The sequence below is a fragment of the Brasilonema sp. UFV-L1 genome, from assembly GCF_012912105.1.
Taxonomy (GTDB): domain Bacteria; phylum Cyanobacteriota; class Cyanobacteriia; order Cyanobacteriales; family Nostocaceae; genus Brasilonema.
The window spans coordinates 1-57671 of the sequence record NZ_QMEA01000005.1 but is presented as its reverse complement, the minus strand read 5'-3'; the positions used below and the strand labels follow the sequence as shown (position 1 = coordinate 57671).

The 57671-nt window shown below is 42.3% G+C and carries 53 protein-coding genes and 1 pseudogene (1 of these 54 running past the window's edge); 34 read left to right on the top strand and 20 right to left on the bottom strand.

Annotated elements, in window-relative coordinates; all coding sequences use genetic code 11:
* Window positions 1-496 carry the start of a retroviral-like aspartic protease family protein gene (locus DP117_RS02835; protein ID WP_169216824.1) on the bottom strand. It extends 611 nt beyond the left edge of the window, so only the first 496 of its 1107 coding nucleotides appear in the window; the start codon lies at window positions 494-496; its stop codon lies off the left edge, out of view.
* Between the two features lie 425 nt (window positions 497-921).
* On the opposite strand from DP117_RS02835, the gene carA reads away from it, so the two are divergent.
* The 5 genes from carA to DP117_RS02810 all read left to right on the top strand — a co-directional run bounded on the left by carA (window position 922) and on the right by DP117_RS02810 (window position 5103).
* Complete coding sequence (carA, locus tag DP117_RS02830; protein ID WP_169216823.1) at window positions 922-2088, top strand: glutamine-hydrolyzing carbamoyl-phosphate synthase small subunit; 1167 nt, start codon at window positions 922-924, stop codon at window positions 2086-2088.
* Window positions 2089-2285: 197 nt separating this feature from the next.
* Entirely contained in the window at window positions 2286-2675 is a 390-nt protein-coding gene (locus DP117_RS02825) for an STAS domain-containing protein (protein ID WP_169216889.1), read from the top strand.
* A gap of 452 nt (window positions 2676-3127) precedes the next feature.
* Window positions 3128-3610, top strand: coding sequence for a ribonuclease III domain-containing protein (locus DP117_RS02820; protein ID WP_169216822.1), 483 nt, complete (start codon window positions 3128-3130; stop codon window positions 3608-3610).
* A 94-nt stretch (window positions 3611-3704) separates the two neighbouring features.
* Window positions 3705-4658 carry a 23S rRNA (guanosine(2251)-2'-O)-methyltransferase RlmB gene (gene rlmB, locus DP117_RS02815; protein ID WP_169216821.1) on the top strand — a complete coding sequence of 318 codons (954 nt, stop codon included), beginning with the start codon at window positions 3705-3707 and terminating at the stop codon, window positions 4656-4658.
* A gap of 142 nt (window positions 4659-4800) precedes the next feature.
* A complete protein-coding gene (locus tag DP117_RS02810) occupies window positions 4801-5103 on the top strand; it encodes a DUF1816 domain-containing protein (RefSeq protein ID WP_169216820.1) in 303 nt (100 codons plus the stop codon).
* A gap of 136 nt (window positions 5104-5239) precedes the next feature.
* Here the strand turns inward: DP117_RS02810 and DP117_RS02805 are convergent, their stop codons facing one another.
* The 4 genes from DP117_RS02805 to DP117_RS02790 all read right to left on the bottom strand — a co-directional run bounded on the left by DP117_RS02805 (window position 5240) and on the right by DP117_RS02790 (window position 9316).
* Window positions 5240-6097, bottom strand: coding sequence for an alpha/beta hydrolase (locus DP117_RS02805; RefSeq protein ID WP_169216819.1), 858 nt, complete (start codon window positions 6095-6097; stop codon window positions 5240-5242).
* Window positions 6098-6331: 234 nt separating this feature from the next.
* A complete protein-coding gene (locus DP117_RS02800) occupies window positions 6332-7024 on the bottom strand; it encodes a CAP domain-containing protein (RefSeq protein ID WP_169216888.1) in 693 nt (230 codons plus the stop codon).
* 508 nt (window positions 7025-7532) lie between these two features.
* A complete protein-coding gene (locus tag DP117_RS02795) occupies window positions 7533-8279 on the bottom strand; it encodes a CAP domain-containing protein (protein WP_169216818.1) in 747 nt (248 codons plus the stop codon).
* Between the two features lie 269 nt (window positions 8280-8548).
* Window positions 8549-9316: a thioredoxin domain-containing protein gene (locus DP117_RS02790; protein WP_169216817.1), complete on the bottom strand. Its 768-nt coding sequence runs from the start codon at window positions 9314-9316 to the stop codon at window positions 8549-8551.
* A gap of 747 nt (window positions 9317-10063) precedes the next feature.
* Between DP117_RS02790 and DP117_RS02785 the strand changes: the two genes are divergently transcribed.
* Together DP117_RS02785 and DP117_RS02780 are read left to right on the top strand one after the other, a co-directional pair.
* Window positions 10064-10636 (top strand): hypothetical protein, encoded by a 573-nt coding sequence (locus DP117_RS02785; RefSeq protein ID WP_169216816.1) that lies wholly within the window; start codon window positions 10064-10066, stop codon window positions 10634-10636.
* Window positions 10637-10673: 37 nt separating this feature from the next.
* Window positions 10674-11174: a pyridoxamine 5'-phosphate oxidase family protein gene (locus tag DP117_RS02780; RefSeq protein WP_169216815.1), complete on the top strand. Its 501-nt coding sequence runs from the start codon at window positions 10674-10676 to the stop codon at window positions 11172-11174.
* A gap of 62 nt (window positions 11175-11236) precedes the next feature.
* Here DP117_RS02780 and DP117_RS02775 read toward each other — a convergent pair whose 3' ends face one another.
* Entirely contained in the window at window positions 11237-11425 is a 189-nt protein-coding gene (locus tag DP117_RS02775) for a hypothetical protein (RefSeq protein ID WP_169216814.1), read from the bottom strand.
* Between the two features lie 11 nt (window positions 11426-11436).
* Here DP117_RS02775 and gatB point away from each other — a divergent pair, with 11 nt between their 5' ends.
* Window positions 11437-12912, top strand: coding sequence for an Asp-tRNA(Asn)/Glu-tRNA(Gln) amidotransferase subunit GatB (gene gatB / locus DP117_RS02770; protein WP_169216813.1), 1476 nt, complete (start codon window positions 11437-11439; stop codon window positions 12910-12912).
* Window positions 12913-13884: 972 nt separating this feature from the next.
* Window positions 13885-14217: a hypothetical protein gene (locus DP117_RS02765; RefSeq protein ID WP_169216812.1), complete on the top strand. Its 333-nt coding sequence runs from the start codon at window positions 13885-13887 to the stop codon at window positions 14215-14217.
* A 214-nt stretch (window positions 14218-14431) separates the two neighbouring features.
* Here the strand turns inward: DP117_RS02765 and DP117_RS02760 are convergent, their stop codons facing one another.
* From DP117_RS02760 to nagA, 5 genes and pseudogenes are all read right to left on the bottom strand, one after another.
* Window positions 14432-16537 (bottom strand): CSLREA domain-containing protein, encoded by a 2106-nt coding sequence (locus DP117_RS02760; RefSeq protein WP_169216811.1) that lies wholly within the window; start codon window positions 16535-16537, stop codon window positions 14432-14434.
* Between the two features lie 235 nt (window positions 16538-16772).
* Window positions 16773-17153 (bottom strand): annotated as a pseudogene (locus DP117_RS02755) (magnesium protoporphyrin IX methyltransferase); the annotation flags it as partial.
* Between the two features lie 125 nt (window positions 17154-17278).
* Window positions 17279-19231 carry a CSLREA domain-containing protein gene (locus DP117_RS02750; protein WP_169216810.1) on the bottom strand — a complete coding sequence of 651 codons (1953 nt, stop codon included), beginning with the start codon at window positions 19229-19231 and terminating at the stop codon, window positions 17279-17281.
* Between the two features lie 738 nt (window positions 19232-19969).
* Entirely contained in the window at window positions 19970-20662 is a 693-nt protein-coding gene (gene bchM, locus DP117_RS02745) for a magnesium protoporphyrin IX methyltransferase (RefSeq protein ID WP_169216809.1), read from the bottom strand.
* 99 nt (window positions 20663-20761) lie between these two features.
* Complete coding sequence (gene nagA / locus DP117_RS02740) at window positions 20762-22024, bottom strand: N-acetylglucosamine-6-phosphate deacetylase (RefSeq protein ID WP_169216808.1); 1263 nt, start codon at window positions 22022-22024, stop codon at window positions 20762-20764.
* Window positions 22025-22197: 173 nt separating this feature from the next.
* Between nagA and purE the strand changes: the two genes are divergently transcribed.
* From purE to DP117_RS02715, 5 genes are all read left to right on the top strand, one after another.
* Complete coding sequence (gene purE, locus DP117_RS02735; RefSeq protein ID WP_169216807.1) at window positions 22198-22725, top strand: 5-(carboxyamino)imidazole ribonucleotide mutase; 528 nt, start codon at window positions 22198-22200, stop codon at window positions 22723-22725.
* A gap of 734 nt (window positions 22726-23459) precedes the next feature.
* Complete coding sequence (locus tag DP117_RS02730; protein ID WP_248277497.1) at window positions 23460-25004, top strand: ammonium transporter; 1545 nt, start codon at window positions 23460-23462, stop codon at window positions 25002-25004.
* Between the two features lie 428 nt (window positions 25005-25432).
* Window positions 25433-26839 (top strand): ammonium transporter, encoded by a 1407-nt coding sequence (locus tag DP117_RS02725; protein WP_169216805.1) that lies wholly within the window; start codon window positions 25433-25435, stop codon window positions 26837-26839.
* A 385-nt stretch (window positions 26840-27224) separates the two neighbouring features.
* On the top strand, window positions 27225-28433 hold the full coding sequence (locus DP117_RS02720) for a 4-hydroxy-3-methylbut-2-enyl diphosphate reductase (RefSeq protein ID WP_169216804.1): 1209 nt from the start codon (window positions 27225-27227) through the stop codon (window positions 28431-28433).
* A 548-nt stretch (window positions 28434-28981) separates the two neighbouring features.
* Window positions 28982-29821 (top strand): SPFH domain-containing protein, encoded by an 840-nt coding sequence (locus tag DP117_RS02715; RefSeq protein WP_169216803.1) that lies wholly within the window; start codon window positions 28982-28984, stop codon window positions 29819-29821.
* Window positions 29822-29844: 23 nt separating this feature from the next.
* On the opposite strand, the gene folP is transcribed toward DP117_RS02715, so the two are convergent.
* From folP to DP117_RS02700, 3 genes are all read right to left on the bottom strand, one after another.
* Window positions 29845-30684 (bottom strand): dihydropteroate synthase, encoded by an 840-nt coding sequence (gene folP / locus DP117_RS02710; protein ID WP_169216802.1) that lies wholly within the window; start codon window positions 30682-30684, stop codon window positions 29845-29847.
* A gap of 158 nt (window positions 30685-30842) precedes the next feature.
* Entirely contained in the window at window positions 30843-31568 is a 726-nt protein-coding gene (gene tpiA / locus DP117_RS02705) for a triose-phosphate isomerase (protein WP_169216801.1), read from the bottom strand.
* A gap of 352 nt (window positions 31569-31920) precedes the next feature.
* The gene (locus tag DP117_RS02700; protein ID WP_211175877.1) at window positions 31921-33390 is read right to left on the bottom strand and encodes a ketol-acid reductoisomerase; all 1470 of its coding nucleotides are present in this window, start codon (window positions 33388-33390) and stop codon (window positions 31921-31923) included.
* 110 nt (window positions 33391-33500) lie between these two features.
* Here DP117_RS02700 and DP117_RS02695 point away from each other — a divergent pair, with 110 nt between their 5' ends.
* The 7 genes from DP117_RS02695 (at window position 33501) to DP117_RS02665 (ending at window position 38517) form a co-directional block, all read left to right on the top strand.
* Window positions 33501-34403 (top strand): LysR family transcriptional regulator, encoded by a 903-nt coding sequence (locus DP117_RS02695; RefSeq protein WP_169216800.1) that lies wholly within the window; start codon window positions 33501-33503, stop codon window positions 34401-34403.
* A gap of 140 nt (window positions 34404-34543) precedes the next feature.
* A complete protein-coding gene (locus DP117_RS02690) occupies window positions 34544-34981 on the top strand; it encodes a MerR family transcriptional regulator (protein ID WP_169216799.1) in 438 nt (145 codons plus the stop codon).
* 37 nt (window positions 34982-35018) lie between these two features.
* The gene (locus DP117_RS02685) at window positions 35019-35780 is read left to right on the top strand and encodes a glucose 1-dehydrogenase (protein ID WP_169216798.1); all 762 of its coding nucleotides are present in this window, start codon (window positions 35019-35021) and stop codon (window positions 35778-35780) included.
* A gap of 21 nt (window positions 35781-35801) precedes the next feature.
* Window positions 35802-35966, top strand: coding sequence for an antibiotic biosynthesis monooxygenase (locus DP117_RS02680; protein ID WP_169216797.1), 165 nt, complete (start codon window positions 35802-35804; stop codon window positions 35964-35966).
* Window positions 35967-36086: 120 nt separating this feature from the next.
* Window positions 36087-37256, top strand: a complete 1170-nt coding sequence (locus tag DP117_RS02675; protein WP_169216796.1) for an RNA-guided endonuclease TnpB family protein — start codon at window positions 36087-36089, stop codon at window positions 37254-37256.
* Window positions 37257-37376: 120 nt separating this feature from the next.
* Entirely contained in the window at window positions 37377-37817 is a 441-nt protein-coding gene (locus DP117_RS02670; RefSeq protein WP_169216795.1) for a hypothetical protein, read from the top strand.
* Window positions 37818-37875: 58 nt separating this feature from the next.
* Entirely contained in the window at window positions 37876-38517 is a 642-nt protein-coding gene (locus tag DP117_RS02665) for a Uma2 family endonuclease (RefSeq protein WP_169216794.1), read from the top strand.
* A 213-nt stretch (window positions 38518-38730) separates the two neighbouring features.
* Here the strand turns inward: DP117_RS02665 and DP117_RS02660 are convergent, their stop codons facing one another.
* From DP117_RS02660 to DP117_RS02640, 5 genes are all read right to left on the bottom strand, one after another.
* Window positions 38731-39417, bottom strand: coding sequence for a PHP domain-containing protein (locus DP117_RS02660; protein WP_169216793.1), 687 nt, complete (start codon window positions 39415-39417; stop codon window positions 38731-38733).
* Between the two features lie 338 nt (window positions 39418-39755).
* On the bottom strand, window positions 39756-40784 hold the full coding sequence (purM, locus tag DP117_RS02655) for a phosphoribosylformylglycinamidine cyclo-ligase (RefSeq protein WP_169216792.1): 1029 nt from the start codon (window positions 40782-40784) through the stop codon (window positions 39756-39758).
* 122 nt (window positions 40785-40906) lie between these two features.
* Entirely contained in the window at window positions 40907-41113 is a 207-nt protein-coding gene (locus DP117_RS02650) for a hypothetical protein (RefSeq protein ID WP_169216791.1), read from the bottom strand.
* A gap of 246 nt (window positions 41114-41359) precedes the next feature.
* Window positions 41360-41962, bottom strand: a complete 603-nt coding sequence (locus DP117_RS02645) for a superoxide dismutase (protein ID WP_169216790.1) — start codon at window positions 41960-41962, stop codon at window positions 41360-41362.
* Between the two features lie 179 nt (window positions 41963-42141).
* The gene (locus DP117_RS02640) at window positions 42142-42876 is read right to left on the bottom strand and encodes a DUF3891 family protein (RefSeq protein ID WP_169216789.1); all 735 of its coding nucleotides are present in this window, start codon (window positions 42874-42876) and stop codon (window positions 42142-42144) included.
* Between the two features lie 99 nt (window positions 42877-42975).
* Here DP117_RS02640 and DP117_RS02635 point away from each other — a divergent pair, with 99 nt between their 5' ends.
* The 4 genes from DP117_RS02635 to DP117_RS02620 all read left to right on the top strand — a co-directional run bounded on the left by DP117_RS02635 (window position 42976) and on the right by DP117_RS02620 (window position 46945).
* On the top strand, window positions 42976-43881 hold the full coding sequence (locus DP117_RS02635; RefSeq protein ID WP_169216788.1) for a sugar ABC transporter permease: 906 nt from the start codon (window positions 42976-42978) through the stop codon (window positions 43879-43881).
* 214 nt (window positions 43882-44095) lie between these two features.
* Window positions 44096-44275, top strand: coding sequence for a hypothetical protein (locus DP117_RS02630; protein WP_169216787.1), 180 nt, complete (start codon window positions 44096-44098; stop codon window positions 44273-44275).
* A 305-nt stretch (window positions 44276-44580) separates the two neighbouring features.
* Window positions 44581-45897, top strand: a complete 1317-nt coding sequence (locus DP117_RS02625) for a hypothetical protein (protein ID WP_169216786.1) — start codon at window positions 44581-44583, stop codon at window positions 45895-45897.
* On the top strand, window positions 45881-46945 hold the full coding sequence (locus DP117_RS02620) for a hypothetical protein (protein WP_169216785.1): 1065 nt from the start codon (window positions 45881-45883) through the stop codon (window positions 46943-46945). Before DP117_RS02625 ends, DP117_RS02620 begins: the two co-directional genes overlap by 17 nt.
* Before the next feature lie 366 nt (window positions 46946-47311).
* Here DP117_RS02620 and DP117_RS02615 read toward each other — a convergent pair whose 3' ends face one another.
* The gene (locus DP117_RS02615; RefSeq protein ID WP_169216784.1) at window positions 47312-47665 is read right to left on the bottom strand and encodes a helix-turn-helix domain-containing protein; all 354 of its coding nucleotides are present in this window, start codon (window positions 47663-47665) and stop codon (window positions 47312-47314) included.
* 77 nt (window positions 47666-47742) lie between these two features.
* Here DP117_RS02615 and trxA point away from each other — a divergent pair, with 77 nt between their 5' ends.
* From trxA to DP117_RS02570, 9 genes are all read left to right on the top strand, one after another.
* A complete protein-coding gene (gene trxA, locus DP117_RS02610) occupies window positions 47743-48066 on the top strand; it encodes a thioredoxin (protein ID WP_169216783.1) in 324 nt (107 codons plus the stop codon).
* A gap of 145 nt (window positions 48067-48211) precedes the next feature.
* Window positions 48212-49006, top strand: a complete 795-nt coding sequence (locus tag DP117_RS02605; RefSeq protein WP_169216782.1) for an SDR family oxidoreductase — start codon at window positions 48212-48214, stop codon at window positions 49004-49006.
* A gap of 115 nt (window positions 49007-49121) precedes the next feature.
* Window positions 49122-50237 carry an alkene reductase gene (locus DP117_RS02600; RefSeq protein ID WP_169216781.1) on the top strand — a complete coding sequence of 372 codons (1116 nt, stop codon included), beginning with the start codon at window positions 49122-49124 and terminating at the stop codon, window positions 50235-50237.
* Between the two features lie 132 nt (window positions 50238-50369).
* On the top strand, window positions 50370-51041 hold the full coding sequence (locus DP117_RS02595) for a nitroreductase family protein (protein WP_169216780.1): 672 nt from the start codon (window positions 50370-50372) through the stop codon (window positions 51039-51041).
* A gap of 251 nt (window positions 51042-51292) precedes the next feature.
* A complete protein-coding gene (locus DP117_RS02590) occupies window positions 51293-51640 on the top strand; it encodes a GFA family protein (RefSeq protein ID WP_169216779.1) in 348 nt (115 codons plus the stop codon).
* Window positions 51641-51699: 59 nt separating this feature from the next.
* Window positions 51700-52407, top strand: coding sequence for a glutathione binding-like protein (locus DP117_RS02585; RefSeq protein ID WP_169216778.1), 708 nt, complete (start codon window positions 51700-51702; stop codon window positions 52405-52407).
* A gap of 175 nt (window positions 52408-52582) precedes the next feature.
* Window positions 52583-53284 (top strand): NAD(P)H-dependent oxidoreductase, encoded by a 702-nt coding sequence (locus tag DP117_RS02580; RefSeq protein ID WP_169216777.1) that lies wholly within the window; start codon window positions 52583-52585, stop codon window positions 53282-53284.
* A 712-nt stretch (window positions 53285-53996) separates the two neighbouring features.
* Window positions 53997-56579: an AAA-like domain-containing protein gene (locus tag DP117_RS02575; protein ID WP_169216776.1), complete on the top strand. Its 2583-nt coding sequence runs from the start codon at window positions 53997-53999 to the stop codon at window positions 56577-56579.
* Between the two features lie 120 nt (window positions 56580-56699).
* Window positions 56700-57569, top strand: a complete 870-nt coding sequence (locus DP117_RS02570) for a dioxygenase (protein WP_169216775.1) — start codon at window positions 56700-56702, stop codon at window positions 57567-57569.
* Window positions 57570-57671: the final 102 nt, after the last annotated feature.

Here is a 57671-nt window from a genome sequence, read left to right as displayed (position 1 = left end):
GAATCACAGCCACTAACCTCTGTGGTTGTGCTGGTTGTGGCGGATTCACAGGGCGAGTGGCTTTTTGTATGGCATATCTAAGATGACGCTGGTAATCTAAGATTTTTGCTTGAGCGTTTGTGAAATAAGGACTATCAACTGGGACTTTTTTCATGAGTGCGATCGCCTCTGCAAGTTGAGCAACCACCAAATTCCAATCATCTGTCGATTGAGCAGATTGGCTGATGGTAAAAGCACCAACAGCTTTGTCCAGTCCTTGTTCAAAATAACTGACTTCAATTTCTCTTGAGGGCTGCATTGTTGGCTGTGGTTGTGGACTGGAGACCAGAGGTGGTGTTGTGGCTACAGGCGAGGCAACAATTTTGTTTTGAGGCGGGGGTTGCTCATGAGTATTTGTCACGGTAACTTGTTGCTTTTTCTGACAGGCAACAGTCAAAATCGTTAGTGTGGTTGACAGAAGAATCAGCGCTGCTTGGGATAAAATAAACTGAGGCATAATTAATTATAATTTTGTTTGAGTTTAGGCATCGCAATTTACTACGACTGCCTATTACCGTTGGAAGATTTTAGTTGAATGATTTTATATGCCATGCTCTTAAATTTTAGTTTGTAAGATACAGGGTAGGTATTTCATAGTCTGCACCAGGGGCGTCTGGTGGACTTCAAACAAAGCTCATCAAATATCCTACTAAGCAGTAGCTGAAGTTGGTGATAACCCCACACTATATGCAGGACATCAGTGTGGGAGTCTGTCACTGAACTCATGGCATAATGTTCGGTTGCGCTTAGGTTGTTGGTAACGGGGAACAGGTAAAGTCATGATGAAGTTAAAGCTCAATTCTTCTAGCTTTTGTCTGTTGTCTCCCAGTTACTCCTTTACCCTGTGACCTTCTCATCCCTAATCTTGGAATCTTATCGCCTATGCCTCCTTTTGACGCAATACCAGCTATTTTTGTTTTGGCAGATGGAACCACATATCGTGGTTGGTCTTTCGGTGACACTAGAACCACGATTGGGGAAGTTGTCTTTAACACTGGTATGACTGGATATCAAGAAGTCCTAACTGATCCTAGTTACTGTGGTCAAATAGTCGTTTTCACTTATCCTGAGTTGGGAAATACTGGTGTTAACCTAGAGGACGAAGAATCAAGTAAACCGCAGGTGCGAGGTGCGATTGCTCGCAATATTTGTACTCGACCAAGTAATTGGCGCTCAACACAGTCTTTATCTGAGTATCTAGAACAGCATCAGATACCTGGTATCTATGGAATTGATACCCGCGCTCTAACCCGTAAAATTCGGATTTTCGGAGCGATGAATGGTGGTATTTCCACAAAAATTCTGGATGAGGCTGAGTTGCTAGAACAAGTGCAAGCTGCTCCCAGTATGAAAGGATTGAACCTTGTCCACGAAGTGACCACCTCAGATGTCTATCAATGGTCTGCTCCCACCCATCCAGTATGGGAATTTAATCCTGCTTGTCAAGAAAATTCCGATGAATCTTTCACCGTCATCGCCATTGACTTTGGCGTGAAACGAAATATACTGCGTCGTTTAACGAGTTACGGTTGCCGAGTCATTGTTGTTCCCGCGAATACCCCACCAGAAGAAATTCTCAAATACAATCCTGATGGGATTTTTCTTTCTAATGGTCCCGGCGATCCTGCATCAGTTAGCGAAGGTATTGAAACTACTAAAGCGCTACTGGAAACTCACAAACCCATATTTGGCATTTGTATGGGACACCAGATTTTGGGTCATGCGCTAGGAGCTCAAACTTTCAAACTGAAATTTGGTCATCGTGGTTTAAATCAGCCAGCTGGTCTACAACAAAAAATAGAAATTACCAGCCAAAACCATAGCTTTGCCATTGACCCAGAAACCTTACCTAACAGTGTAGTAGAAATTACCCACCTGAACTTAAATGATTCCACTGTTGCTGGGTTACGTCACAAGTCCCTGCCTGTGTTTTCTGTACAATATCATCCAGAGGCAAGTCCTGGTCCTCACGATGCTGATTATCTGTTTGAGCAGTTTGTCCAAGCAATGCGAGCAGATCGTCGAGCCACAGAAGCCAAAATAAGATAAAAATGGAGAAAGTTGCAGATTGGACAGCAGGGGAGCAAGGAAGTAAGGAAGTAAGGGAGTAAGGGAGCAAGAAAGCAACAGAGCAAAAATTTGTTTTTCCCTCTCCGACTCCGTCCATCAAAACTTCTGCTTATTCTCCATATCCCAGCAAATTGTAGACAATCTACGCCAAAAACATCTATACTTGAGCGTTTACTATAACTTATGAGGAGGGAATTATTGCTGAGCCACTAAATCTAACTGTAAGCCTGAGAGGCACTCGCGAAGTCCGGGATAACTGCCAGCTATTCCGCCTCACAGGTTTGTTAGACGCCTTTTCCGAACCGACATTTCGCAAGGTTATTGGAAGTAAGATTGACGAGGGACCAAAACACATTATTCTGGATCTCTCGCACATCGATTTTGTTGATAGCTCTGGCTTGGGTGCTTTAGTACAGGTAGCCAAGCAGGCTCAAAACTTGTCTGGTACCTTGCAAATTGTCACTAATGCCCGTGTCACTCAGACGGTTAAACTTGTTCGCCTAGAGAAGTTTCTCGCCCTACAACAATCGGTTGAGGCGGCTCTAGAAAACGTCAAATCGTCTTGATTTCTTGACCCGAGAGCTTCATATAGCTATCCGATCATCCAATCTGGATAGCTTAATTATTACCCTGTTAGGGTTTAATATCTTGCATAATGCTAACTGATGCAGTACCAGGTAGGAAAGTAAAGTACAAATATGTCAGGATGAGAAAAACAAGTTGTGTAGAAGTCTCAAGGACAGCTTGTTGTATGCTACAATAGCAATAAAAGCGCGTATATTTTACCGCTGTACTTTATAAGACCTTATACTTTAAGGCTTTCAAAGCATTTCTAGTTTCAAATCCCAAATAGATGGTCATAAATTCATCTGGATTCCACACTTCACACTTCAGTGCTTTGAGTATGTGAAATACTGATTAAAGTAGAAGAAAAAATTTTGAACAAAAGAAAAAGTTTAGCACGTAAATTTTTTAGCGTTGATTATGCTTAGGTAGATGTGGGAGGAAATAGGAACTTGTGACATCAAAGGAGGAAAACCCACTAGATGGCTCAAATGAAACTCCCAGTCAGGATTTAGTGTCGTGTCAACGATTAAGGGCAACTAAAGAGGAACTGTTCCAAGAAATATCACAAACACAACTGCAACAAATATCTCCTACCGCTTTAGCTTATTTGGGAGACGCAGTTTGTGAGCTGTACGTTAGAATGTTTTATCTGCTACCACCAAGACGACCAGAAGCATACCATAATCTAGTTGTGGCGCAAGTGAGAGCAGAAACACAAGCGAAAATGTTGCAATCGCTGTATCCTCATTTAAGTAGCACTGAGTTAGAAATTGTCCGACGGGGTCGCAACGCTGCCACAGGACGCCCTAGACGGGTTGATCCCGCAACCTATCAACAAGCAACAAGTTTAGAAACTTTACTTGGCTACTTGTATCTGACTGATTTTCATCGCTTAACCGAACTTTTAGAAAAACTCCATCTAGAAAAGCCGTGAGAAATGAAATTCACGAGTTGTAAAACTTGCAGAGTTGGTTCGGTGAATTGGGATAACAAGGATGCTCACCTATTAAGCTCTACCAATAACTCACATGATAGATAAACCAAGAAAAATAAAGACGAATGGCGAACACAAGAGTGGGCAACCGTTGAAAATGAACGGAAAGCGTGTCATTCCTCATCTGAGTCCTGATCCCAGAGGAAAGGGTGCCAATGGTTTGAGAGACAGCCCACGCCCACATCGTAAATTCTCTAATTCATCTGCTTCTTCTGGGCAATCAGAAGACATAGATTTGATCTATGGTCGTCATCCAGTGTTGAGTGCTTTAGAAAATGAGCGCGACTTGAATCGTATCTGGATTACGTCTCGTCTCCGCTACGATCCCCGCTTTCATTCGCTGATTTTACGAGCGAAGGAAAATGGCACAATTGTTGATGAAGTAGAGCCTAGGCGCTTAGACCAAATTACAGAGCAAGCTAACCACCAAGGTGTGGCGGCGCAAATTGCTCCCTACGCTTACATTGATTTGGATGAATTGATGACAAAAGCACAATCAGTCACTGATCCTGTAATTGTTGTGGCTGATGGAATCACTGATCCTCACAATTTGGGAGCAATTATTCGTACTGCAGAGGCATTAGGTGCTCAAGGAATGGTGATCCCACAACGCAGAGCATCTGGTATAACTTCTACAGTTATGAAAGTGGCTGCTGGTGCTTTAGAAAACTTCCCCGTAGTTAGAGCGGTGAACTTGCAACGCGCTTTAGAAGAACTCAAAGCTGTTGGCTTTTGGATTTACGGTACTGCTACAGAAGCAAGCCAACCTATACATACCGTGAAATTTAACGGTCCTATTGTTTTGGTAGTTGGTTCTGAAGGCGAAGGCATAAGTATTTTGACGCAACGCCATTGTGATTTTTTGGTATCGATCCCTTTACAAGGTAAGACTCCAAGTCTGAATGCCTCAGTCGCAGCAGGCATGGCTCTTTATGAAATTTATCGTCATCGCTGGATAAATACAATACATCTGGATAGATTACGATAAATTACGATAAATTACGATAAATTTCTTTGAAAAAAGAAGAGTAAACAGAGTATAAAGAAATGTAAAGCAGTCAAAACTAGCAGCATACCATTTAGAACCCAGTACCACATTTAAGTACCACATTTAGAAATTGACGAGAACCATGAAAACCATTTGGCATAACTTTAAGGAATTGCTGATTAACTTATTCGACAACTTTGGCTTTGCTTGGTGGGTGGAAGTCATAACACAAAACCCCCGTTGCACTTACTACTTTGGACCGTTTGTCAATTCTATTGATGCAAAAGCCTCAATCAAAGGCTACGTAGAAGATTTGGAACAGGAAGGAGCGCAGGGAATCATCGTTAATGTTAAGCGTTGTAAACCAAGTGCTTTGACGATTGCTGATGACCTGGGGGAAAGGATTGACCGCAAAGTACAGCCTATCTTTAGCGGTCAAATGTAATGAAACTGAGGAGAACTCAGTTATCAGTTATTAGTTATCAGTGATCAATTCACTGTTCATTGTTTACTGATAACTGTTCACTGTGCGGAGTTCTTTTCTGGTTATAAGGCTTTTTCGTAGTTACGCTCAAGCGTAACTACACACTTATGACTTGTTGGTTTTTCTCAAGCCAACAGTCAATGTCGCTCAAGACTTGATCAGGGATCTCCCACGGGAAAAGATGAGCAGTATTGGGATAGCAGTGTAACTGGCAATTTTTGAGGTACCGAGATGTTTCTAAGCTGGCGTCAGCTGTGATGTGGCGATCGCATGCACCAGCTAGTACCAAACAAGGACATTGAATTTGTTCCAAATCTCTGAGTCGATTGTACCCTGCTCCAATCGCTGAATAAAGAGCGCGAGTCGCACTAGCAGAAGTTTGTAAATAGGCTGACAATGCATCTTTTGCGATGTAGCCGTAGGCTGTGGGAGTGTGTTGTTGAATCAGGTAGCGCAAAAGCGATCGCTTGCCAAAAGTCTCTATGTTCCAAGACCAATCTGATTTAATGTAACTCAAGAGCGAGGCAACACCAGTATAAAGATTATCTTGCCAAGTCACAGGTGGATGATTACCTCTAGGTCGGGCCGCTGTAGCCACTAAAATTAGACCACTAACTTGCTGAGGCAGTCGCAGTGCTAATTCCATCGCTAAAATGCCACCGAGCGACCACCCTAAAATCAGACATTTTTTCACCCCAAAGGAGTTTATAAGCGCTTCCAAGTCGGTTAAATGGTCGCGCATATCAAAATTGATATCACATCGACTTTTGCCATATCCGCGTAAGTCTGGGGCCAAAGTTTGAAAGCGCTTTGATAGGTGATTAGTGAAGACAGAAAGACTAGAACCGGAACCAGGATGACCGTGTAAGCAGAGAATTGGAAAGCCTTCACCTTGAACGTAGACGTTGAGGTGAACAGCAGATGAAACTGTGTTGCTATGCTGAGGGTTAATCATTAAACTTGCCTTAAAAACCGTTCCGTCATATTAATATTTTTTATTTTCCTCATTGATGCAGGACTTACGCACGAACAACGTAATCATAGTCCGCAGCGACCGGAGGGAAGCAATCGCAACCCACTGTTTTTAGTAGCGCGTGCGTAAGTCCTATGATGATGTCACACAGGTCAATTAGAAACGTATTACCACAGATTGCATGAATTAGTCATCCTTCGTTAGTGGTATTTTCAATTAAGAATTTTCTATATATCCTCCTGCGTAAGTAATCACACACATTTGCCTATAAGTGGAGTGAATCCCAAAAGCAACTCCCGTCAACTTAAAAGCAGGATTAAATATATTTGTTCTATGACCGCGATCCGGGACTCCATCGTCAATAATTAATTGCATGACAATATCTTGTGCTGTGTGAGAACCATAGCTGATATTTTCTCCGGCTGTGAGTTTCCAAGTTCCATAGCGGCTTAGACGAGAAAAGGGATCACTCTTGTCGCTTCCTTTGTGACCAAGAATTCCTTTTGAACCTTGGTCTTTGACATGATCTCTCGCTGCTAAAGACATGCCTTGAGACGCTTTTAAAGATCCGACTGGACGAACTGATTTGAGATAGGCGATCGCCTCATCAACTGCTGTAACTCCTTCTGTGGTTTGCAAATAGACATGATTGGATATTCTGACTCGCTTACCTTCAAAACGTTGTCTATAGTTTTCTAATACAGCAGCATAAGCAGCAGGATTTGTTCTCGCCTTGTTCATTTCTACAATCACTTGTTGTTCAAGGCGAGAAAGAGTCCTCCCGCGTTTTTGAACATCAGACTTTTTTTCAGGAATTTTAGGTATAGAGAAATCAAGCTCAAACAATGTATCACAGGATGTGGTCAATAGGGTGATGGGTATAAATATCCAAAATACCATCTGACGCATCAACAACCTCATAACTTTGGAGTCACCAGTCAATATCTACAGGACTTACGCAGCGATGATTGGTCATTGCGAGCGGAACGCAGTGTAGCGAAGCAATCTCGTCAAGACCAGGATTGCTTCGCTTCGTATGCCCTCCGGGCACGCTACGCGAACGCAATGACGAAAATACGTTACCTTTGCGTAAGTCCTGATCTATTTAGATTCATAAAAGTATGATTGATTTCCAGACGCTTAGGCACCGCTTTTCCTTATTTTCAAAAAACAAGAAATGACCAAATAACTCACCAACTCAGTAGCGGAACCAAAGACGGGGAGTCAATACGACAACAGAGTTCTTCTTTTCTTCTTAATTATGACAAATAACTCATAACTAAGGCGGCGAGAAAGATTCTTCCTTTTGGGGATAGAATGAACCTTTTGCGCCGCCTTTTTGTAACTTGTTGGTTTGGGAATAGAAAATAGGAAAGAAGCATTCCGCATTCCCTATTGCCAACCCAAAAAGTGATGTTTAGTGACGATTTTTAGCTGAAACTGCAATCGTTTTCTCTTGATATCCTGCTGCATAAGTAATTACGCACATCGCTTTGTATCTAGCGTGAACTCCATGAGCAACTCCAGCCACTGTAAAATTGGGGTTCAAGATGTTTTTTCTGTGACTACGACTTGGTACTCCATCATCAACAATTAATTGCATGACAATATCTTGTGCTGTGTTGGGACCATAGCTAATATTTTCCCCAGCACTTGATTCCCAACTTCCGTAGCGATCCATACGAATTGATGCGTTGCTACCATCGCTACCTTGGTGACCTGTTGTACCTCTTGGTCCATTATCTCTTACATGATCTTTAGCACCTAAAGACATTCCCCGAGATGTCGTTAGAGGAGCCATTGGACTGACTGATTTGAGAAACTCAATTGCTTCATCAACAGCTGATAGCCCTTCTCGTGTTTGTACCAAGATCGTCTCAGAGATTTTAACTCGCTTACCTTGAAAGCGCTGTTTATAGTTTTCCAAGACAGCAATATATGCTTGGGGATTTGTCCGGACTTTGTTCATTTCATTAATGACTTCTTTTTCTAATGAAGACAGGTAATTTGCCCGTATCGCTCCAGTAGAAGAAGCTTCTTGGACTTCAGTGGGGGCCGCATTTTGTGGAGATTCAGCCATAGCGATGCTAGGCGTCAATACTTGAGAAGTGCAATTTGCTATTAGGGCAATAGGAAAAAACATGCTGGATCCACTGCGACGCATTTGTAACCTCATGATTTCTGTTCCACCGAGAGTTAATAGGGTTGTTTCGGATGCATCGCATTTGGCTCATGTTTACCAATAACTTTGATAGAAATAAGCACTTTAAAAATACGCGCATTTGCATCCTTCGTAACCTTGCAAATTAGAGACAATAAACAGTGAGCTTAGCTAAGTAAACATTGTGAACGGTAGTGAACGATCACTTTATGATGCAGAAGCTTACGTATGCTTTTTTTGTATACGAAGCAATATCTGATGAAGACTTCAAACTACTGAAAATGGCTCAATACATTTTCCATTTCAGCTAGCTGCAATGCACCAGATAAAGCTTTACCATTCATCACAAAGAAAGGGGTACCAGAAACTCCCAAACTCTGAGCAAGCTGTTTATCTTTTTCAATTGCGGTGTCAGCAAGAAGGCGATCACGTTGAAACTTTTCAACATTCAAGTTTAAGTTTTTGGCAATATCCAAATATAATGACTCACCAAGTTGTTTTTGATGAGTAAAGAGTGCGTCTTGATATTCCCAAAATTTACCTTGTTGTTGTGCTGCCCAAGCAGCTGTTGCTGCTGGCATTGCTTGAGAATGAATCGGTGTAAGAGGAAAATGTTTGTAAACCAAAGTAACCTCATTCTTATGCTTTGCCATAAACTGTTTTAAGGTTTCATGTGCTTGTGCGCAGTAAGGACATTGAAAATCAGAAAATTCTACCAATAAAACCTTTGACTCACTTGAGCCAATCGCGGGAGATTCACCAATAACCTCTTGGGGATTGGTTTTCATTTGACGCACAAATGTTTGCTGTGCTTGCTGTATCTGTGCTTGTTGGTTTTGTTGGTACTTTTGTACTGATTCGAGGATGACTTCTGGATGTTCTCGCATCACTTGTAAGATTTGCTGTTCTAATTGCGGACTGATACGGGTCGCTGCATCTGCAGGAAGTGACCAACCCACAACTAGACAAACCAAACATACTGTAGTCAAGCAACATAGCCACTGAAGTCGTTTTCTGAGCCTACAAGAGAATGCACGCATACAAAGACTCGTTGTAGTTTGAATTTCTACACTTCCCTAGTATTATTCCCTAATTTAGCCATAAAAGTTAATACTTTGCAAACAAAATAATTAAGTGTGTTTACTGACTTTTATGTTAAATCAAGCAATTATCTCATAAATCCATTGAGCATGCAAAGCCTTTTTTTTACAATTCAGTCAATGTTGCTGGAGAAACTTGGTCACAAATCAAGGTCATTTTGAGGTAGTTAGTGAGTGTATAAGTAAATTTCACTTTCCTGTGTAAAGATTCCGTAAACTGAACTTCCAAATTCAGATCTTTTTCTCTATATTTTTGCTAGCTATTAAATTCTATTTAGAGAAAAATATTGAGACATTGTCGGACAAGCACCTGATACTTTTGGCATTTTTAAGGGCAAACTTAGTCAATGGATGTGCTTTTTGCATAAGGGACTTCCAAAAAAATAAAATGCCCACCCATTATATATATATTTTGGAAAAATCAACGTATCTTAAGCGGTTCAGAATTCAACATTTCCCCAAAAACTCAAAATTGATAACTGTAACATAACTTACGCACGCGCCATTTTAAAAGAGTAGGTTGCTAGGGACTATAATTACGTTGTTCGTGCATCAGTCCTGTGTCTATTCTGATTTGTCAGTCGTGTGCCTCGTCAAAGGAAAAGCTACGAATGGCAAAGCAGCGTGCTTGTGGGGCGTATCCTGAGTTCTTTTTTCGTAAAAAACTCTTCTGATGAGGTAAACATAATGACTATTACAAAAAAATCTATATCATTTTTTCTTGCTTTCGTAGGAACATTATCTTTATCCGCATCAGCAAGTGCTATGATTCAACAGGAGAAAGCAACAACAAATTTCATTCCTGAAGCAAAGGTACACGAACAAGCGACAAGAGATTTAATTGCGGTCAAAATCTGTCAAGGAGACAAAGGCAGACCAAATCAACCTTATATTAAAACACAGATACTCTTTCACACAGATGCTGAAAAGTCAGTCAGGGTTTACTCTCCTACCCAAAATTCCAATATTCTATTAATGAATATTTACGACAGCAGAAACAAGGTAGAGTTATTACCACCCACTGAACCTCGTCCCGAAAAACCATATAATAATAATCAAATAATTTACAGTGTCAGAGGCAAGAATGCAACATACTACGCAGTGCTTTTCAAACAGTCTGGAAATGCAATTTTAGTAATAACACCACTAACTAAAGGAAACAACCAACTACCAGTACTACCAATTATAGAAGAAGCTCAGTGTCTCATAAATAACAATAGAGCTAATAGATTTATCAATCAATTTGCGTTTAAGTTTTGAAATTTGTTTGAAATTCGCTCATGTAGTGGGTTCCTGTATGTCCCAATTTGAAAATGCACTTGCTGCTTATCAAGGCTTTACTGAGCTTTTCCAAAGTCTTATTATCAGTACTGTGAGTGCTGACAACATTCCCAATGCAAGCTATGCTCCTTTTGTCATGGATGAAAGGAGAAATGTTTATATATATGTCAGTGGTCTTTCTACCCACACTCAAAATCTTTATGCTGTTCCCCGAGCAAGCGTATTATTTATTGATGACGAGTCTCAAACTAAACAAATCTTTGCTCGTCGTCGCCTAACCTTTGACTGTACGGCTACCTTGGTAGAACGTGAGACTGAGTTATGGAAGCAAATTGTGGATAGCTTTGAAGCGCGTTTTGGAGAAATGATTCAGCTATTGCGCGATTTGCCAGACTTCCGGATTTTTCAGTTGACACCAATTAAAGGTAGGTTTGTCATCGGCTTTGGTGCGGCTTATGAGGTAAATCCTAATGACTTGAGCACCTTAACTCATATCACGAGTGAGCGTAAGGAATAGGGAATAAGCTGTCACACATAAAATTTGCATACAGCCACAGACGAGCTTAACGACTGCTACACCTAAAAGATTTTAACCCGAATCGCTTGAAGAGTGCGATCCAAAAAGTGGTGACGAATGATTCTTATCGTCACAACGCCCGTCGAATACAAACTGCTATCAGCAAAATCAATGGGATAAAACGTAGTGCTGATATCATCGAGGGCAAGTCGCAAGAAAGCTAAAATAGTACCACTATAAAGGATTCCCAATTTGTGATTTTATGACTTCTGCTGCTCTAGTAAAAACTGAGTACGAGGCGATTATTGGTCTAGAAACCCATTGTCAACTCAGCACCAAAACTAAAATCTTCTCTAATAGCTCTACAGCATTTGGTGCTGATCCGAATACTAACATTGATCCAGTTTGCATGGGTTTGCCTGGTGTCTTGCCTGTACTGAATGAAAAAGTTCTAGAATATGCTGTCAAAGCAGGTTTGGCGCTCAATTGTCAAATCGCAAAATATAGCAAATTCGACCGTAAACAGTATTTTTATCCTGACTTACCCAAAAATTACCAAATTTCTCAGTACGACTTACCGATTGCTGAACATGGCTGGTTAGAAATTGAATTAGTTGATGCTGACGGTAACCCTGTTCGCAAAAAGATTGGTATCACGCGCCTGCACATGGAAGAAGATGCAGGGAAATTGGTACACGCAGGAAGCGATCGCCTTTCCGGTTCCACCTACTCTCTAGTAGATTACAATCGTGCTGGTGTCCCTTTAGTAGAAATTGTTTCTGAACCAGATTTACGTTCTGGACAAGAAGCCGCTGAGTATGCTCAAGAATTGCGTCGAATCTTACGTTACCTCGGCGTCAGCGATGGGAATATGCAAGAAGGTTCTCTCCGTTGTGATGTTAATATCTCCGTGCGTCCAGTTGGACAGAAGGAATTTGGGACTAAGGTAGAAATAAAAAACATGAACTCGTTCAACGCCATTCAACGGGCGATTGAATACGAAATTGAACGACAAATTGCAGCAGTAGAAGCAGGCGATCGCATCATACAAGAGACTCGTCTATGGGAAGAAGCCTCTCAACGTACAATCAGTATGCGGGTTAAAGAAGGTTCTAGCGATTACCGCTACTTCCCCGAACCTGATTTAGCTCCCATTGAAGTTTCAGAAGAACAATTACAACAGTGGCGCAGTCAACTTCCTGAACTCCCAGCACAAAAACGCCATCATTATGAAAGCGAGTTGGGGCTGACAGCTTATGATGCGCGAGTGTTGACAGAAGAACGTGCAACTGCTGAATATTTTGAAGCGGTGATTGCTGCTGGGGGAAATCCCAAAGCAGCAGCGAACTGGATTACTCAAGATGTCGCCGCTTACCTCAACAAAAATAAACTCAACATCACCGAAATTGGCTTGACACCCGCGAACCTGGCTGATGTGATCACTCGGATTGAGAAAGGGAAAATTAGTAATGCGATCGCCAAAGAAAAACTTCCAGACTTGCTGAACGGAAGTTCTCCTGAAGAATTATTTAAGGGTAAAGAACTCATCACTGATCCCAGCGTACTCGAATCTATCATTGATGAAGTCATGGCTGCCAATCCCAAAGAACTCGAAAAGTACCGCAACGGTAACACCAACCTCAAAGGCTTCTTTGTTGGACAAGTTCTGAAAAAGACTAACAAACTTGCAGAACCCAAACTCACTAACCAATTGGTAGAACAAAAGCTCAATAGCTAAGGTACTGACTTTGAAATCAAACCTTTGCCGTCAAATCTAGCTCCTTCGTTACAGGCTAATGCACGTAAGACGCTGAAACTAGCCCTCCCTTGCCCGTTCGCTACCTGATCAAAATTCGCGAACTTAACAACTTCTTTTGAATTTTGCATTTTCGTAGAGTGCAAGGACGCAGTCCCGGATTGAATTCAGCAAAGGGGTTGGGGCTGGCGAAAGCGTCTAGAAAAGAATGTGTCACTAACTCGAAGCACGTAAAACACGGTAGGGATTTTATTTTTCCGGTTTCCCCGTAAGTTCTGTAGAGACGTTGTATCCAACGTCTCCATTTGTTCAGTTGAGTGTTGTCTTAACAATTCTTTACACAATTTCTCTCAAAAAAATAGGAAAAGGGGGTTTCACCCCTCACGCCAAAAGATGTATACTATGCTTAGTAGATGCACCCTGATGACCTGGAGAGCTGCCCAAGCGGCTCTCTTTTTTTTGTGTCTGAATCTTCAGCAAAATAACGTGGGAGTGTGGAAGCGCTACGTGCCGTATTGTTCTTAGGACTTAAGCACTATCAGCCACCAAACCGGTTTCTTCGTTCGTATTTGGTTACGATACAGACGATTTTTAGTAGAAACCGGGTAACTTTTGCATAAGTCCTGGTTTTATGTCTTAAGCCAATGTTTCACCAGTTGCACTCCAATCCATTCTGGCTTTTGACTCCTGGCTCCTGATTTCTTTAATTTACATTTTTTTAAAATTTTGAGAGTAAGACTCAAATTCTGCTCTAAGATGAGAATTTATCATAAAAGCTTATGTATTCTGGGTTTAGCAATACTTTAGTTGCTTAAAATGATAAAAATACTTGACTTATCTAAACTTATGTTAATTTAGTCGTGCTTTTATTAAAAATGTGTACTAAGGTATGTTTCATTATCTTATAAATATGTTGACAGTTTGACAAAATGCTGACACTATCCCCAAAAATTGATGCTTGACTTTCACTGCCTAGCTGAGTTCTCCCGTAACAACTGTGTGAGTATTTGTGCTTTTCTGGTACCAGCCAATTTGCTAGCCACAGTGTTGACTATGATTTTTACCGCACTCCGTCGCCCGTCACATCACGTATGGCAAGCAGCCGGAATCGCCAGTATATTTGCGTTTATGATGATATTGCACGTATACACATGGTTTATGATTGGTGTGGTGATGCCTCCCACTTATATCTTGCTATCGCTAGCACTCACCTGTTTACTGACAAACCTAGGGGCAATTCTGTTTCAAAAATCCTACACTCAGACACCTCAACATGGTAACGGATAAACAAAAGACGATAACGGAGTTTGGCAACGGGATGAATTGTCGAACAATGACGAAAGCATTCGTTTGATCCCAACTGCAACATCTTTATCGAAATCGAAGAAAGAAGTTTGAAGTAAACACCGAAGTTGGAATTTGTTCAAACTTTTTTCTATGTGGGTTTAAGACTAAGATTGCTATTTGGGCTAAATATTACGCTATATCTACGCCTATTTGATTAAGAGAATGTTTGCACAGCTGTGTTGCCGTTCACACGAGGATCTATTGGGTTTATGTTGATACCGATTATGTCTCCTGTAGATCCAAATCCAGTGCTGCCTGTACTGTCGCCAATCAAGTTGTAACCATCGCTGATGAAGTTGCCTGCCACATCGGGGTTGATGCCACCTGTATTCAAGAGATTGCCGGCGATCGTCGTGTTCCGCACTCTGGCTGTACCAGAAGTATTATTAAACACGCCTCCACCATTTGTAGCTTTGTTAAGAGTAAGGGTGCTATTACTCACACTCATGCTGCCATCGTTATAGATGCCGCCTCCGTTACCCGCGTAGCTGATACTACTTATCGAGTTGCTGCTGAGGTTACTGTTGTTCACCTCAAGAGTGCCGTTGTTGGAGTTATAGATGCCACCGCCATTGTTGGTTGCCGAGTTGCTGTCTATGGTGCTGTTGCTTACTGTTACGGTAGATTTCCTGGATGTACTGTCGTTATAGATACCACCGCCGTCTTGGCTTGCTCTGTTGCCGCTGATGGTGCTGTTGCTCACACTCAGAGTGCCACCATTGTTATAGATGCCGCCGCCCAAGACTGCCGAGTTGCTGCTGATGGTGCTGTTGCTCACATCAAGAATACCACCATTTGAGATGCCGGTGCCACTGTTACCGGAGATGGTGCTGTTGCTCACACTCATGCTGCCACCACTGTTAGAAATGCCGCTGCGACTGTTACCAGAGATGGTGCTGTTGCTCACATCAAGAGTGCCGCTGTTCCAGATACCGCCATTTAAGATATTGTTGCCATTGTTATTGGTGAAGATACTGTTGCTCACCATCGCAGTACCACTGTTTCCGAGACTGGTGCCGGTATGGTTGGTGAAAGTGCTGTTACTCACCGTCAAAGTGCCACTGTTTGAGATGCCGCCAAAAAAGTCTGCCGTGTTACCACTGAAGGTGCTGTTGCTTACATTAAGAGTACCGCTACTATTCAAGATACCGCCGCCAAAACCGCCAAAGCTCCCTGCCGAGTTACCACTGATAATACTGTCGCTCACTGTCACGCTACCGCCACTGTTCAGGATGCCGCCGCCGGTGCCGCCAAACCTACCGCCTGCGGAGTTGCGGCTTACGGTACTATTACTTACACCCAAACTTCCTGTATTGTAAATGCCACCAGCGGAACTTGCACCTACAGGACCGCCTGCGGAGTTGTTACTGAGATTACTGTAGCTCAGTGTTACAGTACCTTCGTTATAGATGCCGCCACCAATAGCGGAACCGGACAAACCGCTTGCTGAGTTGCTGCTTATAGTGCTGTTGCTTGCTGTCACTGTACCCACATTGTAAATGCCGCCACCCCTGCCGGCAGAGACGGTATTTGTCTGGTTACCGCTGATGGTGCTGCTACTCAAAGTCAGAGTGCCCGCATTGTAAATGCCGCCGCCATACCCACTAAATATTATGCCGTTTTCACCATAAACATTCTGTGGATTATAAGTTACGGTGTTGTTGCGAACAATGCTGTTTTCCAGATTGAGGATACCGCTGTTGTAAATTCCAGCACCGTTTTCATTCTTCACCTTGCCATCGGCAATAATCAACCCGAAGAGGTTGACTGTTGCTCCCGCCCCAATCTCAAATACCCGTGAAGCATTGTTACCACTAATCGTCAATAAATCAGCACCTGTTAATGGATCTACTCGGGCGTTGATGTTTAAGCTGTCGGTGATGCTCAGTTGTCCCAAACTTAAAGTAATGGTTTGTGAACTGCTAAACAACGAAGAGTCAAACACAATCGAGTCTTTTCCAATGAGCCCGTTTGCCAGGTTAATGGCTTCACGCAACGTCGTCACGCCATCATTATCATCCACCACATCGGCAATGCTGTTGACCGTAAGGATGGAACCGCCACTTCCTTGGAAGTTTGAGCCACTGATGATGTCTTGTGGAGTGCCAAAGTTGAAGTTAGATGTGGCAGATGGGTTGAATGCAGATTGCGAAGCTTGAAGAGTGTCGGAAGTCAATTCAGTTGAGAAATCCATAGATTGAAGTTTTTTTTCTTTCTTAGGTGTAGAGTATTTTCCACATTCCCCATATAGAGCTATCACATGGTATAACTACTTAAGAAATATTAAGTAATTTTAGTGATGGTTTTATATTATCAGTATGAATGTCGTTGAAACTAGATTTTACCGGTATTTTTGGTAGTTTAAATAGCATTATTTAATCTTTAAAAACAGTAAAAACCGATGGTGCTAGTTGAGAGTGCATTTATGAAATGGGATAAATGAAAGAGCTCCTCAAACGAGGAGCTCTTTATTGCCCGCAGTGTATCGCGCGATTTTAAACTGACTGACGTGTCGCTTCTAGTAGACGAGAGAAATAGAAGCGAGTTCGCGTCATAGACTGGCGTTGCACTGAAAAGCCATTCTTTGCCAAAATTTTCACCACATCAGCTTCACGGTGTAGATAAGCACGAGTCGCTTTACTTGCACCAGGAAAGAAACTACCTACTTTCTTCAATAAACTCAGGGCAAAAGTTTTCGGTGCAAAACTGAGAATCAGCCGTGACTGCGCTAAAGAACACAGGTGAGAAATCATCTCATCTGCTTTTTGCTGAGGATAGTGAATCAGAACATCTAAGCACATCACTGTATGGTAACTACCGCTTAATGTTTCTAAATCCTGTACAGCAAATGTCGGATTTTCAGCATTTCCCATAGAAATATTTGAATTGCTTAGCTTAAATATTGCACATTCAATCGCAACAGACTCTTAGGATTGATAGAATCGAGGGAGCTGGTACTAGCCCCCCCAACTCTCCTACGAATCCGGACTTAAAAGAATGTTTACACGGTTGTGGTGCCGGTCAGACGAAGATCTAATGGGTTGATCTTGATACCAATTATGTCTCCGGTGGCTGCAAATCCACTACTACCCGTACTGTCGCCAATCCAGTTTTCGCCATCACTAATAAAGTTGCCTGACACATCGGGATTGATGCCACCTGTATTTAAGAGATTGCCGGCGATTATTGTCTGCCGCACTCTGGCTGTACCAGAAGTATTATTGAACACGCCTCCACCATTGCTGGCTTGGTTGAGGGTGAGGGTACTCAACAGTATTGTTACAGAGGCATTATTATATATACCGCCGCCGTTTTCGGTTGCCGAGTTGCCGGTGAAGTTGCTGTTGCTCACCTCAACAGTACCACTGTTAGAGATGCCACCTCCGTTGCCCTTGACCGAGTTGCCGGATATGGTGCTGTTACTCATACTTATGCTGCCGCTGCCAAAGTTATAGATGCCGCCACCGTTTTGGAATGTGGAGTTGTCCCTGATGATGCTGGTGTTCACCTTAAGAGTGCCAGTGTTATAGATGCCGCCACCGCCGTTGAACAAGGAGGTAGTTGTCAAGTTATTGCTTATAGTGCTGTTGTTCAACGTTAGGGTACCCGCGTTGTTAATGCCGCCGCCGATGCTATACCTGCCGCCGTCTGCCGAGTTGCCAGTGAGGGTGCCATTGTTCACCTCCAAGGTGCCACTGTCGTTGTTAATGCCACCACCGCTGGCACCTGTGCCGTTTGCTTTGTTGTCACTGAAGGCGCTATTGTTCACTATCACTTTGCCACTACTGTTAGCAATGCCTCCGCCGACGCCGACGTCATAACCGCCGTTTGCCAAGTTGCTCTTGAGGGTGCTATTGTTCACCTCAAGGGTGCCGCTGTTGTTATAGATGCCGCCTCCGTTGCTGCCATTCTGGCCGCTTGCCGAGTTGCCAATGAGGTTGGTATTGTTCACCTTAAAGGTGCCATTAAAGGTGCCATTGTCGTTATAGATGCCGCCACCATCTGCCCTATCCCCTGTGACCGAGTTGCTGCTGAGGGTACTGTCACTCACCGTTACAATGCCTGTGTTGTAAATACCGCCGCCAAAACCGTTAGCACTGCTGAGTGCGGTGCCGTTTGCTGAGTTGCCACTAAGAATGCCGTTGCTCACCGTTAGGGTGCCCGTGTTGTAAATGCCGCCGCCCCTACCGCTATTGGGTCCACTGACCGAGTTGCTGCTGAGGGTACTGTCGCTCACTGTCAGGGTGCCTGTGTTGTAAATACCGCCGCCAAAGCCGCTATTACTGACGGTCAAACTATTGATGATGGCCAAACTACCGTTTGCTGAGTTACCACTTAGAGTGCTGTTGCTCAACGTTAGGGTGCCGGTGTTGTAAATACCGCCGCCATAAATGTTCGAGTTGATCATCGTCGCAGTGTTATTGCGAACAATACTGTTGTCTAAGCTGAGAGTGCCGTTGTTCTTAATCCCACCACCGTTGTCATCCGTCACCTTGCCATCAGCAATAATCAACCCAGAGAAGCTGACTGTTGCTCCCTCTCCAATCTCAAACACCCGTGACGCATTGTTGCCACTTATCGTTAATAAGTCAGCACCTGTCAATGAATCTACTGGAGCTTTGATGTTTAAACTGTCGGTGATGCTCAGTTGTCCCAAACTTAAAGTAATCTTCTGTGAAGTGCTAAACAGTGAGGAGTCAAACACAATCGAGTCTTTTCCAATGAGCCCGTTTGCAAGGTTAATGGCTTCACGCAACGTCGTCACGCTATCACTATCATCTACTACATCGGCAATGCTGTTAACCGTAAAGATGGAACCGCCGCTTCCTTGCAAGTTTGAGCCACTGATGATGTCTTGTGGAGTGCCAAAGTTGAAGCTAGATGTAGCTGATAAGTTGGATGCAGGTTGCGAAGCTTGAAGAGTGTCTGAGGTAGATGCAGATAACAAATCCATAGATTGAAGTTCCTTTTCTTCTTTAGGTGTAGAGTATTTCCCACATTCGGTATCTTGAGCTATCTCATGGTGAAATTACTTAAAAAGTATTAAGTAATTTTCGTTATGGTTTTATATTTTTGATTAATGTGGTTAGGAGTAAATCTTACCTGTATTTTTGGTTATTTAAATAGCTTTATGTAATCTTTAAAAACAGTAAAAACGATGGTAATTCATATCTTGCACATCTCCGTATAACCCCGGAATTAGTCAAAAGCACCGCAATAAAGTTACATCACTTTTCTGAGCTTTTCTCGGTTAAATATGGCCTTCAGGCTTAGTACTGAGTTTGAGATTAACATCAATTTCTCTTCGTGCAAGATGTCAGGTAAGCTGTTCGATATTTAATTTGCATTGTTTAACCGCACGAGGCAAAAGAGGCGCAGAGTAAAAGATACAGCAGTTTGCAACTAAGTGAGGTACAGAACCTAGACCTCAAAGCCAAATATGAAAACTGTTTTACTTCTGACCGGAGGCGGAGCGTCTCCGGCTCCGCTTCTGACCGGAGGCGGAGTATAGGCAGAGGGAACGCTCCTGAATTCTGCTGTAAAAGAGTTTGATCCTTTTTATCAAAACTTTAAATTATGCGGCGTTAGATGTGTTCTAGCTTACTCTTTGATAGTGCATTTATGAAATAGGATAAATGAAAGAGCTCCTCGTTTGAGGAGCTGTTTATCGCGCATAGCGTGTCGCGCGATTTTAAACTGACTGACGTGTCGCTTCTAGTAGACGAGAGAAATAGAAGCGAGTTCGCGTCATAGACTGGCGTTGCACTGAAAAGCCATTCTTTGCCAAAATTTTCACCACATCAGCTTCACGGTGTAGATAAGCACGAGTCGCTTTACTTGCACCAGGAAAGAAACTACCTACTTTCTTCAATAAACTCAGGGCAAAAGTTTTCGGTGCAAAACTGAGAATCAGCCGTGACTGCGCTAAAGAACACAGGTGAGAAATCATCTCATCTGCTTTTTGCTGAGGATAGTGAATGAGAACATCTAAGCAAATCACCGTATGGTAACTACCGCTTAATGTTTCTAAATCCTGTACAGCAAATGTAGGATTTTCAGCATTTGTGAGAATTTGTAAGGCTTTTTCCTTGGCTTCTCCTACCATTTTTTCAGAAATATCGCTGGCATAAACTTTTGCTCCAGCTTCTGCAAGAGGTATGCTTAGACTACCTGTTCCACATCCAGCATCGCAGATAGATAGACCATGCAAATTATCATCAGCTTTGAGCCAGTTTAATACCGTATCTACTGTTTGCTGGTGCCCAGTGCGGATATCTAGCTGGACTTTGTTGACTTCACCGTCACCGTAGATACGTCTCCAACGGTCAAAGCCTGTAGAATTGAAATATTCTTTAACAATCGTCTTGTCGTCAGTTACGTTCATGAAACTCAACTTTCAAGGTTTCCCAAAGCATAAAAGTACCATGTGAGGTAACGGATGAGTGATCTGTGGGACAATCAAAGCAACCGCTACGCACATCCCCTACATAATCCGTTGCCATGAAAGTTCTTGTGTAGATTCATCCAAATGCCAACGCAGTAATTGACTAGCACAAGCACCACACAGAATAGCTGATAAACCAATCGCACTTCGAGGTGTGATTGTTGAGAGTGCGATCGCCCTTTGGACATCACAGATTCCCCACTTTACCAAATTTTGCACACCTACCAATAAAGGTAAAGTCGTTCCCGATAAAGTTCCATCCAAAAGTCGTGCAGTTCCGTCTTTCACTTCAATTTGTCGATTATCCCAAGGATACACCCCATCGTGCAATCCTAGAGGAGCAAGAGCATCACTCACAAGGAAAAGTTTTTGTTCGCGTATCTCCCTTTCCCTATCTTGAGAAACAAGAGGAGTACTAGCGCGTAGTAGAATTTGCAGCATAATTGGTGAAACGTGCTGACCATCCGCAATCAAACCACACATAACATGAGGATGGACAATTGCCGCTCCTAACAATCCGCTTTCGCGATGGTGTAGTGGTGGCATAGCATTAAAAGCATGAGTCACCATTGTTGCACCGAGTTCAAAAGCACGTTGCGCCTCTGCTGCTGTCGCTTGGGAATGTCCTAAACTGACAGTGATACCCAAAGAACATAAATATGGAATCACCTCACCTGTTGGATCTAACTCCGGTGCTAGGGTTACGACTTTCACAAGATGAGCATAATTTCCTAAAACTCTTTTGACTTCCTCAAGATTAAGTGGTAACAAGTGTTCTGCTGGGTGTGCGCCTCGCTTTTGAGGATTCAAAAATGGTCCTTCTAGATGCACTCCTAGAATTTTCGCACGATCTGTTTGCGCACTTTCCCTTTTCCCCCGGAGTTCGGGTATGGAGGGGGGGTTGAGGTTCATATACTCAGCTATTACAGAAAATGCACGCTGAATCTTGTCTACCGAAGTTGTCACCAGAGTAGGTAAAAAAGCATCTACCCCTACGTTCCACAAAAATTGACAGATGTCTGGTAATTTGTGAGCATTTTCTGTTGATAAATCAGGAAATGCTAATCCCAACGCGCCGTTAATCTGTAAATCTACACCGCCCAGTGAAATCCAGTCGCCACCAACATCCAACACCCTTAAGTCAATTGGCGGAACACGTTTTAGAACTTTAGACATTGGCAGAATTTGTTCAACTATGCCCTGTGGGTTAACACAGAGTATCTGCAAATCTGTATAACCAGGTACAAGAGCGTTGATAATGTCTACAGAAGTACCTGTGTAGCTTTGTGTTGCTTCGGTCATCACGTCAGCAAAAAGATAGTAAAATCTGACCTGATTTTAAAGGCAACAGGCAACGATGAATCAAAAATCATGTCCCATATGTTAACTGATACACATTTTGGGAGATGATTGTTAATCAGAAAGTCAAATTCCTATTTTGAATTTCTCCTCATTTTGCGAATTTTGAATTGTCTATGACTCCTCTTGTCAGCATCATTATGGGTAGCGATTCTGATTTACCAACTATGCAAGGTGCGATCGCCCTTTGTGAAGAATTTGGTATTGCTACAGAAGTCGCAATTATTAGTGCCCATCGTACTCCCCAACGGATGGTGGAATATGCCAAATCTGCTCACGAACGGGGCATTAAGGTGATTATCGCTGGTGCAGGTGGTGCTGCTCATCTTCCGGGAATGGTAGCATCTTTAACTCCTCTGCCTGTTATCGGTGTTCCTGTTCCTAGCCGTCATTTACAAGGAGTTGATTCATTGTACTCTATCGTACAAATGCCTGTAGGTATACCAGTAGCAACTGTTGCTATAGGCAATGCTAAAAATGCTGGACTTTTGGCTGTACAAATTCTTGCAACTCATCAAAGCGAATTACTACTGAAGGTGCAGCAATACCGCCAAAACTTGTCTGAATCAGTGATGGCAAAGCAAACAAAATTAGAACAACTTGGCTACGAGCAATATTTAAGGCAAATGCAATCACCAGAATAAGAATGCAGAACGCAGAACACAGAATGTAATGAGTCGGGTAAAAACTGTATTGAAAATTACAGAATATTAAGATCACAAATTTCATCATTGTATTGACTTTTTTGAGGTTTTTTGATCAAAAGACAATGTTTAGAGATGCTTTGCAATATGCTTGATTGATAAAGGCTCAGTACAAAGCTTTCCTGTCTGACGCGTAGGAACAAATGATAACCAGTAAAAGTAAGAATGTAAAAGAAAAAAGAACAAAAGTTGTTATTTTTCTCTGAAAATTTTGATTTGACCCCTAAAACCACTGATTTTACTCTACTTAGGACTTTTGGAGCGATGCATCACCGCTCCAAAAGTTATCTGAAAATGAGGAAAAATTGACTGATTAAGGTATTGACTTGCTCAGAATCAAAGAATAATTCTTAAAAATTAAAGCAAGTAGACTTGACGGTTTCAGAAATTACATAATATTTTTTTAATATTCGTAATAGCTACAGAGGTAGCATCAGGTTTATAACCGCTTAACTTTTCAAACAACCACTTACTGGTTATGAAAATCAGTTACTTTAAGCAGATAGCTTGCCTATATACCAAATATCACAAATAGCTTGTTCAGCATCAAGCGTTAGCTGTTGATACTCAACATGTTTTTTTGGTTCAAGATGATTGAGAAAATGATCAGAAAAATCACAAACAAAAACAAATCAAGAACAAGAAATAGGTGGCGAGCTGCAAAGTCACCACAAATGAATCCACAACATAACTCATTTGTCAAGAAAATGAGTATTGTCATTAAGCAGTTATCTCCTAGCTGGCAAGCCTGTATTCCTCTAGCTTGTCTGATTGTACTGGCATGGGGTTATGCAGCAGTTGCCCAAACCCCTGCCCCAGCAGGACCAACCACGGCAGAACTCAAAGTCGCGATTGACACTCTTTGGGTTGCGATCGCCGCTTTTTTAGTGTTCTTCATGAACGCCGGTTTTTGTATGTTAGAAACTGGCTTCTGTCGCCAGAAAAACGCTGTCAACGTTCTTGCTAAAAACTTGATTGTTTTTGCTCTGGCTACCGTCGCTTTTTGGGCGATTGGCTTTGGCTTGATGTTTGGCGATGGCAATGGGTTTATTGGATTAAATGGATTTTTCCTGCAAGGTGCAGATAACAGTCCTGCAACCAACGATGCATATAAAGGCGTTTTCAGCGCTTTGAAATGGGCTGGCGTACCACTGGCGGCTAAGTTTTTGTTCCAGCTCGTGTTTGCCGGAACAGCCGCAACAATTGTTTCTGGTGCAGTTGCTGAACGGATTAAGTTTGTTGACTTCTTAATCTTCAGCCTCTTACTCGTAGGTATTGCCTACGCCATTACCGGACACTGGATTTGGGGTGGTGGTTGGTTAGCAAGCCGAGGTTTCTTTGATTTTGCTGGTTGTACAGTGGTTCACTCTGTTGGTGGCTGGGCAGCTTTGATGGGAGCAGCAATCCTAGGACCGCGCCTTGGAAAATATCAGGATGGGCAAATCGTTGCTTTACCTGGGCATAACATGAGCATTGCTACCTTGGGCTGTTTAATTCTGTGGTTGGGTTGGTTTGGTTTCAACCCCGGTTCAACGATGGCTGCTGACCCAAATGCCATTACTCACATTGCCTTAACGACCAACTTAGCAGGTTCTGTTGGTGGGATTGCTGCTACCATCACAGCTTGGTTGTATTTAGGCAAACCAGACCTTTCCATGATTATTAATGGTATTTTGGCTGGCTTGGTTGGTATTACAGCATCTTGTGCTTATGTCACTCTTAGCGGTGCTTTCATCATTGGTCTGATTGCTGGAATTTTAGTCGTTTTCGCTGTCACTTTCTTTGACAAACTCCGTATTGATGACCCAGTGGGAGCTACCTCTGTTCACCTCGTATGTGGTGTTTGGGGAACTTTGGCAGTTGGTCTGTTTTCTGTCGGTCCTGGTGTAGCAGCATTTCCTTGGTATACTGATGGTCTTGGTCCTGCAAAAGGTTTATTTGCAGGTGGTGGCTTAGGACAATTCTTTGTTCAGTTGCTTGGTGTTGTCTGTGTCGGTGGTATTACCGTCTTACTCAGCACCATCTTTTGGTTAGCACTCAAAGCGACTTTAGGTATCAGAGTTTCAACACAAGAAGAGATTGAAGGCTTGGATATCGGCGAACATGGTATGGAAGCTTACAGTGGATTTCTTAAAGAAGCAAGTGCCAATGGATTTAGCGAATCAAGTAGCCACAGTGGAGGAGTTTCGCGTGCGGGAGATTTACCGACGACTTCATAAGGCTTTAGTTGTCAAATTCTGCTAATTCATTTATTAAACACCCGTCTGTTTGACTTTTGCTTCTGATACACAGACGGGTGTTAGTTATTCAAAAGTTTGGATTTTTGACTTTTTCTTTTTCGGTCATTTTAAACTTCCGAAGGAAGTAAAAAAGAAGCTTCACAGATAATAGTGAAAACTAAATTTTATCAGATCCAAATCAAATCACGTTAATGGATAAAAAATTAAGAAAAAATAACCTTGCATAAATGTTTAATATTTGTATTTAAGATTTGACAAGAAATATTTGACAAAGGCACTAAAAAGTATATATTTAATAGTCTTTCAAAAAAATCACTTGAGTCACTCTAAATACAGAAAAAAGTATTAAAAGCTACTCAAATGGATTTCATAAACATAAACAAGTTGGTGTTTTGGAACAAAAACAAGTGTTAAAGAAATTTGTGATCATTGGGGCTATAACGCTACTGCTTCTGGGAGAGCCACTCATAGGCAATGCCTTCGCTGCACCTGCTGATGTCAACGCAGCAATTTCTAATGCTCAAACAGCTGCCGATACAGCGTTTATGCTGATTTCAGCAGCTTTGGTGCTGCTAATGACACCCGGACTTGCATTTTTCTATGGTGGATTTGTGCGATCGCGCAACATCCTCAATACCCTGATGATGAGCTTTGTGCTCATGGCAATTGTGGGAGTGACTTGGATTTTGTGGGGCTATAGTCTCGCCTTTGCTCCAGGTAATGCTATCATCGGTGGGTTACAGTGGCTCGGTTTGAATAATGTCGGATACGAGGTAACTAATTATCTCAGAGGATCAAATCCTAGTGATGTAGTTTCGTACGCTCCGACAATTCCCCATCAGGCATTCATGATTTACCAAGCCATGTTTGCCATTATCACTCCAGCACTGATTAGTGGTGCGATCGCTGAGCGGATGAGCTTCACTGCTTACTCTTTGTTTGTGCTTTTGTGGTCAACATTTATTTACAGTCCCCTAGCACATATGGTATGGGCTAAAGGTGGGTTGTTGGGATTGTACGGTGGCTGGAATGCTCTCGACTTTGCTGGTGGTACAGTCGTCCACATCAGTTCTGGTGTTTCTGCTCTCGTAGCTGCGATCGTCCTCAAACCTCGCCAAACCTATCCTGAACGTCTCAGCCCTCCTCACAACGTCCCCTTCATTTTGCTGGGAGGAGGCTTGCTGTGGTTTGGCTGGTTTGGCTTCAATGCTGGTAGTGCCCTGGCTTCTGGTGCATTGGCAACAGCCGCTTTTGTTTCTACCAACACAAGTGCAGCGGCGGCGGCTTTAACCTGGCTGATTCTGGAAAAGGCATTGCGCGGCAAACCAACTGCAGTCGGGGCAGCAACAGGAGCAGTTGCAGGCTTAGTGGGCATCACCCCAGCCGCAGGATTTGTTACACCGTTAGCAGCGATTTTAATAGGTAGCATAACTGCTTTTGTTTGCTTCTATGCAGTGAGTCTTAAGCATAAGTTAAATGTTGATGATGCCTTAGATACATTTCCTGTGCATGGCGTAGGTGGTACAGTCGGAGCAATTCTTACAGGTATCTTTGCAACTACAACAGTAAACTCAGCAGGGAAAAATGGCTTGTTGTTTGGCAATCCAACTCAACTTATCACACAAATTGCAGCAGTTGCCGTTGCTTATATCATCGCTGCAGTTGGAACTTGGGTTATTTTGAAAATTCTAGATGTCACAGTTGGTTTGCGGGTGAAGGAAGAAGCTGAACTGCAAGGCTTAGATATCAATGAACATGGGGAAGAAGGTTATAATGAGGAGTTTGGAGAGCGCGTCAATGTTAGTAGCAAGTAATATAAACTTCCACTGGTAGAATGATCAATGCTGATACCAATAGAAGTATAACTAAAAAAGTAATCCCCGATGCTTTTGAGGAGATAGTGGGATTACCGTTTATCCATGTAGTTTTAGGACTTTAGACGCTTGTTTACAAACGTAGTTGTCAAGCAATGACTACCTTTTGGGCATGTACGCCTTTTTCTCAGACTTTGAACGGCTTTGCAACCGGCTTGTTGAGATTGGTGCAAGATGTTAGAACTTTGAGCCTCCGAAATAAATTTCGGAGGCAGACGAACATTATGATACAAGATCTGAGCAAAGGCGAAAATGCACAAAAAGATTCTTTGCCCCTTTGCGCGAGAAAATAGAGAATGGCAACTTAGCATAAACAGAAAAAACAATGGATACCAAAGCTTTTAAACGTTCGCTCCAACATTCAGAAAATTATCATCGTAAAGGATTTGGTCACCAAGCAGAAGTCACGACTCAGTTGCAGTCTGAGTATCAAAGCAGTTTAATTCAAGAAATTCGCAATAACAACTATACTCTTCAAAGGGGAGATGTCACCATCTACTTAGCACAAGCTTTTGGTTTTTGTTGGGGTGTAGAACGTGCTGTAGCGATGGCTTATGAAACCCGCAAACACTTCCCCACTGAACGCATTTGGATTACGAATGAGATTATTCACAACCCTTCTGTTAATCAGAGGATGCTCGAAATGGAAGTAGGATTTATCCCTGTTGATGGAGGAAAAAAAGACTTTTCTGTTGTAAATTCTGGTGATGTTGTTATTTTACCAGCTTTCGGGGCAAGCGTTCAAGAAATGCAGTTGCTCAACGATAACGGTTGCAAAATTGTTGATACAACTTGCCCTTGGGTTTCTAAGGTTTGGAATACTGTTGAAAAACACAAAAAAGTCGATTACACATCAATTATTCACGGCAAATATAAGCACGAAGAAACTGTTGCTACAAGTTCTTTTGCAGGAAAATATCTGATTGTCCTGAATATGCAGCAAGCAGAATACGTTGCTAACTACATTTTGAATGGAGGAAATCGGGAAGAATTTCTAGCAAAATTTAGTAAAGCTTGCTCAACTGGATTTGATCCCGACAAAGATTTAGAACGGGTTGGTATTGCTAACCAAACCACAATGCTCAAAAGTGAAACCGAAGAAATTGGAAAACTCTTTGAAAGGACGATGATGAAAAAGTATGGTCCTACTGAGTTAGATAAGCATTTCCAAAGCTTCAACACCATCTGTGACGCTACTCAAGAACGTCAAGATGCTATGTTGGAGTTAGTGCAACAAAAGCTAGATTTGATGATAGTCATTGGTGGGTTTAATTCATCAAATACAACACAATTGCAACAAATTGCAGTCGAGCGAAATATTCCTTCTTATCACATCGATAGAGAAGCACGAATTCTGTCAGAAAATCGCATTGAACATCGGGAATTAAATGGAAATTTAAAAATCACAGAAAACTGGTTACCTGATGGAGAAATAGTTGTAGGAATTACTTCTGGTGCTTCTACACCAGATATAGTCGTGGAAGATGTAATTGAGAAAATTCTCGAATTAAAGGCGACTAGGGCGATAATTTAGGAAGAACTTTCAAGAAACACAGAGGTGTAGGGGCAAAACAAGTCAAAACCATAAGGTAAGAAGTCAAAAGTATTAATGCGTGAATTTTGTTAGCGTTTGCGCGCTTCGCCCCTACGGGGCTAGCGGTGCGCAGCACCGGATTGAATTTTGAATTCACCCGTATGCGCAAAGCGCACGCCCAGAGGGCGAACGCGCAGCGTGCCCGCAGGGCTTAGGGGGTGGGGGTGTAAGGGAAAAAGTGTTTCTTTCATGAGTAGCGGGTGGCGCGCTGCCAGTAGGGCTGCTTCTAACAAGAACTTCACCCCTAAGCTTCTTCGCTCAAGGCGAACCTCCTCATTGCTTGCACAGGCAACTGTGTTGATGATTTAATAGCCATGTCCAAACTCAATCATTGCTAAGTTTGTATCATTTTCTCCAAACTCTTGCCTAGTACCGCAACTTATGGTATCAACATTACACATTCTGGACATTAGACTAAATATAGGACATGGTGATAATACCTTTGTCCTTACAGCTAATTCCGCCAAATGCTTTAAATAGGAGAATACATGGAACCAATTATTGCTATAGTCTTAGTCCTTATAGGGTATGCATTAGGCTCCGCAAAACTTATTAATCAGGGAAATGAAGCTTTAGTTGAACGTTTGGGGCGGAAGCATCGCACACTGAAACCAGGACTGAACTTTATTGTTCCCTTGTTAGACCAAATTGTGATGGAGGACACAACACGAGAGCAGGTTTTAGACATTAAGCCTCAGAATGTGATCACCAAGGATAACATTTACTTAGAAGTCGATGGTGTTGTGTATTGGCGCATCACAAATATAGAGGATAGCTTTTACGAAATTGACGATCTTCAACAAGGGCTGACAAACCTAACCACAACGACACTCCGGGAAATCATTGCCCAAAACACCTTGGAGGAAACCAATGCTGCCAGAGCGAATATGAACAATGCCTTATTAGGCGAGTTGAATCGGACAACGACAAAGTGGGGTGTTAACATTCTCCGAGTAGATATTCAAAGTATTACACCGCCTGAAAGTGTGCGCAAATCAATGGAAGAGCAGCGAGCAGCGGAAATTAACAGCCGTGCTGCGATTTTAGAAGCGGAAGGACAGCGTCAGGCTGCAATTAAGAAAGCAGAAGGAACAAAAACCTCAATGCAGATCATTTCTGATGCTTTACGTTCCAATCCTGAAAGCAAGGAAATTCTGCGGTATCTTGTGGCTCAAGATTACATTAATGCTAGTTACAGACTGGGTGAAAGCGATAATGCCAAAGTTGTTTTTGTAGATCCAGGCAAAGGTGGTGAGATGATGGATTTGATTTCCGAGATGACATTTCAAGAAGGTAATGGCAAAAATGTAGAAAAAACTTCTACCTAGTTTGATGGCAAAACTTGCGAAGATTATCGGAAAATTGCATCCGCAACCAACGATACATCCCGCATTTGTTGGACATCGTGAACTCGGAGGATATCAGCGCCATTAAAAATAGCCGCACAACACGCCGCTGCTGTTCCCCAGACTCGTGCTTTCGGGTTTGGTTGATTTAAAATGCGACCAATAAAACTTTTACGAGATGCTCCTACTAAAATAGGACAGTTGAGTTGACGCAATTGGGGTAAGCGGCGCAAAATTTCTAAATTTTGCTCGTAGTTCTTGGCAAAGCCAATTCCTGGATCGATGATAATTTTTCCTTCGTCAATACCTGCGGCAGTAGCTGCAAAAATTTGCTTTGCCAAAAAACTATGAATCTCCCCCATCAAGTCTTGATAATCGGTGAATTGTTGCATTGTTTGTGGGTTTCCCCGGATATGCATTAAGATAATTGGCACATTCATCTTTGCTACTGTTGGTAACATTTCTGGGTCAAGTGTACCGCTGGAAATGTCGTTAACTATATCTGCACCTGCTTCTACAGCAGCTTTGGCAACAGCTGCTCTTGTTGTGTCTACGGAAATTGGTACTGTTATCTCTTTTCGCAGTACCTGTAACACTGGTAGAATTCTGTCAAGTTCTTCTGCAAGAGTAATTTGTTCTGCCCCTGGTCGAGTTGATTGACCACCAACATCAATAATATCAGCACCACCGGCTACCATTGCTTGCGCCTGTGCTAAAGCAGTAGTGGCTGTATTGAAGTCGCCACCATCACTAAAACTGTCAGGTGTGACATTGAGAATCCCCATAAGGTATGTTCGCTGTCCCCACTCAAAACAGCGTTCTCGAATCATCAAATTGGGTGTCATAAAATTTACGCTCTACACTCGTTCCTAGGCTCAGCCCAGGAACGGTTTACTAAAGGCTCCGCCTCCAGATTTCAGGAGAAATTTTGCTATTTCTACGTGAGAGTCTCACTATATGCATTCCCTGGCTCAGCCAGGGAACGAGAGAAAATATACATGAATCACCGATAATTCACAAGTCTGGCGAAACTTGCAGGTTCCAAACTTGCTCCTCCCACCAAAACACCATCAATTTCGCTTTGAGCCATGATTTCGTCTATATTATTCGGCTTTACCGAACCACCGTATTGAATGGGTACATCAGGATTGCTCAATTGGCTGCGAATTAAACCTATGACACGGTTAGCTTCCTTAGCTTCACAAGTGTCGCCAGTACCAATCGCCCAAATGGGTTCATAAGCAATCACCAAATTCTGTTGATCAATATCCACTAGATCTTTTTCGAGTTGGCTGATAATCAGTGATTCTGTTTCCAGGGCATCTCTTTGTTGTTTTGTTTCACCTACACATAAAATTGGGGTAAAACCAAACCATTGAGCAGCTTTGAGGCGCAGGTTGACGGTGTGATCCGTTTCACCAAAGTATTGCCGGCGTTCGCTATGACCGACAATAACATAGCGCACCCCAATTTCTTGCAGCATTGGTCCGGAAATCTCACCCGTATAAGCTCCACTCTCTTCCCAATGGATATTTTGCGCTCCCAATTGTACACGACTTCCATGCAAACTCTTGGACAAAACGTTTAAGTCAGTGAAGGGGACGCATAATACCACTTCTCGCCCTTGAGGGGTTTCGTCCAAGCTGGGCAGAAATCCTTTTAAAAACTCCAGGGATTCTGCCTGAGTTTTGAACATTTTCCAGTTACCGGCAATAACTATTTTTCGCACAGGTGATTTCGTCAAAAACAATAACGCTACTAGGTGCATTTTTCAGTTTATGACTTTAAGGGGTCAATTTGTCTTAGTCGTTAAGTATTCACCCAAGTTGATCGTTATGTTTTGAGGCGATGGCGCAGCAGCGAAGCTATCGCTTTGTACAATAAAATCCCCTCCAGCAAGAAAAACGGAGGGAATATGCTCAAAGGGGTATGCCAGTGCGATGAGCACGTGTCTGTCAATACGGTTTCTCTCTAACACCAGAGGGAACGCATGAGTCCTCGTTAAGTGCAAGTGGCGTGCGACTGGCGTCGCCAAGAACGCCAAGGAAAAGATAGGTAATCTTGTACCACTTAAGGGCTACTTATCCAAAAATATCAACACAAGGCCGCAATTGAGCACAAACTGACAAGGCTTGGTGAATGTCATTCGTCAAAAAGTTTTCAAAAACTTTTTCATCTGCCTGTTTGTCATCATCCAATGCAGTGAAAGTCTGCTGACAAAAAATGTAATCAAAACGTGGTGCCCATTTTCTCGCTCCTAGTCGTGCCGTAATAGAGCAATTATCAACCATAAAAGCCACCCCTTTTTGATGCATATAAGGGTTTAGAGAATCCACAGCTTCAATAATGGACTCATTCACAATTTCAGAATAGAGATGTCCTTTTTCCTTCAACAAGTCTACTTGAGCCATCATGGTAGCGACATAAACTCCAGCAGTCACAGGATGAATAGGAATTTTCTCAGGTTGTCTATTGGCACGAACATTGACGCCAACTTGCCACATTTGTGTGCCGTCAATTTTTCCTATAGGAAAACGCTGATGACGATTGTTTGCTTCAATCACGCTACGGATTTCGTTTCCATAAGCAACTTCATCATAAATTTCCATTAAGATTTCAAAAGCAGGATGATAAGCAGCAGAGTAAGCTTTCTTGAAAGTTTGCCGATCAGTATTATTGAGAGATTTATAAATGGACAAAATTCCATTTTTAGAAATCATCTTGGTAATTGCTCCCGTCAGAGATTCAACAGAATTTATATAAGCTTCCTCCTGAGAATCTCCATAACGGATAAACCAGCGATATAAACTTTCTACAATGCCGTGAACTGCTCCCAGCAAAATTCCTCTTTCTCCAAAGATGTCAGATTTATATTCTGATTCAAGAGTTGTTTGGAATATTGTAGGAGAACCAATTGCAACTGCCCATCCTAGTGCGTAATCTGTTGCTTTTTCATTGACATCTTGATGAATCGCAAAGCTAGAGTTAATACCAGCGCCATGAATTGTTTTGCCATGTTCATAAAGTCGCCTGACTGAAGGTCCCATCCCTTTGGGGCAAACAGCAATTACATTAATGTTTTCAGGAAATGACTCTCCAATGTTTTTCAGATATCCGAGCAAAAATCCATGAGACAATCCAAGTGTAGCTCCTGGACGAATCGCCTCAAAAATCTGCTGATAATTTTCTGCTTGTGCAGCATCAGAAATGAGAAGAATTGATAAATCAGATTCGGAAATGACTTCATACATTTCTCCTAGTGTGCCATTTTCTCTGGTAAAACCAGCTTTTTCTACCAATGGAATAGAAGATGAATTTTTCCGAAGACCTACTTTGACCTTAATGTTAGTTCCTGCTAGAGAATCTCTTAAATTTTGTGCTTGAGCAGGACCTTGGGACGACCAACCAATCACTCCAATTTGATGAATTCCTGCAAAAGCTTTAGGTAGAAGCTCAAAAAGATGGCGTCCTCCTCGAATGATATATTCTTCCTTACCTGCTAAGATAATCTTTTCTTTCTCAAATGTCTTCGTGCTAAATTCCAAAATCATATTTAGTCGTCAGCTACTATTTCATTCACGTTGTTAATTCCCAAAATAAGTGCTAATTTTTCCACTGTCCAACACATTTTTTATAAGCAATTAACACTTAAAATGTTCTAATGGAGCTTCGACATTTACGCTATTTTGTTGCTGTTGCAGAGGAACTGCACTTTGGTCGAGCTGCACAACGATTGCACATGACTCAGCAACCTCTGAGTCAACAAATCCGCCAACTGGAGGATGAATTAGGCGTACTCTTGTTTCACCGCACTAAGCGCCGAGTTCAATTAACAGAACCAGGAAAAGCATTTTTGGCAGAAGCGCGTCACATTCTGCTGAAAGCAACTCAGGCTGTAGAGATAGTAAGACAAGTTGCTCAGGGAGAAAGCGGAAGACTCAAAGTCGGATTCTCCGGTTTTGCTACCTACAGTGTTTTACCCAAAGCTTTGAGGATTTTTCGAGAGCGTTTTCCACGTGTGGAACTCGAATTAGAGGAAATGACAACAACTGCTCAAGTACAGGCGCTGCAAGAACAGCAAATCCATCTTGGTTTGATGATTCCGCCTATACCTGATGCTTCTTTGACTCTTGAACCAATCCTTAAGGAGCCACTTGTCGTTATATTGCCAGAAACTCATCCTTTGGCAACTCAGCCAGAGTTAGCATTATCTATGCTGGCGAACGAATCCTTCATTCTGGTATCACGTCAGTTAGAACCTGGCTACTACGACCAGTGTATTAGTTTATTCCAACAAGCAGGTTTTAGTCCTAAAGTCGTGCAAAAAGCTAGCCAAAAGCAAACTATTCTTGGTCTTGTCTCTGCTGGTATGGGTGTCTCCCTCGCTCCTGCTTCCATCCGTAATATTCACAGGACAGGAGTTGTATACATTACTCTAGATACATTGGATGTAGAGGTGGAGCTAGTAGCAGTCTGGCGACAAGATGAGTCATTACCAGTTTTGCGGACGTTCCTTGAGGTTACCAAAGAAGTTGTGAGTCAAAGTTTCAGTCCGACTTTATAGGGCGATGCTCCACAGGAGCCGCTTCGCGATTGCGCAGAGCGCAGCGCCAAAGGCGATCGCACAGTTTCAAGCATACGTTCAGAAACTTTGTGCAAATTTAGTGTTGACCTAGAGTACACTCTAGCTTTTATAGTATTAGCATGACAAGTGAGTTCACCATCCAACAAGTTGCCCAAGCAACAGGACTAAGCATCCACGCTTTACGTTATTACGAGAAAGTTGGGCTTTTGGCTCCGATTCAACGCGCAGCAAACGGTCATCGACGATACTCTGCCGAGGATGTTGCTTGGCTGGAATTCCTAGTGCGTTTACGGGAAACTGGGATGTCAATTCAAAGAGTGCTTGCCTTTGCAGATCTGGTTCGTCAGCGTCCCAATGAGGTTGGCGAACGGCGTGTACTACTTGAGGAGCATCGCAATCAGGTGAAAAAACACTTAGAGGAACTGACGCATCATCTACAAGTCATTGAGTTGAAAATTGAACATTACAAACAACTCGAAGCAACAGGTGAAAGCGATCACAATTGCATCTTCTGGAAACATTATCTAGAAGAAGTTCTAAACAATAAGGTGCGCTAATTATTTTCACTTCAATCGAAAACTAGGAGATTGAACTATGAACTTTCAGGGGAAAGTTGCCCTCGTGACTGGGGGTAGCTCTGGTATTGGTCGTGCTGCTGCGATCGCCTTTGCCAAAGCAGGAGCAAATGTTGTTGTTGCTGCGAGACGAGAAAGTGACGAAGTTGTGCGTCTGATTAAGAATGCGGGTGGTGAAGCCACATTCGTTCAAACTGATGTTTCTAAAAGTGATGAAATTGCCAACTTAATCAAAACTACCGTCAAAACTTATGGTCGTTTAGATTACGCCTTCAACAACGCAGGCACAGAGGGAAAGTTTGCTCCAATAACTCAACTGACAGAAGCCGATTGGGAACACACAATGACGGTCAACTTGAAAGGAGTTTGGCTGTGCATGAAATATGAAATTGAACAACTGCTGAAGCAGGGGAGCGGCGGCGCGATCGTCAACACCTCATCCTGGTTGGCAAAAGGCGGATTGATGGGGTCAACCATCTACTCTGCTAGCAAAGGCGGACTCGATGGCATGGTGCGACCAGCAGCACTGGAGTACGCTAGTCAGGGTATTCGCATCAACAATATCAACCCGGGAATCATCGACACCGAAATGTCTCGCCGCTTCTTTCATCCAGAAGATGAAGGGGCAAAACCTTTTATTAACCATATTCCGGCAAAACGGTTTGGCACCTCAGAGGAAGTTGCAGAGGTTGTAGTGTGGCTTTGCTCAGATGCTGCATCCTACATTACTGGGCAAACCATTTCTGTTGATGCTGGCTACGCAATTCCCGGTCATCGTTAGAGTTCAACTTTAGGAGATAAAATGACGCACTCACCTTTGACGATCATCGCCCACATCAAAGCAAAACCCGGCATGGAACAGCAAATGCAGCAGGATTTATTGGGTTTGCTCTTACCAACTCGTGCTGAACCAGGCTGCATCACCTTTGACTTACAGTGTCGGGAGCAGAAAGCCCACTCCTTCTAGGGGTGGGATGAGTGCGTGGCAAATGCGCGTTGCCGTCATATCTTAACAGAAACTTTGTGTTAGCTTGATATCTTGTCTTACCCAAATGGGTAAAATAAGAAGACCAAGGAGGTGATAGATTTGAGACGAGTAACACGAACAATTAAGTTAAAGTTTCCACAACTAAATAAAACCAAATCTGAACTATTTGAAGAAATTACAGTTGAGGCAACAGACTTAGCTAATTGGTTGCTAACTATTCCTCTTCCAGAAAGACGAAAGTTGACAACCTCTAAAGTTCAGACTCGTCTTATGTCTGCTCTGTCTAATCAAGTCATCCGACATACCACGTCTGATGCTGGTAAAAAAGCAAAATCTTTCAAGCGATTACCACCAGAAGTCAACAATCAGAACTGGGCACTGCATAAAGTGGGAACTACGTATAGTGTCAGCTTCCCCACTATCAAAGGAACAAAACGTGTTCCTGTTGAAGTTGCATCTAAACACTGGCAACCAGTTCTAGAAGGAATTCTCAACGGTGCAGTTGAAAGAGGAAGTGCCAAAATTATTAAGCATCGAAATAAATGGTATGTCTATGTTTCTGTAACCGAGGAAGTTCCAGAAGTTGCAACAACGACAAGAATCGGCTGTGATAGAGGACAGAACAATCTTGCAGTAGTGGCTTCCAAAAGTGGGTTTGGCAAGTTTTTTAGCGGCAAACAAGTCATGCATCGTCGTCGTTATTTTCAAAAACGACGCAAGCAACTACAAGAGGCTAAAAAATTTAGAGCACTTAAAAAGTGGGATAAGAAAGAACGTCGTTGGATGGACGCAGTAGATCACACTGCCTCGCGTCGGATAGTGCGTTTTGCTGAGTACAAGAATGCTGATGTAGTAGTTGAAGACTTGGAAGGATGTCGAAAAACCATGAAGCAATCTAAAAAACAACGTGCTGATTCTGCTCAATCCCGCCACTCGTGGTCATTCTACTCGTTAGAGATGAAGTTAGACTACAAGCTAGCTATATCAGGATTAAAATTAATCAAACGTCCTGCACCATACACGTCAAAATCTTGCTCAACTTGCGGGACATTGGGAATTAGAGACAGACACCACTTCAACTGTCCACATGGACACTATCATAATGCAGACCTCAATGCTGCCAGAAATATAGCGCAGTGGGATGGTTTTGCTTGTTCTCTGGATCTAAAGAAAGACATGGCTGCAATGGTTATGTCCGATTCAGAGAATGGGCTGCTTGGCGCAGCCCCTAACTGGATGAAAACCCAATCCACGGGGATTGGGGACTAGATGCCAGAATCCCACGGCTTTATGCCACATTGGAGCGGAGCGAAAATGTGGTAGCCGTGGGAGCGTCAATACCTTGCACCCGGAGCCACTCAACTTCAGGTTTGGGCAGAAGATCCACAGTTGCGCGCCCAACAAATTGGGCTAGGTGGAATTGCCCGAAGTCCAGATGGAGTCTTGATCGTTGGTATGTTCTCCGATGGCAAGCTGTTTAAACTGACTCCGCAAGCACAGGGAAAGCCAAGAGTTGAAACCATAGCGTTGCAGCGCAAACTTGAGAATCCTGATGGAATGCAGTTTGCAGCAGATGGTTCACTGTTGGTCACAGAGGGGGCGATCGCTAGCGGTAATGGTCGCCTCCTCCGCCTTAACGTCTTTGCGCCTCAAACACCAAAGTCAATAGAGGTCATCGCCGAAAACCTGGAGTCTCCAGTTAATTTGACAATCGCAGGTAAGCAAATCTGGGTGACTGAAGCCCGCATTCGTCATCAACTCTTGCCAGGAAAAGAAACTGAAATTCCTGATCGCTTTTTTGTTCGTCGTTTCATGTTGCAGCAAAACTAAACTGAGAATATTGTGCAAGCCATAATGAAAAAAGAACGTAATTCTCCTCAACTTTTTGATGACTAACCTACAAACAAAATTACCAACTGACACATGGGTAGCAGCTACTTGGAATGAATATCTTCAGGTGATTGAAAATCCAGGATATGAAAAAGCCAAGGGCTACTACTACAACGGTAAAATGAGGATTGAAATGCCACCAGTAGGTAATGACCATTCACGAGATCACTCGATTGTTATCTATGCTGTACATCTGTTTGCCAGCATCAAAGATATTGATTTGAACGGGAATGATAACTGCAGCTACCGGAAAACAGGCTATGATGATGCACAACCTGATGCGTCTTTTTATATTGGCAAAAATGCAGACGTCATCCCTTGGGGTACTTCCATTATTCACCTTGATACCTATCCAGCCCCAGATTTAGTGATTGAGGTTGCAAATACTTCTCTTGCTGATGATAAAGGAGATAAACGTCTTCTATATGAAGAATTAGGAGTCGGTGAATACTGGATTATAGATGTACAAAACGTTCAAGTTATTGCTTTTGCTGTAGAAAATGGTGGTAGCCGAAAAATTTATCAGTCTCAAGTTTTACCTGGGTTAGCAATTTCTCTTTTGGAAGAAGCTTTTCGCCGTACTCGTGAAATGAATCATAGTAAGGTTGGCGCTTGGTTATTATCCCAATTTCAGCAATAATTTAGAATCCAAAACCCACAATCTAAGATCAACTATCACGCATATAAAAATGCATACAGCTACAAGCAAAAGGACTTACTAGCACTAGTTTTCTAGATTTTGAATTTTGAATGTGTTAGTAGCGTGCCGTAGGCAGCGAATGCGTGAATTTTGAATTGTTTACCCCCTGGCTTGTTGAACCAGGAGTGTTGTGAAAACAAAGAAACCATCACCTTACAACCGCTGGAGCAGGTTTAAACCGTGAGTATCGGTACCACAGGTATTTAAAAGATTGTACTCATTTGCCAATTGTTGCACTTGCATCGATTCTCTTTCACTTGGTTTCCAAGGGTTAGGGTTATTATAGGCATAAAAAGTTTCAACCCCATCAATTCCTGCTTCCGCAGCAGCGGGAATTAATTCAAAGTGCGATCGCCTATAACGAGCTGGGTGAGCTAATACCGCTAGTCCTCCTGACTTTTGAATTGCAGAAATGACGTTAGCTGCTTGATATTCTTCACCTGTAGTTGCTTTTCTTTGAATGTAAGGTCTTATACTAATATGCTCTGGTTCAAAACCATAACCTAAAATATGAACCTCAATCTCTAAAAGATTGGCATTAATTTCTACTCCACTCCACAAAATGGGAGCATTTGCGCCAGGGTTATTCCACCTCCAGTTTTCTAACCAGCTTTGAGCAGCCTGATAACCAGTGATAGTATGATGATCGGTAATGGCAAACCCTTTTAAACCGATGGCGATCGCCTGTTCCATCAATACACTTGGTTGCAACCTACCATCCGAGTGGACAGTGTGCATATGAAAGTTGAAATACCTCGGGCAACTTTTTGCATCAATACTCTGGAATACTTGTTTTAATTGCTCCCTAGAGGTAGATGCCTCTACAATATTGACAGTCATAACCCCCTCTTTTCCAATATAGGTGATTTTTTACACGAAAAAACATGATACTAACAGCCCAGAACGCACCAGCACCGCTGTGAAGTGTTGGTTGCTACTTTCTGGGCATCATTAGCAAAATTTTTCAATATGTTAAGACTACGTTAGCAAATTCAAAGGCTAGCGATCATGCGTATTTTTGATTTGTTTGATAAGAAAGAGTAAGGAATGTTGCATCAAATCTCCGTTGAATCAACATTTCTTAACAGTCGTAGATATTTAGTAAATATTAAAAATAGGACAAATAAGTAATTTCAAAGACCAAAAGTAAAGACTTTATGTTGTATCAATATTGTCACTTATATTGGTAATCCAATCAATTCACCTGAGCCAGTGATGACCTCACCAATTGTAAAGGCTGTAACGTTTTGTGACTGAAAGTAGGTTATTGCTTGTTCTTCTTGATGAGGAGGTACAATTACCACAAATGCGATCCCCATGTTGAAAGTATTATACATAGCTTGAGAACTCACAGATCCAGCTTGTGCTAACCACTGAAATACAGGTGGAATAGACCAACTTTCACCAATTATCTTAATAGCTTGACCTTTACCCAAACAACGAGGTAAGTTTTCGGGTAAACCTCCACCGGTGATGTGAGCCATACCGTGAATTTCCAAACCTGCTTGACGCGCACTGAGGACAGGTTTAACGTAAATACGCGTAGGTGTGAGGAAAACTTCTCCTAATGTTTGACTACCAAATACTTCTAAACGCTCACTCCATGAAAATCCTTTTTCGCTGACAATTTTCCTCACCAAACTAAAGCCATTGCTATGTACACCAGTGCTTGCGAGGGCGATCGCCACATCTCCCACTTGTACCTGGGAACCATCTAGCATTTGGCTTCTTTCCACGATTCCCACACAAAACCCAGCCAAGTCATACTCACCCGCCTGGTAAAAACCTGGCATTTCGGCGGTTTCTCCTCCCAGTAAAGCGCAACCCGCCTGCTGACACCCAGAGGCTATACCTGCAACCACTTGAGTAAGTTGCTCTTTATTTAAATGACCTGTTGCCAGATAATCTAAAAAGAAGAGTGGTTCTGCGCCAGATGTGAGCACATCGTTGACGCACATTGCTACCAAATCAATCCCAACAGTGTCATGACGGTTAAGAGCATGAGCGATTTTCAGCTTGGTACCTACACCATCAGTCCCAGAAACCAAAATAGGTTCCTTATAACCACTTGGTAGTTGAAAGCAGCCACTGAAGCCACCCAGTCCACCAATAACTTCTGGTCTAAAGGTACTGTGAACCAACTGACGAATTTGATTTACAAATTCTCGACCAGCCTCAACATCAACTCCTGCATCTTTGTAATCCATTGTTCAGAACACCTTTAGAAACCCCCAACTTAATAGTATGGGATTTGAATAAGCGAATGCGTGAATGTTAGCGTAGCGTGCCGTAGGCAGCGAATTCCCCCCTTTGGGAGTGACTCATTCGTTCAAAATACCTCATCTTCAATACCACGCCACCATTCTCCCAAGTTCATCATATCTTGATGAATATCTGCTAACTGTTGGCAATACTCATTGTCTGAAAGTGTGGTTCGACGTTCCTGAAGTTTTTTCAGTCGCAGCTGCACTAATAGCCAAGGTTTGCTGATACCATTAGTTGCTTCTATGTATTTTGCTAGCTCGTTACTATTCATCGGTTTTTTGAATTATAGATTTTGGATAGGTTTTGCTTAATCTGGTTGTTAAATGTCGCTCATTGGGATGACCATGAACAGCATCCCGCCTCCTTAGAAATTAGTTGTTTTTTAAAAAAGCCAGGAAAGAAGATTCCTGGCTCATAGCTTGAGTTGGTCAGAACTGACTAAAATTCCGATTTTGAGTCTGTTAAGACAGACTTAAGCTATGAAATAAAAACTTCTGTGCAGACGAGTTTTACCAGCTTATTTAGCTGCGTTGGCGTATTGTTCGGCGACAAAATCCCAGTTAATCAGTTCGTTTAGGAAAGTTTCCAGGTAGTCTGGACGACGATTTTGATAATCCAGATAGTAAGCGTGTTCCCAAACATCAGCAGTTAACAAAGGAGTTTGACTGTTAGTAATAGGATTAGCAGCATTTGGTGTTTTCACAACCTTGAGTTCGCCCTTATCCAACACCAGCCAAGCATAACCACTACCAAATTGGGTTGCTCCGGCTTCTTTGAATTGTTTTTTGAATTCATCTAGGCTACCAAAGCTGGCTTTGATTTTTTCAGCTAATTCGCCAGAAGGAGCAGCACTCCCTTTCTTCAAGCCATTCCAGTAGAAGGTATGGTTCCAGACTTGAGCAGCATTATTGAATATACCAGCTTTAGACGAGTCATTCGCAGTCGCCAATACGATTTCTTCGAGTGACTTGTTGGCAAGTTCTGTACCCTCAATCAGTTTGTTGAGGTTAGTGACGTAACCTGCGTGGTGCTTGTCGTGATGGAACTTTAGAGTGTCACTAGAAATCAATGGAGACAGAGCGTCGTAATCGTATGGTAATGGGGGAAGTTCAAAAGCCATTGTGTCAATCCTCTCTTTACCGTTTTTCAGTTTAGAGCTTATACGGTAGCTCTAGAAACAAAATACCAGTGTTAAGCAATTTTGAGTGCTTAACACTGCGTGATAAAACTTAACGGTTAGATTGTACTAAGAAATGTCACCTTAGTCCTACGCCGTCCGATAGTTATTCCTAACTCATGTTATCGAACAAATGTCCACTCCAAAGTTTTTATCGGTGCTGTCTTAAGTGCTTGCGTCAGTTCATCGTTACTGTCAAATTTTAGTTGCTCTAGGTAGGTAGCTTCTACATTGACAGTAAACTTATCTTCCAGAAAGGGCCACGGTTGTACTGTGACACCATCGCTAGACTCTATAACATCGTAACGGTTACCGTCTGGCAGAGTTGCTATTTCTAAAGCTCGTTCACCAACAGGTAACTGATGCATGCAGAGGATGAGTGAAAGGCGATCGCACCATTGAAAAAACTCATAAGCTTGTACCGCTTCATCTTTTGTAATATTCAATTCATGACGCCATTGCTCTTGATTCTGGAGTTGTTCGTCTAAAAAGCTATCCATTTCTGGTGATTCTCCACGCTTACCTTCATTGAGAAAGCTCATGTGCATGGAAATTAGCATTGCTACCCATCGTCCACGATATCTGGCATTTTGCGTGTGTCGTCGTAGACTATTGACAACACTATTGACATCAGTTTCCTGGGGTAAGGTAAAATCCAGCGGTGCGCCAGCTTTGGTAAGGTGATTACCTTCCCATTCCTTTTCCAAATCGTCGTGATGGGAAATAGCAGCAATTGTTTCTAGCCAGCGCAACGGGCGCTGTTCTGGGTGCCAGTGTCCCGCTATTTGAGCAGCAAGTAAAGCGTGGGCGCGATGGTAAATAATTTCCCATCCTTTCTCGTGTAGATTAGCAATCATGAATTGGGCTTAAACGCTCTTGTCATATCAATTTGCTTTTTCATGTTGCATTTATCAAAACTGGAATTCATCCCTCAACAGCACGAAAAAAATCTTCCTATGAATAGATTGACAACCAAAGATTGGTTTTTAATGACACAGCGACTGACTCCTTACTTATTTTTGCTCCCTGCCTTGCTTGTCTTGACATTAAGCGTTTTTTGGCCTGCACTACAAGCGTTTTACCTCAGTTTTACTCGCTACGAATATGATTTAACCCAGACACCGCAATGGATAGGTTTTGCTAACTTCCAACGCTTGTGGAATGATAGAGTCTTTTGGCAAACCTTGTTTAACACCTTGCTGTATCTTGTGGGTGTCGTCCCAATCCTAGTCATCGCCCCCTTAGCACTGGCAATTTTAGTCAATCAGAAACTGCGTGGAATGCACTGGTTTAGAGCCGCTTACTATACACCAGTCGTGATTTCAATGGTGGTTGCAGGGATTGCTTGGAAGTGGCTGTATGCAGAAAATGGCTTACTCAATCAGTTGCTGAAGGGTTTTTTTCCAGAAGGAATTCCTTGGCTGACGAGTCCCCGCTTTGCGTTATTTAGCGTAATGGCTGTGACTGTGTGGAAAGGATTAGGCTACTACATGGTTATTTATTTAGCTGGGTTGCAATCCATCCCTGCTGATATCTACGAAGCCGCAGCAATTGATGGTTCAGACGGTACTCGTAAGCACTGGGATATCACCGTACCTTTGATGAAACCATACATAGCTCTCGTTGCTGTGATTTCAGCTATTTCTGCCACCAAGGTGTTTGAAGAAATCTACATTATGACTCAGGGTGGACCGCGTAATAGCTCGAAAACAATTGTTTACTATCTGTATGAACAAGCGTTTAATAATTTGGAAATTAGCTATGCCTGCACAATTGGGTTAGTTCTGTTCCTAATCATTTTGGGACTCTCAATTGTGCGATTAATGATTAATCGACATGGCGGTGAAAATATCACAACATGAAGTTTATACTCATACTAAAATCCAGGAAATTAATGAAAACAGAATGAATCAATTCATAAGCAAATTCCAAAAAATGCTTGCATTTAGGACTTCCAAAAAATAAAAAATTTTTTCCAAAAAAATAATGATAATCACTGTCAGATGAGCTTAATAATTGGTACTCAAGGTGTACTTTTGGTTTAAGCTGAGGATGGGTAGCATAGGATGCATGGCAATGAGTCGTCCACTAAAATTAACGATTCACGAAACACAAGAAGAATTAGAGAAACGCCTCAAAGCTCAAACCACAGCCAGTGGTAAAGAACGCTTACAAATGCTCTACTGGTTAAAAAAGGGTCATATCAATAGCCGTAAAGAACTCGTCGAACGGCTCAATCTAAGCTCATCTTCATAGAGAATTGGTATAAAAGCCAAAATGATTGGTCGCAGTTGGCGGGTTAAGCGTAGTGACCTCGATGAGTATGTAGCAAGTTTGTTTTGATTGAAATCCGCCAAATAGCGATAGATATTCATGACTGTGTAGATAATCTAGCCATTTTGTGATAAAAAATATACATTCTTAAAAGAAGTCATAATTATTATCCGTAGCAAAAAAATATACGATGATTATCCTGCATGACGGAACAAGTGGTGATTTATCGCACGTTAATACAGGTTCCAACGCAAATAACACACAGCCAGCATTAGTAACTGTAGGGGATGACATTGATTTTTGAAACCAGAGAAATTCAACCAGTAAATACTGAAGGTCAACTTGAAACTGTTAATAAAATTAATGGTTATATTTCGGAAACTTCAGATTTATTTGGGGACGTTTTGAATCGCTTTCACAGTGTTGTAGATAGCAGTGCTTTCTATGAAGCTGCTGAATCTATATTAACCAAGATTGAGCAGCCTGTATATCTAGCTAAATGTGCTGCACTAGCTAGTCTAAGGGAACCTGGAGGTACATTTTACAGAGCTAAATTATGGGCAAAAATCAATGATTTACTAGCCTCTGAAAATAAAGCTAATAAGAAGGAATTGACCTTTGGACAGGTATGCAAACAAGTTAGTGTGCATCCGACAACGGCGAAAGGCTATGTTATTCAAGGTAAAGCCCTCGAATATGTTGAGAAAGCTTCTATTAGTACAATTATTTTACGTGAAGCACCGACCGAACTTTTCAAATATGCTCAACGTCAGAAAGAGCGTGCTGGCGAGTATTTAATCGAAGCTGCAAAGTTTCTCAATAATAAACCTAACGCTACTTTTGCTCAAATTCATAGAGAATGGTGTTTTAAAAACGGTAGTATAGCAGCTAACTTAGACATCATTAAACCTTCTGATTGGTGGGCTTTTGGTAATCCAAAATGGCGTCAAGAAGACAATTTTATCGGTTCAATTCCCGGAGAAATATATGCCAATGCTTTATATTATTTTGCTCCTAAAGCTGGTATAGCTGTAGACCCAATGGCGGGAAGCGGAATGTTAAAGCGCGTCTATGATGACCGTGAGAGATGGCAGAAAGATTCCGCCTTTGACCTTAAGATATATTTGTTTGATTTACATCCCTGCCGTGATTTTATTAAGAAACACGATGCTCGAAAACCATTACCAATAAAAGCTGATTGGATTTTCATTGACCCCCCTTATTTTGGTCAGTCCAAGCATTTATTTTATGGTGACTTAGCATCAGCAAAAGACTATTCCGAATATTTGATATTGATAAAAGAACTAATTCAGGCAATGTCTAAATCTCTGAACTCTGGTGGAAGATTATGTGTATTTTTACCAAAGTGGAGTGGATTGCGACCAGAAAATCCAAATCATGATATCCCGGCTGATGTTTACTCATTTGCTATTAATGAAGGTTTAATTTGGATTGATGCAGCTTTTGTTTCTCGTGGTCGTCAGCAAGAACCTGCTAGTGCTTTTAAAAATAATGCTGCCAAACGCGCTCGTAGAATGCGTTCAGATACCTGTGTTTTGAATGTTTTTGAAAAGCCAGGAGTTGAAAATGTCAAACACATTTAGAAAATTAGTTAATCAATCAAGGCGTGTAACTCGTGATGAATTTGCTATTAGCTTTGGTGGTATAGCAGATGATGTTGTGGAAATGCTTGATAGCGAACAAGCACGTCAAGTTGTACGAGAAGCCAGAGAAGTTATGGAGTCAGTAGAACCTCTTTATAATGGTAGACAAAGGCTACGTAAAATCGATTTTGGTTTGTTTAACAGTGCGCCAGAATTAGAAAGAGGGGAAGTCGCAGCTATAGATGGTACTAACACATTACCCATGCAAATGTACTCAGCAGGACAAGCATTATCTGTAGGAGTTGGCAGTATTTCATACCGTCGTCCTCTACAAGAATCTCTACATTATTGGTCAAGTAAAATAGAACTTTCTGAAGCTGAAAACAGTGATGATTTTATAAAAAGAGAGGAAGAAGGGCTATATGGGATTTCTCAAACAGCATATTTACGATATTATGAGGTGTCACATGGGCTAGAAATAGCTGAACCATACATACTTTTTGATGGGACATTAATATATGAATGGTTAGGAGCTATTCAAGAAGGTGTTCAGTTATATTCCAGATTATTTACAAGTGGAAAAAAATGTCTGGGTGTGATGAAAAATGTAAAAGCAAATCCTGTATTTGCCAAGTTTGCTCGTGCGCTCAGACAAGGAGAACTATATATAGTAGAAACTTTAGCAGATCATCTAAATCAAAGTAATGTTCCAAATAAAAATCCTGGTGAGACTCGAAATCGCTATGTTTTAGAAGAATTTAAAAATGGTACGGCAAGGCATATACTTAGAGGACTATTTAAACCGAGAAAAAAAGCTTTTGGTTTTGAAGTCCATGAAGACCATTTGGAGGATATGCTGCGGATAATGGCTGCTGACTGCCAGTTAAACAATGTCGGTCACGAGATACCTTTTTTACTTAATCGTATCGATGAGGAACTGCGTAAAAACTTTAATCCCCGCATTCTTCAAGATAGAATAGCTGTGCAAATGGCAATCCAAAGCGAAGAGTTATTTTTTGAAGAAACGAACGAACGTGTTTTTCGTTAAAAAAATATATACCAGGGTAACTACATAATAGGACTGATTGTAACTAATTATTCAGATGGAATGACGGGTTGAGACGCAGGTGAAGAAATGTCGTCTAAACGCAGTTCGACGAAATTCCCGCAACCAGTGCAGTGAGCATACGAAACACAGTGTAGCGTATCTTCTCCACGCCTACGCTACGAAGAGCGCCTTGGCGTGGCTAAGCCTCAGAATCTTGCGAGATGTTTCGCTATGCCTAGCGGGTACGGCCGCTACCGCCGCAATTCGTAGCATCTGGGCAGCAGATAAGGCACGCTACGCGGAGCGCATGATTGCATGCGCTTTGTGCTTAGGAACATGACATTTCAAGCATTTTTGCAATCTTGTCTAATTTTCTTGTGATGCCGTTTTTTTAGAGTTTGACAAGCAAATAGACAAAGGTTGAACTGAGCGCAACACGGCGTCCAACAATCCTGGAAAAAGTGCGTCTAAATCGTCTTTGCGCAACATATTCATGTGCTGTGTTCCTTCTTTGCGACTCAAGACAACGCCTGACTCGCGCAAAATTTTAAAGTGATTGGACATCGTGGACTTAGCAATGGCAAAATCAAAGTCAGCACAGCATTGCTCTTCCTTAACTGCCAACCGTCGCACGATTTCCAGCCGCACCGGATCGCCCAAAGCGTACAGCACTCCTGCTAAAGAAATATGTTTTCGGTCTGGGTGATATAAGAATCTCATACTTGCATTATCTCATCAAGTTGACTATATTTTATTTATTCGATATTATCGAATTAACGAATTAATGGAGGGCAAGTATGTCATCCGTTGCAAATGTAACAGAGAGCACGTTTAAGCAAGAAGTTCTTGAAAGTGAAATGCCAGTGTTGGTAGACTTTTGGGCACCATGGTGTGGACCTTGTCGTATGCTTGCTCCCGTGGTAGATGAGATTGCTAGTGAATACACAGGACAGGTAAAAGTCGTGAAGCTGAACACGGATCAATATCCGACTGTAGCCAGCCATTATGGGATTCGTAGCATTCCTACGCTCATGGTGTTTAAAGGCGGTCGGCAAGTCGATACGGTCGTGGGTGCAGTGCCAAAAACAACCTTGAGTAAGACTTTGGCACAGTATCTGTAGTTCAATTGGTGATTCGTCATCAATAATAACTCAATGACGAATTAGGATTTGAACTGGTGTAAGAGAGCCAGTGCTGGCTCCTTTACAACCAGTCTTAACAAACAAGTATAGTGCGTAAATCCTATCATTTCCTGGAGTTCAACCAATGGACTTGAAATTGCATGGTAAATCAGCGCTGGTGAGTGGTTCAACTGCAGGTATTGGTTTTGCGATCGCTCAAGGGCTTGCACAAGAGGGTGCATCAGTGACTATCACTGGACGTTCTTCTCAACGAGTGGAACAGGCTATCGCCTCCCTTCTACACAGCAACCCACAAGCAAAAGTGTCCGGTATTGTCGCTGACCTTGCAAAAAAGGAAGGAGCAGAGCAGGTCTTTCAACAAGTCCCTAGCATTGATATTTTAGTCAATAATCTTGGTGTTTACGAGCCAAAAGCATTTTCAGATATTACTGATGAGGACTGGTTCAACATCTTTGAAGCTAACGTTCTCAGTGGAGTCCGCCTGAGTCGCCACTATCTACCAAAGATGCTGGAGCGAAACTGGGGACGTATTATTTTTATCTCCAGTGAGTCTGCGATTCAAATTCCTGTTGAGATGATTCACTACGGCATGACAAAAACGGCTCAGCTTTCTGTTGCAAGGGGTTTAGCACAATCGACCGTTGGGACTCAAGTCACTGTAAACTCTGTTCTTGCAGGACCAACTCGTTCAGAAGGCGTTGAAGATTTTGTAGCAAAAATCGCAAAAGATAATGGTATAACTTCTAATGAAGTCGAAGCTGACTTTTTCAAAAATGTTCGCCCAACTTCCCTAATCAAACGCTTTGCAACAACTGATGAGGTTGCAGCAATGGTCGTTTATTTATCCAGTCCTGTATCCTCAGCGACTAATGGCGCAGCTTTGCGGGTAGATGGCGGGGTTGTGCAGTCAGTTATTTAACAGTTACCAGTCACCAGTTACCAGTTTCATGCATCTGCTCACTGATAACTGATAACTGATAACTGAATTAGGAATTTTGATTTTTGATTTAGTACAGAATTTGGAGATTTCACTCATGAGCACTAACATCAACTTACTCTCTGCTTACAAGTTAGGTGATTTAGAACTGCCCAACCGTATTGTGATGGCTCCCTTGACACGTAATCGTGCAAAGGAGGGTAATGTACCGCACCAACTCAACGCCACCTACTATACTCAACGCGCTTCCGCAGGGCTGATTATCACTGAAGCCACTCAGGTTTCTCCACAAGGTCAAGGGTATCCTTATACACCAGGTATTCATTCACAAGAACAAGTCGAGGGTTGGAAATTAGTCACAGATGCAGTACACGCTCAAGGAGGAAGGATTTTCCTGCAATTATGGCATGTAGGACGCATTTCACACCCTGATTTCCAACCGAATGGTGAGTTACCGCTAGCACCTTCTGCGATCGCACCCAAGGGTCAGGTATTTACCTATGAAGGCATGAAACCATATGTGACTCCTCGTGCTTTAGAAACGTCGGAGATTCCTGAAATTATCGAACAATATCGCAAAGGAGCAGAAAATGCTCTGGCGGCTGGTTTTGATGGTGTAGAAGTTCACAGTGCTAATGGTTATTTACTTGACCAGTTTCTCCGGGATGGTACGAATAAACGTACAGATGAATATGGCGGTTCTGTGGAAAATCGTACCCGACTGCTACTAGAGGTGACTGAGGCAGTTGTTGGAGTATGGGGTGCAAAACGGGTTGGAGTACGCTTGTCTCCTAGTGGGACATTTAACGATATGCAAGACTCGAATCCGCTGGTCACATTTGGTTATGCAGCCGAAGCATTGAACCAATTTGATTTAGCATATCTGCATATTTTTGAGGCGATCGAATCAGATATCCGACATGGGGCGACAGTGGTGCGAACCAGTCACATACGGGAGCGCTATCACGGTACACTCATGGTCAATGGGGAATACACTCCTGAAAAAGGTAACGCGGTTTTGGCAAAGGGAGAAGCGGAACTGGTTTCTTTTGGGACACTGTTTATCTCAAATCCCGATTTACCCCGACGTATAGCTCTGAATACACCGCTGACTGAGGCAGATTCGACGACTTTTTATGGTGGTGGAGAAAAGGGTTACACTGACTATCCTACAGTGGAAGAGCAATATCCCTCTCTAGCAGGAGCAAACTAATTTTTCAAAAGAACTCACCAACTCAGAATTCAGACTGAAGGCAGAGCATAGGCATGGCTCTGCTCAGAATACGAATGATGAACAGGTGTTATGCAATCTTATAATCTTTTTGGAAATTGACGGATAGGTCGAATGGTTCAACAACGAAATCTTCAAACCAAACCTCTGGATGTACCTAGCGCTATTCATCAGCGTCGTTCAATCAAAACTTTCAAACCGGACTCAATATCAAAAGAACTACTTCAGCAACTGGTAAATCTCACTGTCGCAGCGCCGAGTAGCTATAATCTTCAAGATTGGCGAATTGTTCTTGTACAAGATGAAGCACAAAAGGCGGCGCTTTCTGAAGCAGCTTTCAATCAAAAGCAAATCGTTGAAGCGCCTGTGACGTTTGTGTTCGCTGCTGATGCGACTGCTGGAGAACAAGACTTAACACCGATTTACGAGCAGGGACTCGCAACTGGTGCATGGACTGAGGGTACAGTAAACTACTTTAAAAGTTCTATCCCACAGTATCAAGCAGGACTTGGAGACAAACGACGGGAGTATGCCATCAAAGATGCCATGATTGCTGCAACTCATTTGGTGCTAGCAGCAGAAAGTCTGGGCTTGTCCACTTGCTTTATGAATGGTTGGGTTGAAGAAAAAGTCAAGGAAGTGATTGGTGCTGCGGATAATCCAGATATTGCGATCGCCGTTGTTGTACCTGTTGGATATGCAGCAGAATCACGTCGCAATCCTGGACGTTTGCCATTTGCTCGCAACGTCTTTGTGAATAGACTGGGAAACCCTTATGAGGGTTGAGATGAAAACTATCCATATTGAGAAAAATTCAACACGAGCAAACTGTGGGTAGACAGTAAGTCAAAAGAGTAATGCTCATTTGATTGACTCATGTGCGATCAACTTTGCTGCAAAGTTGATTGCACCAACCCGTTCTTCTGTGCCTAATCGCAGCAGTTTTGGTATTGGGTATTGATCAATGCCATAGCACAAGAAATTCTCAGGAGTGCTTGAATATGGGAAATGGAAGTTCAACCGTGGGTTAAGTGGTTATGAAAAAGTATAGTGGTCGCTGTCATTGTGGCAAAGTTCAATTTGAAGTGACAACAAATCTTGAGCCAGTTGTCAGGTGCAATTGCTCTTTATGCTCCAGAAGAGGTGCAATTATGCATCGTGTGAAAGCTGAGCAATTCACTCTCATTACTGGTGAAGAATATCTTACACTTTACCAATTTCACACAAAAACAGCAAAGCACTATTTTTGCAAAGTTTGCGGTATTTATCCCTTCCACAGACCCCGCACTGCTCCTGAGCTTTATGCAATTAACGTCGCCTGCTTGGAAGGCGTTGATTCCTTGAAGTTGGAGCCTGGATTGATTGATGGTCGCTCATACGACTGACTCATAGTCGTATAAGCTTGTTGTGACAAACAGTTCATTTAAACATTAGGAAACAACCAATGATTGAGCTTTATTACTGGACAACACCAAACGGACATAAAATCACGATGTTCCTTGAAGAAGTCAGTTTGCCTTACACAATTGTTCCTGTCAACATTGGCGCTGGAGATCAGTTTAAGCCTGAGTTTCTCAAAATTTCTCCTAACAATCGGATCCCGGCAATTGTGGATCACGAACCTGCAATTGGAGGTGAGCCGATTTCCGTTTTTGAGTCTGGTGCAATCTTGCTTTATTTGGCAGAAAAAACTGGGAAATTGATTCCAACAAATTTACGCGATCGCGTTGAAGTCCTGCAATGGCTATTTTGGCAAATGGGGGGTTTAGGACCGATGGCGGGACAAAATCACCACTTCAGCCAATATGCTCCCGAGAAAATTGACTATGCGATTAACCGCTATGTGAATGAGACGGGACGCTTGTACGCTGTCCTAGATAAGCGGCTTGCTGATAGAGAATTTATTGCTGGCGATTATTCCATTGCTGATATTGCCAGCTATCCGTGGATTGTTCCATATGAGCGCCAAAGCCAAAAGTTAGAGAACTTTCCTCACCTTAAGCGCTGGTTTGAAACAATTCAGGCGCGTCCAGCAACAATTCGCGCTTACGAGAAGGCAGAAGCCTTCAAAAATCAGGTGCTTGATGTAGACAAGTCAAGAGATTTGTTATTTAACCAGTCGGCAAAAACAATTCAGACGCCTACAACCTAAAAGATGGGGTTTTTTTAAAGTATCATTGTAAGTCCTAAAGGACACGCAGCGCATGTTGGCGTAGCGTGTCCGTTAGGACATAAAGAGGGTGCTGCGAATCATTGCGTGATTCTAGGTTTAGTATCTGTATCAGAAGCAGCATATTAGACTCGGATAAGTGTTTAGGGATATCAAGATGAAATTCTTTATTGTTCACGCCCATCCAGAAGCCAACAGTTTTAATGGTGCCCTGACTCGCTATGCTAAGGAAGTACTACATACCATAGGACATGAGGTCATTATTTCTGACCTTTACGCGATGCAGTTTAACCCAGTTTCTGACCGCCGTAACTTTATTTCTTATAAACAACAGAACTACTATAATCAGCAAACAGAAGAAATGTATGCTACTGAAGTTGATGGCTTTGCACCAGATATCAAAGCGGAGATGGAGAAACTCGACTGGTGTGATGTGCTGATTTTTCAGTTTCCTCTTTGGTGGTTTGGACTTCCTGCTATCCTCAAGGGTTGGGTTGATAAAGTTTTTGCGATGGGGCGGACTTATGGCGGCGGGAGATTTTATGACAATGGGGTTTTTAAAGGCAAAAAAGCTATGTTGTCTCTTACCACAGGCGGTCCATTAACCATGTACACCGAAATCGGGGTTAATGGTGATATTCATACCATTCTCTATCCGATTAATCACGGAATTTTTCACTTTGTGGGTTTTGATGTTTTGCCACCTTTCATTGTTTGGAGCGCAAGTCGCATCAAAGATGAACGTCGCCAAGCCTATTTAGAAGAATACAAGCAGCGGTTGTTAATGGTTAATGCGACGCCTGCGATTGTCTATCCTTCTCTGAAAGATTTTGATCAAGATTTCCAACTCAAGCAGTGATGATCCGTTTGACACTCCCCAATTTATCGGGGAGCCACTGGGACTAAGAACAGAAGGGTAGCATGTGGCGTCCCTCACCCTTGTTCTGGTCAGACCAGCGCTACAGCCCTTGTCTCCCGCTCTCACGGCGACTGGCTCCCTATGGCTCTTGCCATAGGGCATTGTGCTTTCCTTAACGGTGTAAACTAATATCGTATCGCGAAAACTATGCATTTAGCTGTGGTCGAAAATCTCAATTCATCCCGCAAATATACAACGCCTCATGATCCTCGAAAGCAAAACAATTGCTAGACTTTCTTAAGCGCTAAATTTTACTTCAAGTATGGTGTTTTATACTAATTTAAATTTTAGAAAAATTTTAGTATACTGGAAGAAAACGTTTTTGAGAAACTTAGCGCTGTCATTTCCTACTAAAATAGGATACAGGAAAAGCTTAGGAAGAGGTTTTAAAAATTCATGTTATTTTTTTTATCAAAACAATCAATATATATAACTTATTTGTAAAAATCAATAAAAATTGAGATTTTGACTAAAATAGGGATAATAAATTAAACATCAAGAGTGTAGAAATATTTACTTCGTTGGACTTAGTTCTGTTCTATGCTAGAAGTAGCTGCCATCACAGCAAAACACTTGTACGTTCATCAGATTTCCTCGATTTTTGCCAAGGATTCATTACGTCTACAGTTAGCCTTTATTTTATCAAACTCCTATGAGTAGGTTAGTTGTTTTAAACTTAGGTCAAGGAAACCTACACGAAGGCTGTACAACGGTGACGGCACAGCTTGGAGAAGCAGACAACCCCTACCGGATGAAATTTTCTGCCAGTTTACCAGCCGCACCCAAAATTTTTGAACTCTACCAAAGTTGGCAGCTTGTTTATTATGCTTTTTATCAACGTTTTAGTTGGCGTCTCGATAACGATGATAATCTTGAAATAGAAGAAGATTATGTAACTAATATTTCAGAAGCTGATATTCATGGCTTGTGTCAATTGTTGTCAACAAAAATCAATACATGGCTTAACTCAACAAAGTTTCGCAAAATAGACCAACAATTACGCACGCATTTAAAAACCTCTGAAGAAATTCGCTTTGTTATTGAAACCAACGATGATATATTGCGACGACTGCCTTGGCATCTATGGAAATTCTTTGAGGATTACCCATATGCAGAAGTTGCGTTGAGTGCAGCAGAATACCAAAATCCAAATAAATTGATTATCAAGAACCGCAAAAGTCAAGTCAAAATTTTGGCGACTTTTGGGAATAGTGAAGGAATTGATATTAGTCGTGATAAAAATCTTTTAGAGAAATTATCAACTGAAGCAGAAATTAAGTTTCTGGTAGAGCCAAATCTCAATCATTTAAATGAGCAGCTATGGCAGCAAAGTTGGGATATTCTCTTTTTTGCCGGTCATAGTTTTAGTAAAGAAAAAGGATTTTTACAAATCAATCAAACAGACACGATTACTCTTGAGCAGTTGAAATATGCTCTTAGACAAGCGATTAGTCGTGGGTTAAAGCTAGCGATTTTCAACTCTTGTGATGGTTTAGGGTTAGCGCAGGAACTCCAAGATTTGCATATTCCACAAGTGATTGTAATGCGTGAGCCTGTCCCGGATGTGGTTGCTCAAGAATTTTTAAAGTATTTTCTAGCAGAGTTTTCGAGTGGAAAATCTTTGTATACTGCAGTGCGTTCTGCACGCGAAAGACTGCAAGGATTAGAGGGGGAATATCCTTGTGCGACTTGGCTACCAATGATTTTCCAAAATCCTGCTGAACCATCTATGATTTGGTCACAGCAAAGTGTATGGAATAAATGGCAACAGAAAACAGATTCTTCAATACTGATTTCCAACAGAAATGCTAAAGATGTGCAAACAAACATCCGATTCCCAGTCGTCAATTCAGTTTTGTCTAAAACAACGGCTCTCGATTCACTCATTGAGATACTAAATAGCAAGCTTCTAGAATACGAGAATCACCCTCTCAATCACAAAGAGGTTTTAGTTTTACGGGGTATTTGGCAAAGTCAAACTTACAATCAAATTGCTCAACAGGGGGGCTATAGTTCTACCTACTTTACGAATGTTATCGCCCGAGGATTGTGTCAAAAATTATCTCATATTATCGGCGAGCGTGTGACCAAAAAAAACTGTCGCACGATATTAGAGTCGTATGTGACTGCACAAGCTTCTCCACAAATCACAGCACAAGAAAATCCTCCTGTCAATTATTGTTCTCATCTCAAAGAAGAAATCTTACCTCGCTTTCCTAGCGGTTTAGTCCCACTTGGCTCTCCCTATTACATTGAACAACCGGAGATTGCGACACAAATTTGTGAAGAAATTATGAATCCAGGAGCTTTAATTCGTATTAAAGCTCCTCAAGAAATGGGTAAAACCTCACTGCTATTGAGGATTCTTGAGTATGCTAACCATATTGGCTACCATACAGTGAGCTTGAATTTGCAAGAGCAAGTTGATCAAGCTATTTTGAGCGATTTAAATCGTTTTTTGCGTTGGTTGTGTGCTAACGTCTCTCGTCAGCTTGAGCTTGAACCAAAATTAGATGAGTATTGGGATGAAGATATTGGTAGTAAAGTCAGCTGCTCGCTTTATTTACGAAATTATGTGTTAGAGCAGATTGATTCTCCTGTGGTTTTGGCGTTGGATGAAGTACACCAGGTTTTTGAACATCCGCACGTCGCCAAAGAATTCTTACCTTTGTTACGTTCTTGGTACGAAGATGCCAAAAGACAACCAATTTGGCAAAAGCTGCGTCTGATTGTGGTTCACTCGACTGAAGTTTATGTTCCTCTGCAGCTCAATCAGTCTCCATTTAATGTCGGACTACCGATTCAATTAACGTATTTCAGTTTAGAGCAGGTGCAGCATTTAGCCCAACGCTTTGAACTCAATTGGACAGATGATGAGGAAGCAAGGCTGCTGATGGACATTGTTGGAGGACATCCTGCATTAATACACCTCACACTTTATCACCTCAGTCGTGGAGAGGTGAATTTGAGGCAACTGCTACAAGATGCTTCCACACCCACGAGCATTTATTACCATCATATGCAGCGTCATTGGGCAACTTTGCAGGCGCAGCCAGAATTAGCATTTGCTGTTTCTAAAGTCATGAATGCTACCCAACCTGTGAAGTTAGAATCGATTGTTGCTTACAAGTTAAGCAGTATGGGGTTGATTAAGTTGGATAACAATTTTGCAATACCTAGTTGTTGGTTATATCGACAGTATTTTCAGGTAAAGTGTGAGACAAGTGTAAGCTAAAAACGGGAGCATCCGGCAATCATGCCTGAAAGTCGGTGCAACTAGCGCGCGATTTCGCTGACGCTAAGCATTTCTTTTTGGATTGCGATGCTCTCAATGTCTTAGATTCAGAAAATAAACATGAGAAACATTACTCTCGAAAATATCACTCAAGCCGTGATTGAGCACGGCGATGGAGGCAAAAGTCATCCGCGCCTTTATGAAGTTTATACCAGCCTGATTCGACATCTGCACGCCTTCGTACGGGAGGTGAATCTGACAGAACAGGAGTTATCGCTCTTGCGCGATTTTATCATTCGGGCAGATCGCTACACAAAAGAAATACCGAATGGGGAAATTCATATGCTGCTCGATTTGTTGGGAATCTCAGAGCTAGTGGTTCTGTTGCATAATCAGAACAGTACAGCTACCGAAAGTAATCTGGAAGGTCCTGTTTATGTACCGGATGCACCAGAACGCAACATGGGCGATCGCCTGGGGATTGATGAGGATGGCAATACGCTCTTTTTGTCAGGACATGTCTTAGACTTGAATGGTAAACCAATTGCCAATGCGCTCCTTGATGTCTGGCAATCAAATTCAAAAGGACTCTATGACCTTCATGATCCATCCCAGGCAAAAGGTAACTTCCGAGGTCGTTTCAGAACCAAGTCGGATGGCAGATACACATTTGAAACAGTTGTGCCTGTGGGATATACCATCCCATCAAGCGGACCGTGCGGTGAGGTGCTCCAGCTCTTGGGGCGGCATACCCAGCGAGCAGCCCATATCCATTTTAAGTTGAGTGCTGCAGGGTATATACCCCTGACGACACAAATCTATATAGATGGAGATCCGCACCTCGATTCAGATACAACATTCGCTGTCAGATCTGCCATCGTCAAGCTACAAAAACATGAGGCTCCCGACAAACTCAAAGCATACAACCAAAGCAAACCTTTTTATACAACCGAATTCGATTTTGTCCTACACCCGACCAACACACCGTGATTCCCCATTGCACGACTCACGGGTTCAAAAACAGAAGATGCGGCTTATTGACGTACTCCCCGGCATAAATGCACGGGGATTCTTAAAGGATGTTCCAATGTA

What these genes read in the sequence shown, in the direction of transcription:
- carA (WP_169216823.1), top strand. Translation starts at nt 922, where the DNA reads ATGCCTCCTTTTGACGCAATACCAGCTATTTTTGTTTTGGCAGATGGA.
- rlmB (WP_169216821.1), top strand. Translation starts at nt 3,705, where the DNA reads ATGATAGATAAACCAAGAAAAATAAAGACGAATGGCGAACACAAGAGT.
- DP117_RS02810 (WP_169216820.1), top strand. Translation starts at nt 4,801, where the DNA reads ATGAAAACCATTTGGCATAACTTTAAGGAATTGCTGATTAACTTATTC.
- DP117_RS02805 (WP_169216819.1), bottom strand. Translation starts at nt 6,097, where the DNA reads ATGATTAACCCTCAGCATAGCAACACAGTTTCATCTGCTGTTCACCTC.
- DP117_RS02800 (WP_169216888.1), bottom strand. Translation starts at nt 7,024, where the DNA reads ATGCGTCAGATGGTATTTTGGATATTTATACCCATCACCCTATTGACC.
- DP117_RS02795 (WP_169216818.1), bottom strand. Translation starts at nt 8,279, where the DNA reads ATGCGTCGCAGTGGATCCAGCATGTTTTTTCCTATTGCCCTAATAGCA.
- DP117_RS02790 (WP_169216817.1), bottom strand. Translation starts at nt 9,316, where the DNA reads ATGCGTGCATTCTCTTGTAGGCTCAGAAAACGACTTCAGTGGCTATGT.
- DP117_RS02785 (WP_169216816.1), top strand. Translation starts at nt 10,064, where the DNA reads ATGACTATTACAAAAAAATCTATATCATTTTTTCTTGCTTTCGTAGGA.
- DP117_RS02780 (WP_169216815.1), top strand. Translation starts at nt 10,674, where the DNA reads ATGTCCCAATTTGAAAATGCACTTGCTGCTTATCAAGGCTTTACTGAG.
- gatB (WP_169216813.1), top strand. Translation starts at nt 11,437, where the DNA reads ATGACTTCTGCTGCTCTAGTAAAAACTGAGTACGAGGCGATTATTGGT.
- DP117_RS02765 (WP_169216812.1), top strand. Translation starts at nt 13,885, where the DNA reads ATGCTTGACTTTCACTGCCTAGCTGAGTTCTCCCGTAACAACTGTGTG.
- DP117_RS02750 (WP_169216810.1), bottom strand. Translation starts at nt 19,231, where the DNA reads ATGGATTTGTTATCTGCATCTACCTCAGACACTCTTCAAGCTTCGCAA.
- bchM (WP_169216809.1), bottom strand. Translation starts at nt 20,662, where the DNA reads ATGAACGTAACTGACGACAAGACGATTGTTAAAGAATATTTCAATTCT.
- nagA (WP_169216808.1), bottom strand. Translation starts at nt 22,024, where the DNA reads ATGACCGAAGCAACACAAAGCTACACAGGTACTTCTGTAGACATTATC.
- purE (WP_169216807.1), top strand. Translation starts at nt 22,198, where the DNA reads ATGACTCCTCTTGTCAGCATCATTATGGGTAGCGATTCTGATTTACCA.
- DP117_RS02730 (WP_248277497.1), top strand. Translation starts at nt 23,460, where the DNA reads ATGAATCCACAACATAACTCATTTGTCAAGAAAATGAGTATTGTCATT.
- DP117_RS02720 (WP_169216804.1), top strand. Translation starts at nt 27,225, where the DNA reads ATGGATACCAAAGCTTTTAAACGTTCGCTCCAACATTCAGAAAATTAT.
- DP117_RS02715 (WP_169216803.1), top strand. Translation starts at nt 28,982, where the DNA reads ATGGAACCAATTATTGCTATAGTCTTAGTCCTTATAGGGTATGCATTA.
- folP (WP_169216802.1), bottom strand. Translation starts at nt 30,684, where the DNA reads ATGACACCCAATTTGATGATTCGAGAACGCTGTTTTGAGTGGGGACAG.
- DP117_RS02700 (WP_211175877.1), bottom strand. Translation starts at nt 33,390, where the DNA reads ATGATTTTGGAATTTAGCACGAAGACATTTGAGAAAGAAAAGATTATC.
- DP117_RS02695 (WP_169216800.1), top strand. Translation starts at nt 33,501, where the DNA reads ATGGAGCTTCGACATTTACGCTATTTTGTTGCTGTTGCAGAGGAACTG.
- DP117_RS02690 (WP_169216799.1), top strand. Translation starts at nt 34,544, where the DNA reads ATGACAAGTGAGTTCACCATCCAACAAGTTGCCCAAGCAACAGGACTA.
- DP117_RS02685 (WP_169216798.1), top strand. Translation starts at nt 35,019, where the DNA reads ATGAACTTTCAGGGGAAAGTTGCCCTCGTGACTGGGGGTAGCTCTGGT.
- DP117_RS02680 (WP_169216797.1), top strand. Translation starts at nt 35,802, where the DNA reads ATGACGCACTCACCTTTGACGATCATCGCCCACATCAAAGCAAAACCC.
- DP117_RS02665 (WP_169216794.1), top strand. Translation starts at nt 37,876, where the DNA reads ATGACTAACCTACAAACAAAATTACCAACTGACACATGGGTAGCAGCT.
- DP117_RS02660 (WP_169216793.1), bottom strand. Translation starts at nt 39,417, where the DNA reads ATGACTGTCAATATTGTAGAGGCATCTACCTCTAGGGAGCAATTAAAA.
- purM (WP_169216792.1), bottom strand. Translation starts at nt 40,784, where the DNA reads ATGGATTACAAAGATGCAGGAGTTGATGTTGAGGCTGGTCGAGAATTT.
- DP117_RS02650 (WP_169216791.1), bottom strand. Translation starts at nt 41,113, where the DNA reads ATGAATAGTAACGAGCTAGCAAAATACATAGAAGCAACTAATGGTATC.
- DP117_RS02645 (WP_169216790.1), bottom strand. Translation starts at nt 41,962, where the DNA reads ATGGCTTTTGAACTTCCCCCATTACCATACGATTACGACGCTCTGTCT.
- DP117_RS02640 (WP_169216789.1), bottom strand. Translation starts at nt 42,876, where the DNA reads ATGATTGCTAATCTACACGAGAAAGGATGGGAAATTATTTACCATCGC.
- DP117_RS02635 (WP_169216788.1), top strand. Translation starts at nt 42,976, where the DNA reads ATGAATAGATTGACAACCAAAGATTGGTTTTTAATGACACAGCGACTG.
- DP117_RS02630 (WP_169216787.1), top strand. Translation starts at nt 44,096, where the DNA reads ATGAGTCGTCCACTAAAATTAACGATTCACGAAACACAAGAAGAATTA.
- DP117_RS02625 (WP_169216786.1), top strand. Translation starts at nt 44,581, where the DNA reads ATGACATTGATTTTTGAAACCAGAGAAATTCAACCAGTAAATACTGAA.
- DP117_RS02620 (WP_169216785.1), top strand. Translation starts at nt 45,881, where the DNA reads ATGTCAAACACATTTAGAAAATTAGTTAATCAATCAAGGCGTGTAACT.
- DP117_RS02615 (WP_169216784.1), bottom strand. Translation starts at nt 47,665, where the DNA reads ATGAGATTCTTATATCACCCAGACCGAAAACATATTTCTTTAGCAGGA.
- trxA (WP_169216783.1), top strand. Translation starts at nt 47,743, where the DNA reads ATGTCATCCGTTGCAAATGTAACAGAGAGCACGTTTAAGCAAGAAGTT.
- DP117_RS02605 (WP_169216782.1), top strand. Translation starts at nt 48,212, where the DNA reads ATGGACTTGAAATTGCATGGTAAATCAGCGCTGGTGAGTGGTTCAACT.
- DP117_RS02600 (WP_169216781.1), top strand. Translation starts at nt 49,122, where the DNA reads ATGAGCACTAACATCAACTTACTCTCTGCTTACAAGTTAGGTGATTTA.
- DP117_RS02595 (WP_169216780.1), top strand. Translation starts at nt 50,370, where the DNA reads ATGGTTCAACAACGAAATCTTCAAACCAAACCTCTGGATGTACCTAGC.
- DP117_RS02590 (WP_169216779.1), top strand. Translation starts at nt 51,293, where the DNA reads ATGAAAAAGTATAGTGGTCGCTGTCATTGTGGCAAAGTTCAATTTGAA.
- DP117_RS02585 (WP_169216778.1), top strand. Translation starts at nt 51,700, where the DNA reads ATGATTGAGCTTTATTACTGGACAACACCAAACGGACATAAAATCACG.
- DP117_RS02580 (WP_169216777.1), top strand. Translation starts at nt 52,583, where the DNA reads ATGAAATTCTTTATTGTTCACGCCCATCCAGAAGCCAACAGTTTTAAT.
- DP117_RS02575 (WP_169216776.1), top strand. Translation starts at nt 53,997, where the DNA reads ATGAGTAGGTTAGTTGTTTTAAACTTAGGTCAAGGAAACCTACACGAA.
- DP117_RS02570 (WP_169216775.1), top strand. Translation starts at nt 56,700, where the DNA reads ATGAGAAACATTACTCTCGAAAATATCACTCAAGCCGTGATTGAGCAC.